Origin of the sequence: Pseudomonas japonica, from assembly GCF_900188455.1 — a bacterium.
GTDB classification, from domain to species: Bacteria; Pseudomonadota; Gammaproteobacteria; order Pseudomonadales; family Pseudomonadaceae; genus Aquipseudomonas; species Aquipseudomonas japonica.
In genome coordinates this window covers 55,486-112,731 of sequence record NZ_FZOL01000010.1, presented here as the reverse complement: position 1 = coordinate 112,731, position 57,246 = coordinate 55,486, and the positions used below count along the sequence as shown (strand labels likewise).

Below are 57,246 nucleotides of genomic sequence, written 5' to 3'. Positions count from 1 at the left end.
CAGCGCTTCGAGGTAGTCCTTGTAGCTGGCCTTGGTCGAGTAGGAGTTTTCCACCCACACACCGCTTTCCTTGCGGTCCTTCTCGCCCGGCGCGGAATAACCTTCGAAGGTGTCGAAACCGACGATCCGGCGCTGCTTGTTGAACGGCTCATGGATGGCGCGCAGGTTCTCCAGCAGGACCAGGTTATGGCCATACCAGGTGCCGAACTCGCAGATCATCCCGGGGATGTGCTTGAAGCGCTTGTACAGGTCGCTGAGCACGATGAACTTCACCAGCACCGAACTGCGGGTGTACAGGCCGATGTTGAACAGCAGGTCGTCGTCCGACAGCGGGCTGTTCAGGTACAGGTCGCGCAGCTTGTCGCGGAACGCGAACTGCTGCTCCGACGCCGTGGATTCGAGTTTGTAGATGTCGTCTTGAAGGTGTTCGTTACTCATCGTCACTCCACTGGGCCAGGCCGAATCCGCTGGTGCCGAAACGGTTGCCGTTGTACAGCATGTAGGTGTGGCCACCGTTCTCGAAGATGAACGGGTAGCAGGTCATCAGGGAATCCCAGCCTTCGCTGGAAGGCGGGATGCCAGCGTCGTCATGCCGGGTCCAGGTGCGCCCGTCCAGCGACTCGGCGTAGCGGATCCGATAGGAACCGGCGCCGTTGCGGAAGTCCTCGGAGGCACGGGAGCAGAACCACATCTTGAACAGGCCGTCCTGCTTGATCACGCACGGACGCGAGAAGGCTTCGGTGGCGAACCGCGACTCCAGGCACTGCTCGGGGAAGCGGGTCCATTCGAAGCCGTCCCGCGACTCGGCGTACTTGATCACGTAGAGCGGTTCGTACTTGCCGTTCACCTCCAGCCAGCGGGTGCCGGAGACATACCACATCTTCCACAGGCCATCGTCGAACAGCACCGTGGGGGTCACCGCGATGTAGGGCTCGGTGGCGGTGCGGTCCATGATCGGGCCTTCGAACAGTTTTTCGAAGTGCAGGCCGTCGTCATCGGAGACGGCCACGCCCATGGCGTTGTGGTAGGGCACGGTCAGGCGCTGGTTCCAGCCGCTGTAGTAGAGATAGGTGCGGCCGTCGCGCTGCACCGCGTAGCTGGGCATCACGCCTTCGTCGTCGAAGGTGCCGGGAAGGCCGAAACCCTGGCACGGCTCGCGATGGCGGGCCACCACCTTGCGCGGGTCCTGGCGGTCCAGGTCGACCGCGTAGGTCAGGCTCTTGCCCGCGGCATTGCGGGTGGAAATGAATACCCGCACCACATCGTCCAGCACCAGGGCCGTGGGCACCTGGGCGTGGGAGCCGACCCAGTCGCTGTCCGGGTCGAAGATTCTGCCGAGTTTTATCCAGGCCATGTTCTACCTAAAAATCCAGGTCCTGGCTGCTCTTCACCGCACGCGCGGGTGCGCCGATGTAGAGCTGCCAGGGTTGAGTGTCTTTGGAAATCAGTGCGCCCATCGCCACGCAGGTGCCTTCGGCGATGGTGCAGTCATTGGTGATGGTGGCGTTGACCCCGACCCAGGCGTAGGGCTCGACCAGGCAGTGCCCGGAAAGCACCACGTGGGAGGTGAAGAACACGTGGTCGCGGATCTCGCCGTGATGGCCGATATGGTTGCCGCTCCACAGGACCACGTTGTTGCCGATGGTGGTGAACGGCTGCAGGGTGTTGTCTTCGAGAATGAAGCAGTTCTCGCCGATCACGTTGTCGTTCACCGTGGCGTTGGGGCTGACATAGGAGATGAAGTCGTAGCCCTTCTCCTTGCCCTGCAGGTACACCGACTCACGCAGGCGATTCATCTTGCGCCCGGTCATCGGCGCGAAGAGTTTGTATTCGGTATTCGGGAAGTATTCGTGCACGGTCTCGAACGGCACCACCGGCAAGCCTTCGAACACTTTCGATTCGGGGATATAACGCGCGTGCACGGTAAACCCGACGACCTGCACGGAAGGGTCTTTTTTCAGGTAGTAATGCGCCAGTTGCGCGGTATCCAGCACTCCGAAAATGACAACTTTCTGCATCGCGAATATCCAGGATATTGAAAGGTGAGTCAGGTCAAACCGACGTGAAACAGGCGCTGTGTATACTGCCGCCCACGATAGCACTGTCGCTGGCGTAACGAAAAAGGACACCGCGCCGATGGGAAAGCTTCTTGATCAAAATCAAATCCGCTCCTACCAGGACAACGGTTATCTGGTGGTCGAAGATATCTTCGATCCGCGGCACCTCGATGAAACCCTCGAACACTTCAATCTTTCCTTCACCCAGCAACTCGACCGCCTGAATCTTCCGCTCGCCAGCGGCCCGGTCCTGCACGCGCTGCACGCCAACATGGCCACCCTGCTCGGTGCCAGCATCCCGCTGTACCTCGCCACCCTGCGCATGTGCTCGAAGCTCTACGGCATCTATCGCCTGATGAGCGCCGAACGCCTGCGCGAGGCCTGCGCCGACCTGGGTATCGCCACCCCGCTGTTCCAGACCACGCCCGTGCTGCACCTGATGTCCAAACGCCTGGTGATTCCGGGCGGCTACCAGGGCTTCGACGTGCACCAGGACTGGACCTCGGTGCAGGGCAGCCTGGACACCATCACCACCTGGATTCCGTTCATGGACATCGATCCACACCTGTTCACCATGGAGGTGGTCCCCGGCAGTCACCTGCTCGGACTGCTCAGTGGCAACCAGGAACAGCATGTGCTGCGGGTCGACCAGAAGCACTTCAGCGAAGACGCCTTCGTCCCTATCTGTGTCGGCAAGGGTGGCGTTTGCTTGATGTCGAACTTCACCATTCATCGTTCTTCGCGCGAAGGCGACGAGCGCCTGCGTATTTCCATCAGCGGTCGCTACGAGAATGCCAGCGAGCCGACCTTCATCGAGCGCGAGTATCCCTTCACCCAGCACAAGTCGCTGCAACGCGGTTTCATCACCGAGAACTTCCCCAGCGTGGCGCAGGTCCGTCACACCTATTCCCGAGAAGACGAACAATGAACGATGGCAATCCATTTCCCGCGCTGATCGAATACTTCGCCGCCAAGCGAGCGATGTTCCAGCAGGACAAGAACCACCTGAACAGCATCGCCCTGGGCTCGTCCCATGGCGACTTCGCCTTCGACCCGGCGTACTGCCCGGGTTCGTTCAACCTGTGCAGCCGCTCCCAGGACTTTCGCCATTCCCTGGCGCTGTACCAGTACGCCTCGGACCAGGCGCCGAACCTGGATACGCTCATCGTGTTCTATTCGCTGTTCTCGCCGGGCAACGTGCTGGAGCAGTCACCGAGCGAGAAAACCCTGGCGCCGCTGATGAACGAGGTCTTCAAGCTCGGCCTGAGCTATGACGACCCACTGCTGATGCAGATCGGCGGGCAACTGGCGGGCCGGCTGGAGGGTGTCGGCGATACCCTGGGCGGCAACGCGGGCTACCTGCCCGAGCGGCTGGAAAGCTTCATGCCGGTCGGCAGCAGCGTGCAGCAACGGGTCGCCGATCACCTGCGGCTCAACAACCGGGAAGATGGCAACCAGTACCTGGCGCAACTGCTGCTGTTGGCAGCCGAGCGCAAGCACCGGGTGCTGATGGTCATTCCGCCGATGCACCCCGAGTACCAGGCCATTGCCGGCGCCGACTCGGCCTATCTGTTCCGTGGCGTGCACGAACTCAGCATGTTGATGGGCACCCTCGCCCCCGACTTCGCCATGGAGATTCTCGACCTCTACGCCGACCCGGAATTCCAGCCCGAGCACTTCGGCGACTTCGACCACATGGTGCCTAGCGGCGAGGGAACCCGCCTGTTGTCGAGCAAGGTCGCCGTGGCGCTCACGGCGCTTTGATCGAGGCACTGATCGCCCGGGGGCACCAGGGCGATTCGTCAGACCGAACGCAAGCGCCCTGTGATTTTCGCTTGACGCTGACCGATGACATGGCCTGAATCACGCCATTCTTTCAGGGATGACGATCAGCCCCATGTTCAAGCACGCGCAACTGGAATCGGTGAAAGCCTGGATCCGCGACCCGGCCCATGGGGCTCTCACCCTGCCTCTGCGCATCCAGCGCGGCATCCGCCAATTGATCCTCGATGGCACGCTGCTACCAGGCAAGCCCCTGCCCGCCTCGCGCCCGCTGGCGAAATCACTGGGGGTTTCGCGCGACACCGTGGAGGCCGCCTACACCCAACTGCACGCCGAGGGTTTCATCGAGCGGCGGGTGGGGAGCGGCAGTCACGTGTCGCAACGGGCCCGACCGCCAGCGGCAGGAAAACCCCGTAAAGCGAAACCGGGCACCGAACACCCCGAGCTGAGTCGCCGTGGCGCGACACTCTGCGAGGACGGCGGTGTGCGCAATTTCCACTACCCCCGTCCCTTCGCCCCAGGTGTCGCCGAGACGAGGAATTTCCCGCTGCATCTGTGGGAAAAACTCGAACGCCAGGTGATCCGGGAACAGGGCACCCGCGCCCTGCTGCACAGTGCTCCGCAGGGCATGGAGACGCTGCGCGGGGCGATCGCCGATTACCTCAACCTCGAACGCGGCGCGCGGGCATCCGCGGACCGGCTGCTGATCCTGACCAGTTCCCAGCAGGCCTTCAGCCTGTGCGCCAATGTGCTGATGGATCGGGGCGAGCGGGTCTTCGTCGAAGACCCGATGTATCACGGTGCGAGAAAGGCCCTGGTCGCGGCGGGCCTGGAGTGCGTGCCGGTCCCCGTGGACCGGGACGGCATGCGCATGGATGACCTGGCCGAACGGGCGCCGGATGCGCGGGCGATCTTTCTCACACCGTCGCACCAGTACCCCAGCGGCGCGACCCTGACGCTCGACCGGCGCCTGGCGGCCATCGAATGGGCCAGGGCGCAGCGGGCCTGGATCGTCGAGGACGACTACGACAGCGAGTTTCACTACGAGGGCCGCCCCACCGCTTGCGTGCAGGGACTCGATGGGCATGAGCGAACGGTCTATATCGGCACCTTCACCAAGTCCATGTTCCCCGGCTTGCGCATCGGCTACATGGTCCTGCCGGCCAGGCTGGTCGCCCCGATGACCGCGGCGCGGACCCTGCAGGACGGGTACACCGCCTCCTTGTCGCAACTGACCCTGGCCAGGTTCATCGAAAGCGGCCATCTGAGCGCCCACGTGCGAACCCAGCGCGCACTCTACGCTGAGCGGCGCGATGTACTGGCCGAGCTGGTGCGCAAGCACCTGGCCGATTTTCTCGTGCCTCTGATTCCGGCGGGCGGCATGCAGTTGCCCTGTCTGTTCACCCGTCCCCTGGATGAACAGGCCGTGGTGAAGGCCGCCCGGGCGCAGGGGGTGGATCTCCTCGGTCTGGGCAGCCTGTATGCCGAGCCGCGCCGCGACCAGGGCTTCCTGATGGGCTTCGCCGCCCATGCGCCGGCCGAGCTGAGCGGCGCGGTGATGAAACTGAAAAGGCTGCTGCAGGAAATGGTCTGCTCATCCTGAAAAAAGTGGCAGGGCTATTCCGACCATTCGACGGCTATAAAACCCGTCCCGAGCCGGAGCCGGCAGCGGCAACCCGGCTTGGTTCCACCCGTCAGAAAAGGATGCTTGCACATGACCGTTGAACAACAGCCGATCGTGATTCGCCCGCTGGCCCAGGGCGATTGGGAACAGTGGTGCGTCTATTGGGCGCAATACCAGCGTTTCTACAAGGTCAACCTGGGGACAGAAACCAGCCGTGTCACCTGGGCGCGCTTCTTCGACCCCACCGAGCCCGTGCATTGCGCCGTTGCCGCGGGCAACGACGGCATCTACGGCTTCGTCCACTACGTCTTCCACCGCTCCACCTGGGGCCGCAACGACTTCTGCTACCTCGAAGACCTCTTCGTCTGCCCGAGCGTGCGCGGGCGGATGATCGGCAAGCAGCTTATCGAGTTCGTCCAGGGCCAGGCCCGGGAAAAGGCCTGCGACCGGCTTTACTGGCACACCCAGGAAAGCAACGAGACAGCCCAGCGCCTGTATGACTGGATCGCGGAAAAACCAGGGGTGATCGAGTACCGGATGGCGCTGGACTGACCTGACGAGCGAACACCTCATCCTCCACCCCTGTAGGAGCGGGCTCTGCCCGCGAAAGGACTGCGCAGCAGTCCCAGATAGCAGTGAGGTCTGGGACCGCTGCGCGGTCCTTTCGCGGGCAAAGCCACGCTCCTACGGGGGGATGCCTCAGCAGTGCGTCAGATTCCGACCGCCACTGCCTCGACGGTGGTGGTGCGGCCCTTATCGCAAGACCTGTAGGAGCGAGCTCAACAGGCCAGCTCGCGCCCGCCCCTCAGAAATCGCCGCGCAGGGTCAGCATGTAGCTGCGTGGCGTCCCGTAGGTCGTTCCGCGCGTCCAGTACCCGGTCGAATCGAAGTACTTGCGATCCAGCAGGTTGTCGACGTCGACGCCGACGGTCCAGTTCTGGTCGAGCTTGTACGCGGCACGCGCGTCGAAGACCGCCCGACCACTGTTGCTCACGCCGTTGTAGGCGTCGTAGTAGTCGTTCTGCGCCGAAACGCCACCGCCGATGCTGAGGCGATTCCACTCACCCGGCAGGGTGTAGTTGGTGTTCAGGCGCAGCATGTGCTTGGGCGTCTGCGCGGAGATCGGGCCACCGTCCGACGAGCGCGTGGTGTTGAAGGTATAACCGGCCGCCACCTGCAACCCGGGCAGCAGTTCACCACTGGCCTCGGCCTCGAAGCCTTTGCTGCGGTTGATGCCGTCGCTGTTGACGAAGCAGCGGCCTGCGACGTCCTGCGGGCATTTGCCAGTATTTTCGTAGTCTCGGGCGGCGACATCTTCCTGTTCGATGTAGAACACCGCGAAGGAAACGTTCAGACGCTTGTCCAGCAGCTCGCCCTTGATCCCGGTCTCGTAGTTCGAACCGATCGCCGGGTCGAGCATGCCGCCAGCGGCAGTACGGTAGCTGGCCTGGGGCATGAAGATGTCGGCATAGCTGGCGTACAGCGACCACGAGTCGTCGAGGTCGTAGATCGCGCCGACGAACGGCGTGAATTCATGCCGCTGCTCGTTGGTGGTCACCCGCGTACCGTCCAGGACCTCGGTCTTGTACCAGCTCAACCGGCCACCGAGCACCAGGCTGAGGTCTTCGGTCATGTGCAGGCGGGCATTGAGGTAGGTGCCATAGCGGGTGTCGATGGTGTCTTCGATGGCATCCCAGCGGGTCCGCTCGGGCTCCGGCACGATGTGGTGGTCCGGATCGTAGACATTCAGTGGAATCGGGCTATCCAGCCTGACCGTGGCGTCCTTGTCGTTCATCTTGCGTTTCGACCAGTTGCCGCCCAGGGTCACCTGGTGGCTCAGGCCGAAGGCTTCGAACTCGCCGTCCAGATGGCCGTCGACGGCATTGGACGTTGAGTCGAACTTGTGGAAGCTGGTGTCGTTGATCATCGGCCCGGTCGGGCTGCCGTATTCCAGCGTGTCGTCCGCGCCCCACTCGATGGCGCTGCGGTTGTAGCTGCTTTCGGAATGGGACAGCGCCAGCTTGCCGCTCCAGTTTTCGTTGAAGCGATGGCTCAGGTCGGCGAACACTTCGTCGGTGCGGGTCTGCAGCTTGGTCCAGTCCTGGCCCAGGTAGGTGGAGCGCTTGAGGTGCGGATTGCTGCCATCGGGGTTGTTCGGCAGGCCCAGCACGCTGTAGCCGTCGGTGCGCGAAGTCTGTCGGCGCAGGCCGACGGCGACGGTGGTGGCATCGCTCAGATCACCCTCGACGATGCCGTACAGCAGCGGGCGTTTCGACTTGGTCACGTCGGTGAAGTAGCCGCGGTCCTCATAGGACGCGACCATTCGCCCACGCAGCGTGCCCTCGGCGTTCAGCTTGCCGCTGGCATCGAGGTCCAGACGATAGTTGTCCCAGGAACCGGCGCGGGTGGTGACGGAAAAATGCGGATCGACCGTAGGACGCTTGCGCACCAGGTTGACCGCCCCGCCAGGACCGCCCGCCCCCACCAGCAGCCCCGCGGCACCGCGCAACACTTCGACGCGGTCGAACACCGCCATGTCCGGGGTCATCCAGCCGGTATAGGCGAAGGCCTGCCCGGGCACGCCATCGACCATGTAGCTTTCATCGGTCAGGTCGAAACCACGCGAGCTGAAGTGGTGGTTGCCGTAGCCACGGTTGGCACGGGTGATGCCCGGCGTCTGGGCCATCACCTGATCAAGGGAAACCAGGTTCTTGTCGTCCATCAGCTTGCGCGTGACCACGGTCACCGATTGCGGTGTCTGACGCAGTGATTGAGCGGTTTTGCCGATGGTCACCGCACCGGTGGTGTAGGAACCGCTGCCTTCGGTGGTTTCCCCCAGGCCCGTGCCATTGACGTTGGTAGCCCCCAGTTCCAGCGCGCCAGCGACCGCCGGTACCACGCTGAAGGTACCGCTGCCGGTGACGACCACCTGCAGGCCCTTGCCCGCCAATGCCCGTTGCAGTGCCTGCAGCACGCTCATCTCACCTTGAATGGCGGGCGCCTGCTTGCCCGCGACCAGCGCGGGATCGAGGGAAATCACCTGGCCGCTCTGCCGGGCGATAGCGTTGAGGGTTTGTGCCAGGCCGGCGGCGGGCAGGTCGAAGCGCTGCACCTGTTGCTGGGAAGAGCCTTCGGCCCGGGCGAAGGCCGTGGGCACGGCGGCCAGGGCAATGGCGAGAGCGAGGGGCCAGGGTTTGAACAATTGAATTCTCCTGATGCTGTTGGCGTTGTCAGGAGAAAGGTGCAACGAGTGCGAAAAACCGGACACGAATGAGAAAAATTTCTACTCGCATTGCTATCAAAGACCGTCGATCAGGGTCAGCCACGGGCCAAAACGCTTGATCCGGATCGGTTGGGTCTCCGCCAAGGCGGCCAGGGTGCGTTCGCTGTCGTCCAGCGGGAACACGCCCTGCACGCGCAGGTCACGCACCCGCGGACTGACGCGGATGAACCCGGAGCGATAGGGACGCAGGGCGTCGATCAGCGTCGACAGGGGTTCATCCAGCACACTGAGGCGACCCTCGACCCAATCGGCGCGATAGGCCTGGCCGGTCGGCAATGGCTCGATACGCTGTGCCCACAGCAGCGCGGCCTGGCCTTCCGCCAGATCCTGTGTCGCACCGCTGGGCAGCGAGACACGCACGGCATGTTCGAGCACCACCACGCGGGTGGTGTCGTTCGCCAGTTGTTCGACCAGGAAGCGTGTGCCCAGGGCACGTATGTCGCCTTGCGCCGTGCGCACGATGAATGGTCGGGTCGGATCCGCCGCCACCTGGACCACCAGGGCGCCACGGTACAGGCGCAACAGCCGGTGTTCGCCGGCCAGGTCGAAATCCACCGCGCTGTCGGCATTGAGGATCAGTCGGCTGCCATCGGCCAGGGTCAGGCGCCGGCGCTCGCCGGTGCCGGTGCGCAGATCGGCCATCAAGGTGCGCCCGCCGTCGCTGCGCGCCCCCAGCCAGAGACCACCGCCCAGCAGGCCGACACCGACCAGCCCGCGCAGGACATCGCGACGCGCGGTGTCCGCTTGCAGCAAGGTGTCGCGCAAGGCACCCGGCGCGCGGCGCACGACGTCATAGTGCCGGCCCAGCCCACGCTGCAATTGCTCCCAGGCCGCGGCATTGGCGGGGCTGCGCGCCAGCCACTGCTGGAACAGCACCTGCTGCCTGGCCTCGTCCTGCCCGGAACGCAGGCGCACCATCCAGGCGATGGCCTCCTCGGCGACCGGATCCAGCGCGTTTCGGCTCATGGCTGCGCTCCACTGAGATAGCACTGACGCAGGGCGACGGTCATGTAACGGCCGACGGTGCGCACGGAGACATCGAGGCGGCGGGCGATTTCCGTGTAGCCAAGCCCGTCGAGCTGGCTCATCAGGAAGGCTTTCTTCACCTCCAGTGGCAAGTCGGCGAGGCTGCGATCGATGGCGTGCAGGGACTCCAGCAGCAGGTGGGTTTCTTCCGGCGAAGGCGCCAGCTCTTCCGGCAACAGCATCAGCCGTTCCAGGTAAGCCTGCTCCAGGCGCCGTCGGCGATGACGATCGAAGATCAGGCGGCGCGCGATGGTGGAAAGATAGGCGCGGGGTTGCTCGATCGTGTCCGGATCGACCCGCGCGGCGATGATCTGGCAGAAGGTCTCGGCCGCGGTATCTTCCGCGTCCGCGCGATTGCTCAGCCTGCGCTGCACGTGCTGAAGCAGCCAGCGGTGGTGGTCGCTGAAGAAGAAACCCAGTTTGTTGGTGTTGGATGCGGGCACGGCAAAAGCCTGGAGCAAATGAGAAAGAGTCGCAATCTTATAGAGGAGATGGCGGGTCTCGCAATGCTCTGACGGATAAACTCCCGCAAACCACAAAACCACTGAAACCTGGCGGTTTCAGAGGTTCCATGGCTGCGTGCGACGGGTGCCGGGTTGCCAGGACGGTCATTTGCGTCTGACTGCCGCCGGTTTACCCAGCGTGCGGATCACTGGCTCCAGTGGGTTGCAATGACGGCATTCAATTGCTCCTGCTGGGTCTGATTCAGGATTATTTCGCCCCCGGCCGGCGCCCCGAACGCGGCCATCGCGCTGACCAGACTATCGACCGCGTTGGCATACAAGGCCTGGCTCCCCGCCTGAATCACATCCACCTGCTGAGCCTGGCCGACATACCAGTCCTTGATCGTGACCCGGTCGTCGGAACCCCGGGCATCGATCACCAGGTTGTCGTTGTCTCGCGAGAACCACAGGCTTTGCGCGGTCAGCCCTTCGAAGCCGAGCGCATCGACATCGTTCGGCGACGTCGACAGGTTATTGATGATGTCCTGACCATCTCCCGCGAAGAACACATAGCGGTCACTGCCTTCGCCGCCCTGCAGCAGGTCGTTGCCTTTGCCTCCCTGCAAGCGATCGTTGGTGCTGGAACCGGTGATGGTGTCATTACCCGCCGTGCTCGCGCGGGACGCTACCTGCGCGCTGGTCCACGAAGCACCATCGGCGAACTCGATGCGTTCCAGCTTGTAGCGGTCGTCGCTGGTGCTGAACCAGTTCTGGATGGTGACCTGGTCCTGGCCATTGCTGTGGGCAAGGATCATGTGGTTGCCCGAGCGGCTGGCCGAGATGTCGCTGGTGCTGATGCCTGTGCCGAAGCGCAGGACGTCGATGTTGCCGCTGTAGTAGGCGGTGTCGTCATTGATGATGTCGCGGCCGTCGCCCAGTTCGAACAGATACAGATCGGAACCGGTGCCGCCATTGAGCACGTCATTGCCCTGACCACCGCTCAACTGGTCGTTGCCGGCATTCGCGTTGAGCGTGTCGTTGCCGCTACCGCCGTCCAGGACATCGTTGCCCGAGCCACTGGTCAGCGTGTCGTTGCCCGCCAGTCCCGACAGCGTCTGGTTGCCCGTGCTCGGACCGGTGAGGACATCGTCCCCAGTGCTACCCGTGGCCACCAGCAACGGCGCCGCCACGGCGGCACTGTTCCACAACGTGCCATCGGCGAACTCGATGCGCTCCAGCTTGTAGCGATCGTCTCCGGAGGTGAACCAGTTGCGGATGGTGACCTGGTCCTGGCCGTTGCTGTGGGCGAGGATCACATGGTCGCCCGAGCGGCTGATGGTGATATCGCTCGCGCTGATCCCCGCGCCGAAACGCAGGACATCGACGTTGCCGCTGTAGTAGGCGGTATCGTCATTGATGATGTCGCGCCCGTCGCCCAGGTCGAACAGATACACGTCGGAACCGGTACCGCCATTGAGCACGTCATCGCCCTGACCGCCGCTCAACTGGTCGTTGCCGGCATTGGCATTGAGCGTGTCGTTGCCGCTACCGCCGTCCAGGACATCGTTGCCCGAGCCACTGGTCAGCGTGTCGTTGCCGGCGAGTCCCGACAGCGACTGATTGCCCGTGCTCGGACCGGTAAGCACATCGTTTCCCGCACTGCCCGTGGTCACCAGCAGTGGCGCCGCCACGGCGGCACTGCTCCACAACGTGCCATCGGCGAACTCGATGCGCTCCAGCTTGTAGCGATCGTCGCTGGAGGTGAACCAGTTGCGGATGGTGACCTGGTCCTGGCCGTTGCTGTGGGCGAGGATCACATGGTCGCCCGAGCGGCCGATGGCGATGTCGCTGGCACTGATGCCCGCACCGAAACGCAGGACATCGATGTTGCCACTGTAGTAGGCGGTGTCGTCATTGATGATGTCGCGGCCGTCGCCCAGTTCGAACAGATACAGGTCGGAGCCGGTACCGCCATTGAGCACGTCATCGCCCTGGCCACCGCTCAACTGGTCGTTGCCGGCATTGGCATTGAGCGTGTCGTTGCCGCTGCCGCCGTCCAGGACATCGTTGCCCGAGCCACTGGTCAGCGTGTCGTTGCCCGCCAACCCCGACAGCGACTGGTTGCCCGTGCTCGGCCCAGTGAGGACATCGTTTCCTGCACTGCCCGTGGCCACCAGCAGTGGCGCCGCCACAGCGGCACTGTTCCACAACGTGCCATCGGCGAATTCGATGCGCTCCAGCTTGTAGCGATCGTCTCCGGAGGTGAACCAGTTGCGGATGGTGACCTGGTCCTGGCCGTTGCTGTGGGCGAGGATCACATGGTCGCCCGAGCGGCTGATGGAGATATCGCTCGCGCTGATCCCCGCGCCGAAACGCAGGACATCGACGTTGCCGCTGTAGTAGGCGGTGTCGTCATTGATGATGTCGCGGCCGTCGCCAAGTTCGAACAGATACAGGTCGGAGCCGGTACCGCCATTGAGTACGTCATCGCCCTGGCCACCGCTCAACTGGTCGTTGCCGGCATTGGCATTGAGCGTGTCGTTGCCGCTGCCGCCCTCCAGAAGATCGTTGCCCGAGCCGCTGGTCAGCGTGTCGTTGCCGGTCAGGCCACGTATTGTCTGGTTGCCGGTGCTGGGGCCGACAAGCACGTCATCCCCGGCGGTGCCGTTCAAGGCGAGTGACAGCTCGGAAACGTAGCTGCTGCTCCAGACAGCCCCATCGGCGAACTCGATGCGCTCCAGCTTGTAGCGATCATCGCTGGCGGTGAACCAGTTCTGGACGGTGACCTGGTCCTGACCGTTGCTGTGGGAAAGGATCACATGGTTGCCCGAGCGGCTGACCGAGATATCGCTGGTACTGATCCCCGCGCCGAAGCGCAGGACATCGACGTTGCCACTGTAGTAGGCGGTGTCGTCATTGATGATGTCGCGACCATCGCCAAGGCCGAACAGATACAGATCGGATCCGGTGCCGCCGTTGAGCACGTCATTGCCCTGGCCACCGCTCAACTGGTCATTGCCGGCATTCGCATTGAGCGTGTCGTTGCCGCTGCCACCCTCCAGGACATCGTTGCCCGAGCCCGAGGTCAGCGTGTCGTTGCCCGCCAACCCCGACAGCGACTGGTTGCCCGTGCTCGGACCGGTGAGCACATCGTCCCCTGCGCTACCTGTGGCCACCAGTAGCGGAGCCGATACAGTGGCACTGGTCCACAACGTGCCATCGGCGAATTCGATGCGCTCCAGCTTGTAGCGATCGTCTCCGGAGGTGAACCAGTTGCGGATGGTGACCTGGTCCTGACCGTTGCTGTGGGCGAGGATCACATGGTCGCCCGAGCGGTTGATGGTGATATCGCTCGCGCTGATCCCCGCACCGAAACGCAGGACATCGACGTTGCCGCTGTAGTAGGCGGTATCGTCATTGATGATGTCGCGGCCGTCGCCAAGTTCGAACAGATACAGGTCGGAACCGGTGCCACCGTTAAGCACGTCATCGCCCTGGCCACCGCTCAACTGGTCGTTGCCGGCATTCGCGTTGAGCGTGTCGTTGCCGCTGCCGCCCTCCAGAAGATCGTTGCCCGAGCCACTGGTCAGCGTGTCGTTGCCGGTCAGGCCGCGTATTGTCTGGTTGCCGGTGCTGGGACCGACAAGCACGTCATCCCCGGCGGTGCCGTTCAAGGCGAGTGACAGCTCGGAAACGTAGCTGCTGCTCCAGACAGCCCCATCGGCGAACTCGATGCGCTCCAGCTTGTAGCGATCATCGCTGGCGGTGAACCAGTTCTGGACGGTGACCTGATCCTGACCGTTGCTGTGGGAAAGGATCACATGGTTGCCCGAGCGGCTGACCGAGATATCGCTGGTACTGATCCCCGCGCCGAAGCGCAGGACATCGACGTTGCCACTGTAGTAGGCGGTGTCGTCATTGATGATGTCGCGGCCATCGCCAAGGCCGAACAGATACAGATCGGATCCGGTGCCGCCGTTGAGCACGTCATTGCCCTGGCCACCGCTCAACTGGTCATTGCCGGCATTCGCGTTGAGCGTGTCGTTGCCGCTGCCACCCTCCAGGACATCGTTGCCCGAGCCCGAGGTCAGCGTGTCGTTGCCCGCCAACCCCGACAGCGACTGGTTGCCCGTGCTCGGACCGGTGAGCACATCGTCCCCTGCGCTACCTGTGGCCACCAGCAGCGACGCCGACACCGCCGCACTGTTCCACAACGTGCCATCGGCGAACTCGATGCGTTCCAGCTTGTAGCGATCGTCACTGGCGGTGAACCAGTTCTGGATGGTGATCTGGTCCTGGCCGTTGCTGTGAGCGAGGATCACATGATTGCCCGAACGGCTGATGGTGATATCGCTCGCGCTGATCCCCGCGCCGAAACGCAGGACATCGACGTTGCCGCTGTAGTAGGCGGTGTCGTCATTGATGATGTCGCGACCATCGCCGAGGCCGAACAGATACACATCGGAGCCGCTGCCGCCATTGAGCAGATCGTTACCCTGCCCGCCCTCCAGCACATCGTTGCCCGAACTGCCGGTGAGCGTGTCATTGCCCGCCAGTCCCGACAGCGTCTGGTTACCCGTGCTCGGACCGGCGAGGACATCGTCTCCAGCGCTGCCCGTGATTACCAGCAACTGTGCCGAGACAGCGGCACTGGTCCACAGCGTGCCATCGGCGAACTCGATCCGCTCCAGCCTGTAGCGGTCGTCATTGGAGGCGAACCAGTTCTGGATGGTGACCTGGTCCTGGCCATTGCCGTGAGCGAGGATCACATGATTGCCCGAGCGGCTGACGCTGATGTCGCTTGCGCTGATCCCCGCGCCGAAGCGCAGGACATCGACGTTGCCGCTGTAGTAAGCGGTGTCGTCATTGATGATGTCGCGTCCATCGCCGAGGCCGAAGAGATAGACATCGGAACCGGTACCGCCATTGAGCACGTCGTTGCCTTGGCCACCGCTCAACTGGTCATTGCCGGCATTCGCGTTGAGCGTGTCGTTGCCGCTGCCGCCGTCCAGGACATCGTTGCCCGCGCCACTGGTCAGCACATCGTTGCCTGCCAGCCCGGACAGCGACTGATTGCCGGTGCCGGGCCCGGTGAGCACGTCATCCCCGACACTTCCGACCATGGTCAGGAGGGCTGCGGTAAGCGCCGCACTCGTCCAGACCGTGCCGTCACTGAACTCGATCCTTTCCACCCGATAGCGGCCATCGGTCACATTGAACCAGTTGCTGACGATGACCCGGTCCAGTCCGTTGCTGTGGCTCAACACCAGATTGCCATCGGCATGGCTCACGCTGATATCGGCAGCCTGTATGCCCGGACCGAACCTCAGCACATCGGTACCTTCCAGAGCGCCGCCGGTATCGCTGATCACATCCTGGCCATCGCCGAGGTCGAACAGATAAGTGTCGGAGCCCACCCCGCCGTTCAGAAAGTCATTGCCGCCGCCACCCTGCAGGACATCGTCGCCCTGAGCACCGTACAGACTATCGTTGCCCAAGCCGCCACTCAGATTATCGGACGAGGCATAACCATGAATTTCGTCATTGCCTGAAGTCTCGACAACGACCATGACCTTGATCTGATCGAAGTTCCACTCGGTGCCGTCAGCGAAACGGATGGCATCCAGGTAGTAGGCACTGGCACCATCGTCGAGAAAGTAGTTGACCACTTTCAGCCTGTCGGACGTGCCGCGCAGGGCAAGTATCAAGTCATCGCCAGAGCGAGTGGCGAGCAGGTCGTCCGGCAGTATGTTGCCGCCGAATTCGACGACATCCCGCTGATTCACGCCACTCTCGAAATTGTTGAGCGTGTCCTGTCCCCAGCCCCGACTGAATCTATAGACGTCCGCGCCCTCGTCACCGCTCAGGTAATCGTTATCCGCGCCACCCTCGAGGATGTCATTGCCGGCGCCTCCATATAACGTGTCCTGGCCTGACAAACCGAGCAGGCTGTTATCACCGGCATCTCCATATAATTCGTCGCCGCCCACGCCACCCAACGAATTCCCCGCATTACCCAGGAGGTAGCTGAAACCTGATGCACTGACATCACCCGCCTGGCGCAGGCGAGACAATACCGAAGAGCCAAACTCGCCGGCATCCAGCAAAGAACGGAAGAACTCCACCATGACCTGCGTACCGATCGAGGGACTGGCGCTGTAATCCGCTTGCAACTGCGCCACCACTGGCGTCACATCGAACTCGAATCGGTTCTCGACGAAACTCAGGCCCACCGCCGCAACCAACGACTTGAAATGAGTCTGCAACATGAGACCGGAATAGATGAAACCCGCCAACGTGTCATAGGTCTTCATCAACTTCGCCGCGGCATTGGGACCCGGGTTGGGCGTACCGCCGTTCGTCCCGGAACCCTGGGTGAAATTCCTGCCCAGGAATGCCTCCAGCGCATAGAGCTTGCGCCCATCGTCGATAAAGCCGCCGCGACTGTTCGAGCCGTATTGCGCAGCGCCGCTCCAGGCAAAGATGATGTCGTCCAGCAACGAAGTCCTGGCCGCGCTGTCCGTTTCTTCAGCGAACCGCTGCAGCAACTGCTTGAGGCCTCCCGTCGAATCCTGCGCTACCACCTGACTGAGGTCGGCGACATTGCCAAAGCCCGTCATATCGACGGCAGATCCACCCACGAGGATCTTGTGCATGTCCAGGGATCGCGCGGTGTCGACGACAAACCACACATCGTTCAATTCACGTTGCACGCCGCCGCTATCGACATAGCTGCCTGTCTGCAACGTTTCATTGCCGTTTGCATCGACGCTGTGCCCGCTGGCATACGCCACACCGAGACTACTGACATTCACCTCGGCAAGACTCAGTAACTCGCCAGCCCCTAGCCGGGCATCACTGTCAGCGTCTTTCCACACACGCAACTGGGAAAACGCAACATCGTCGGCATCAATCTTTCCATCCTGGTTGCTATCCAGATCAGCCAGTGCAGCAAAACCGTTGGCCGCATTCTGACCATTGGCGAGTTTTGAGTAATTGCCAAAAAGCTCACTGCCATCATCTATTTGACCATTTCCGTTTCGGTCCCATACCAGCAGCCCGTCATCTCGCCCAACCCAACCTGTGGCTTCGGCAAAACCATTGCCGTCATGATCGAAATACACGCCCGCACTCAGACCTTGCGTTTCAACGCCGTCGCCATCGAGATCCAGAATCAGCGGCGAAACTGTTTGCTTGGCCGCATCGAAGGCATCGTTGACCAGGGGCAGACAGGAAAATCCGGTATCGGAGAAGCCTTGGCTGAACTCTGCCCATGACCACATGGCGGGTGAGCCGACAGCATCACCGAACTGACTTGGAGGAATACCGCCTCCACTGCTCTCGTACAGGCCACCCAGCGCATCGAACATATCGGCGACGGCATCACTCACTTCCTTGCTGTCGCCGGAAACGGTCAACGCATAAATGCCAAGGCCAATGCTTGCCGCGGTGAATGCGGCTGCCGTCGCGGGTGCCGCGGCCATCGCGCCGGCGATGGCGGCCAATGACCCGAGGGCACCTATCAGGCTTCTATCCGTTACCGTGCCAGTGGAGTCGAGATCCGAATAAATGGAAAGTGCGCTCGACAAGGCGCCGGTAGCATTGCCGGCCGCCGGTTTCATAAAGCTCAACGCTGCCGAGAGCGCCGACGTTGACGCCGCCGCCGCCGAAGCGGCAGTAAGATTGCCGTCATTCACGGCGGCGTTTACATCCCGACCGGCATTCGCCGTCGCAGTCGCCCCACTTGCGCCATCCGCGATGTGCTTTGCCACTTCTTTAGCCAATGAGTCGACTGCCATTTTTCAGCGCTCCCGTTTTTTAATGAGATAAGCCACCAGACAGATCACAGCCAACGCAAGCATCGTATAAAGCGTCTTTTTCAAGGTCGAAAGACTGGCCTGATAAAGAGTGAGCTCGCATTCATACTTCGTGGTACACATCGCAGCGCAATACTCGACACGGTCGATCCAGCAGGCCACCACCGACGGTCCATAGTGCCGCACGACTATATTTCGCCCGACCCCTTCGCTGAAACCGCTGCGAATCTTTGTATAACCGGAAATGGCACTTAACTTGACAAGTTCTCCCGACCCGCTTTCTTCCACAATAAAAGTGGTGCCTCTTTGCGAGCTGGATGCAATGACCAGAAACTTGCCTTCGGTGCGCGACAACACACCATCCGAGGGCGCCGGCTTGTTCGCCAGCGCATAGATGTAGAATCCCAGGCACAATAAAAAACAAAGAATGAAGATCAGGCTTGAGTGCAATAACTTATTGCCGGAAAAAGCGTCACTCCTGATTTTAAACATGACGTTCCAGCCCGCGGCGAATGTTCCTGAACACATTCCGCGGTGTAATCGATTCTCTGGAATAACGCAGATCATGCTGAAGATTCGCCCACGGAGAGACCCGGACGAATGCAGATGGCAGCGCTTTCAACCAGCGCTCATGGGGGGCTTCTACTGTGTCACGCGACATTGCATCCATGCATGGGGCGCTCTCATTCGCCTCTGACGAACATCCTGTGCTACGAGCATAGGCAAGAAGTTCCAGGCGGGCTGATGTCCCTTATATCAAAGCGCTATCAACACCCGTGCAGAAACGACAAAGCCCCTGAAACTTTACAGTTTCAGGGGCTTTGTCTTGTATGGCGGAGAGATAGGGATTTGAACCCTAGGTACTGTTGCCAGTACAACGGATTTCGAATCCGTCCCGTTCGGCCACTCCGGCATCTCTCCAGTGGCGCGCATCATACCAGCACTTTTCCCAAAGGCGAAGCCTTTTGATGAAAAAAATCGCGTGCTTTCAGATGCTTGCGCGAACGTTCCGCCTTACAGCGGCACGCCCAGGCGTTTTGCGACTTCTTCGTAGGCCTCGATGACATCGCCCAGGCCCTGACGGAAGCGGTCCTTGTCCATCTTCTTGCGGGTTTCCTTGTCCCACAGGCGGCAGCCGTCCGGGCTGAACTCGTCGCCGAGGACGATCTCGCCATGGAATACGCCGAACTCCAGCTTGAAGTCGACCAGCAGCAGGCCGGCGTCGTCGAACAGCTTGGTCAGCACTTCGTTGACCTTCAGCGACAGCGCTTTCATCTTCACCAACTGGTCAGCGGTGCCCCAGCCGAAGGCGACAACGTGGGATTCGTTGATGAACGGATCGCCTTTCTCGTCGTTCTTCAGGAACAGTTCGAACGTCGATGGCTCCAGCTTGATGCCTTCCTCGACACCCAGGCGCTTGACCAGGCTGCCGGCGGCGTAGTTGCGCACCACGCACTCGACCGGAATCATGTCGAGCTTCTTGACCAGGCATTCGTTGTCGCCCAGCAGCTTGTCGAACTGGGTCGGAATGCCGGCCTCTTCGAGCTTCTGCATGATGAAGGCGTTGAACTTGTTGTTCACCATGCCCTTGCGGTCGAGCTGTTCGATACGCTTGCCGTCGAACGCCGACGTGTCGTTACGGAACAGCAGGATCAAGCGGTCGGCGTCGTCGGTCTTGTAAACCGACTTGGCTTTGCCGCGGTAGAGTTCTTCACGTTTTTCCATGATGGGCTCCGCTTGCTAAATGAGAGGGGCTAGACGATTTCGCGCCAGTCGAGCCCACAATCCTGGTTGGCCACTTGCAGCCAGTCCGGGTCGCACCCAAGGGTATCGACGAAACATTGCCGGGCCAGCTGTGGCAGGTTGTTCTTGCTGCTGAGATGGGCCAGCACCAGGTGCTGCAGGTTTTCCCATCCCAGCTCCGCCACCAGGTTCGCGGCCTGGTGGTTGTTCAAATGTCCGTAGTCGCCGCCGACCCGCAGCTTGAGAAAATGCGGGTAATGCCCGCGGGCAAGCAGGTCACGGCAATGGTTGGCTTCGATCATCAGGGCGTCGAGGCCGCGGTAATGCTCCAGCAGCACCGCGTCGTAGCAGCCGAGGTCGGTCAGCACGCCGAGGCGCCGACGACCGTCGCTGAACACGTACTGCAGCGGCTCCAGCGCATCGTGGGTCACACCCACCGCCTTGATGCTCAGGGCACCTACGTCGAACGTGTCGTTCGCCGCAAGAAATCCCGCCGCCTCCAGCGGTTTGCGCAAACCGCGCAAGGTGCCACGACTCAGGTACACCGGAAGATTGTAGCGCCGTGCCAGCAAGCCCACCCCATGCACGTGGTCGGCATGTTCGTGGGTCACCAGCACGGCGCTCAGACTGTCTGGCGCGACGCCGAGCCGCGCCAGACGCCGCTCGGTTTCGCGCAGGGAAAAGCCGCAATCGACCAGGACATGAGTATCGCCACTGGTGACCAGCGTGCCATTTCCCTGGCTACCGCTTCCAAGAACCGCGAAGCGCACTTAACCCAGGTTGTCCTGGATGACGCTCAGTACGCGACGGGCCACGTCAGCCGGGGCCACGGTATTGATGTTCTTCTCGACGGTGACCTGGACGCTGTCGCCCACCTTGCTCAGGCGAACCTGGTAACGCTCGGCACGGGCTTCGATCTCTTCCTTGCTCGGCTCGCTGCCGAACATGCGACTGAAGAAGCCAGGCTCCTTGTTCTTCGGTTCGGCCTTCTCGGCCAGGTTGATGTAGTACAGGCCCAGGCTGCGGTTGATGTCCTCGACACGCCATTCGCCGTGCTCCAGGGCACGACCGACGCTGGACCAGGCGCGATCGAGATCGGCGCCCAGGTTCAGCACCGGGTTGCCGCTGCCGTCTTCGCTCAGGCTGACACGGCTTGGCGCGTCGAAATCACGGGCGGCGAGCAGGGACACCGAACCACCCTTCTCGGCGCTGCGGGTCATGCTGGCGAGCATCTCGTCGACCAGCACGGCGTCGACGCCGGTGTTGGTGGAACGTGCCGGGAATTCCTGCTCGGCGCTGTCGCCGGCCTTGCGTTCGACGGTCACCACGTAGACTTCAGAGGTGTTGCGCTGCACACCTGGTTCGATGCGCACGCGAGCACGGATCTCGCTGTCGCGGCTGCTGGCCGCGCCGCCGAGACGATCGGCCATGGACGCGGAAAGTTCGTCGAAACGCTGCCAGGTGGTATTGAACTCACCGGTCTGCGGACGCTCCTCGGCAATGCGGAAACCGTTGTCCTCGAAGAACTGTCGGGCCACCGGCCAGACTTCGGCCGGTGCACGCTGGGCCAGGACCCAACGCGCGGCGCCGCTCTTCTGCAGGCTGAAATCACTGGCCTCGGCGCTGGCGGCCAGAGGCAGCGGGCGCGGCACTTCGAACTCGCCCTTGACGTTGTCGTCGGCGACGTTGCGTGGAATCGGCAGCAGCGGATCAAGACGCTTGACGTTGCTCGCATCAGGCGGCAATTGCATCGGCGGCTTCTGGGTTGCTTCCAGATAGTCGCTGCCACGGTCACGGAAATACCCGTCTTCGCCCCACAACCAGGCGCAGCCGCTGGTACTGGAAATGATCAGGGCAAGGGCGGAAAGACCAGCCAATCGCTTCATGCGGTGTACTTCCTCGATTAATACTGCACGCCAGCCTGGCGCAGGGCCTGGCGGACGGTGTCGTGACAGGATTCGCTCAGCCAGGTCAGCGGCAGGCGGATTCCCTTGTGCATCAGACCCATTTCCACGAGCGCCCACTTCACCGGAATCGGGTTGGCCTCGCAGAACAGGTGCTTGTGCAGCGGCATGAGTTTTTCGTTGATGGCCCGCGCGGTGTCGGCATCGCCACGCAGGGCGGCCTCGCACAGGTCGGCCATTTCACGCGGAGCGACGTTGGCGGTCACCGAGATGTTGCCCTTGCCGCCCAGCAGGATCAGTTCGACCGCGGTCGGATCGTCACCGGACATGACGATGAAGTCGTCGCTGACGCCGTCGATGATCGCCTTGGCGCGCTTCAGGTCGCCGGTGGCTTCCTTGATGCCGATGATGTTCGGCACGGTCGACAGGCGGATCACGGTCTCGGCGAGCATGTCGCAGGAGGTGCGGCCCGGCACGTTGTAGAGGATCTGCGGGATGTCCACCGCCTCGGCGATGTGCTTGAAGTGCTGGTACAGGCCTTCCTGGGTCGGCTTGTTGTAGTAAGGCACGACCAGCAGGCAGGCGTCGGCGCCGGCGTCCTTGGCATTCTGGGTCAGATGAACGGCTTCGCTGGTGGAGTTCGCGCCGGTGCCGGCGATGACCGGGATGCGGCCATTGACTTGCTTGACCACGAACTCGATGACCTTGATGTGCTCTTCGACATCGAGGGTCGCCGACTCGCCGGTGGTGCCGACGGCGACGATGGCATGGGTACCGTTCTGCAGGTGGAAGTCCACGAGTTTGCTGAGGCTGTCCCAGTCCAGACGCCCTTGTGCATCCATGGGTGTGACCAATGCCACCATACTGCCCGCAATCATGAAGCTGCTCCTGCCGGAAAAAGAGAGCGGTAATGGTACTGGCGCCATCGGGCTTGCACAAGCGACGCAGGCGGGCGGAGCATTCCCCTTCGCGGCCATTTTCGCTACCCTTCGTCCTTTGATCGGTACACAGCGGCCCGCCGGGCTGCCAACAATGCGTTCCGGCCGTGTCCGCCCCCTCGATCCAGAGCCTCTGGAGCACGCTGACCCGCCTCTTTTCCGCGTCAGGTACCGACCGCTCATCGTTTTAGGAATGCTATGTCCACCCCCACCGTCCGCGAACAATTCCTCGTCGTCAGCGCCCTCGGCCCGAGCCCGATGGAGCTGACCAACATCCTCTGCCGCGCCAGCAACGACAGCCGCTGCTCGGTGGTCACCTCGCGCCTGACCCGCCACGGCGAGTGCAGTGCGTTGATCCTGCAGGTCAGCGGCAACTGGGACGCCCTGGCACGCTTCGAAGGCTCGCTGCCAAGCCTGGCCAAGAAGCACGGTTTCATCGTCAACGTGGTGCGCAGCAGCGAGCTGGAAGTGCGCCCGCTGTCGCTGCCCTACGTCGCCTACGTCAGCGCCGCCTACCGCCCGGACATCATCAACGAGCTGTGCCAGTTCTTCATCGACCACCGCGTCGAGCTGGAGAACCTGACCTGCGACACCTACCAGGCCCCGCAGACCGGCGGCACCATGCTCAATGCCACCTTCACCGTCACGCTGCCCGCCGGCACCCAGATCAGCTGGTTGCGCGACCAGTTCCTGGACTTCGCCGACGCGCTCAACCTGGACGCGCTGATCGAACCGTGGCGCCCACAGAACCCGATGTAAGGAACCCGTCCCATGGCCGTTGAACTCGACAAACCCGTCGCCGACTTCCAGGTCCAGGCCACCAGTGGCCAGCAGATCAGCCTCGCCGACCTTAAGGGTCGCCAGGTGGTCCTGTACTTCTATCCGAAGGACAGCACGCCGGGCTGCACCACCGAGGGTGGCGACTTCCGCGACCAGCACGCCGCCTTCCAGGCCGCCGGCACCGCGGTGTTCGGCGTATCTCGCGATGGCCTCAAGTCTCACGAGAACTTCAAGGCCAAGCAGGGGTTCCCCTTCGAGCTGATCAGCGACAAGGACGAAAGCCTCTGCCAGCTGTTCGATGTGATCAAGCTGAAGAAGCTCTATGGCAAGGAGTACATGGGCGTCGACCGCAGCACCTTCCTGATCGACAAGGACGGTGTGCTGCGCAAGGAATGGCGTGGCGTGAAGGTGCCGGGTCATGTCGCCGCGGTCCTGGCCGCGGCCGAAGCGCTGAACAAGGCCTGAGACCGACACGGGACAGATCGCGATCTGTCCCGTCGGGCACTACAACAGTGGTGCCACCTGCGGCTCGCGCCGCGGCCAGGCATCCAGCACCGCTTTGAACAGCGTCGCCAGCGGAATGGCGAAGAAGATCCCCCAGAACCCCCACAGCCCGCCGAACAGCAGCACCGCGCAGATGATCGCCACCGGGTGCAGGCTCACCGCCTCCGAGAACAGCAGCGGCACCAGCACGTTGCCATCCAGCGCCTGGATGATCGCGTACACCGCCATCAGATAGATGAACTGGTCACCCCAGCCCCACTGGAACAGCGCGATCAGCGTCACCGGCACCGTCACCACCACCGCGCCGACATACGGCACCACCACCGACAATCCCACCAGCAGCGCCAGCAAGGCGGCGTAGTTCAGCCCCAGGGCGACGAAAGCGATATAGGTCGCCACGCCGCAGATCAGGATCTCGATGCCCTTGCCGCGGATGTAGTTGGCGATCTGTCGGTTCATCTCCTCCGCGACCCGGGTCATCAGCGCGCGCTCCTGCGGCAGATAGCCGCTGACCCAGCGCGCGATGGTCTCGCGGTCCTTGAGGAAGAAGAACACCAGGATCGGCACCAGCACCAGGTAGATCATCACGCTGACCAGCAGCGGCAGGCTCGACAGGGAGAAGGTCAGCGCCCACTGGCCGAATTTGCCGATCTCGCCGCGCATGGCTTCGATGGCCTGCAGTACCTGATCGTCCGAGACCAGGTGCGGATAGCGCTCCGGCAACAGCAGGAGCAGCGACTGCCACTTGCCGAGCATGCCCGGCAGTTCGTTGAACAGGGTGATCAGTTGATGCCAGAGCAGCGGCACCAGCACCAGCAGGAACACCGCCAGCGCCCCCATGAACAGGGTGAAGACCAGGGCGACGGCGACCTTGCTCGGCACCCGCAGGCGTTCGAGCGCGTTGACCAGGCCTTGCATCAGGAACGCCAGGACCATCCCGGCCAGCACCGGCGCGAGCATGCCGCCAAGGGTCAGGACCGCGGTGAAACCGAGGAACAGCAGGACTGCCAGAACCACGGCTTCCTCGTCGGAGAAATAGCGGTGCAGCCAGCCGCGAAGCACTTTGAACATCGAGGATCCTTGGAAAACGAATCAGGCCTTCTTCAGCCAGTAGGTGTAGATCCCGCCTTCGGCGGTATCGAGCAGCAGCGTATGACCGGCCAGTTGCGCGAAAGTGCGAAAGTCGCGTTGCGAGCCGGCGTCGGTGGCAATCACCTTGAGCACGGCGCCGGAAGCCAGGCGATTCAGTTCCAGCTTGGCCTTGAGCAACGGCAGCGGACAGTTCAGGCCGCTGGCGTCCAGTTCGGCGTCATGGTGCAGGGTGTCGGTCATTGCAACTCTCCAGAAAAACCGGCGCGCCAGAAAACCCTGGCGTACAGCACGGGCAAGCCTCGCAGAATACCGCCACTGGTCGCAACCGTGCGAGGCGGCTACAGTAAGGCTCTTTGTCGACCAGAGCTCCGTGCATGAATGTTCTGCGCCCTACCCTGCTGACGCTGGCCTGCCTGCTTGCGCTTCCGAGCCATGCCGACGACCTGCCGTCACTCGGCGACGCCAGCTCCGCCATTGTCTCGCCGCAACAGGAACACCAGCTCGGCCGAGCCTGGCTGAGCTTGCTGCGCGGCAATGTCAGCCAACTGTCGGACCCACAGCTCAAGGATTACGTCGAGTCCAGCGTCTACAAGCTTGCCGAGACCAGCCAACTGCAAGACCGTCGCCTGGAATTCATCCTGATCAACAGCCCCGACCTCAACGCCTTCGCCGCGCCAGGCGGGATCGTCGGGGTCAACGGCGGCCTGTTCCTCAATGCGCAGACCGAGGGCGAATACGCCTCGGTACTGGCCCACGAACTTGCGCACTTGTCGCAACGCCACTTCGCCCGCGGCGTCGAGGCCCAGCAACGCATGCAGTTGCCAATGATGGCGGCGCTGCTCGCGGGCATCGTGGTCGCCGCCGCCGGTGCCGGCGATGCCGGTATCGCCGCCATCGCCGGCACCCAGGCCGCGGCGATCCAGGAACAGCGGCGTTTCTCCCGGCAGAACGAGCAGGAAGCCGACCGCATCGGCATCCTCAACCTGGAGAAGGCCGGCTACGACCCACGCAACATGCCGACCATGTTCGAGCGCCTGATGCGCCAGTACCGCTTCGACGCCAAGCCGCCGGAATTCCTCCTGACCCACCCGGTCACCGAATCGCGTATCGCCGACACCCGCAACCGCGCGGAACAGGCGCCAACCGGCGGTACCGAGGACAGCGCGCGCTACCAACTGATGCGCGCCCGCGTGCAGTTGTTCTACGAAGGTACGCCGGGCCTGGCGGCCAAGCGCTTCCGCGCCCTGCTGGATGAAAACCCGAAACTCGATGCCGCCCGCTACGGCCTGGCCCTGGCCCAGATCAAGGGCGGCCAGCTCAACGAAGCGCGGGAAAACCTCAAGCCGCTGCTGGCCAAGGCACCCAACGACATCACCTACAACCTGACCCAGATCGACCTGGACATCACCAACAACCGTCTTGCCGATGCCCAGCAACGGGTCGACCGGATGCGTCAGCTGTATCCAGGCAACTATCCGTTGCGACAGGTGGCCGCCGATCTGCTGCTCAAGCAGAACAAGCCGGCCGAAGCGGAAAAGTCATTGGAAGCGCTGGTCAAGAACCGGCCTGACGACCCGGATGTCTGGTACGACCTGGCCGAAGCCCGCGGTCTTTCCGGCAACACCATCGGCCTGCACCAGGCCCGGGCCGAGTTCTTCGCCCTGACCGGTGATTTCGACCAGGCGCTGCAGCAACTGGACTACGCCAAGCGGCGTGCCGGCAACAACTTCCAGCTGGCCTCGCGAATCGATGCGCGGCAGCGGGAACTGCTGGAGCAGCAGCGGATGGTCAAGGAAATGATGCGCTGAGGGCATTTGGGGCTGCTTTGCAGCCCCGGGACTTCAGGCGTTACCGGACAGCTTCAACCGCGCAGCCGCGGTGAAATCCAGCATCCGCTGCAACGGCTTGATCGCCTGTGGCACCAGTGCCGGCTCGACGAAGATCTCGTTGCTGCCTTCACGCAAGCACTGCAGGGTGCGCTCCAGCGTATTCATCGCCATCCACGGGCAATGCGCGCAGCTACGGCAGGTCGCACCATTGCCGGCGGTCGGCGCCTCGATGAACTCCTTGTCCGGACACAACTGCTGCATCTTGTAGAAGATGCCGCGGTCGGTGGCGACCACGAAGCGCTTGTTCGGCATGCGTTGTGCGGCAGCGATCAACTGGCTGGTGGAGCCCACCGCGTCGGCCAGTTCGATCACCGCTTCCGGCGACTCCGGGTGCACCAGGATCGCGGCATCCGGATACAGCGCCTTGATGTCGGCCAACTGCCGCGATTTGAACTCTTCGTGAACGATGCAGGCACCGTCCCACATCAGCATGTCGGCACCGGTCTGCTTCTGGATGTAGCGGCCCAGGTGCTGATCCGGTCCCCAGATGAAGGTCTCGCCGTTGTCCATCAGGCTTTCGACGATTTCCAGCGCGCAACTGGAGGTCACCACCCAGTCGGCACGGGCCTTGACCGCCGCCGAGGTGTTGGCGTAGACCACCACGGTGCGCTCGGGATGCTTGTCGCAGAACGCCGAGAACTCATCCACCGGGCAGCCCAGATCGAGGGAGCAGGTCGCTTCGAGGGTCGGCATCAGCACGCGCTTTTCCGGGGTGAGGATCTTCGCCGTCTCGCCCATGAAACGCACCCCCGCCACCAGCACGGTGCTGGCCGGGTGATTCTTGCCAAAGCGGGCCATCTCCAGGGAGTCGGCCACGCAGCCGCCGGTTTCCTCGGCCAGGGCCTGGATTACCGGATCGCAGTAGTAGTGGGCGACCAGCACCGCATCCCGCGCCTTGAGCTCGGCGGCGATGGCGGTACGGTATTCGGCCTCTTGTTCGGGCGTGAGGGGCTTGGGCTGCTTGGCGTCCAGGTGGGCCTGAACCAGAAGGCGTTCGGAAATTTGCGTCATGTTCGCAAGACCTGCAGGCGCTGATGCGCGTAAGTCGAGTGTATCATCGGGCACGGACAAATCGGGTAACAGCTTGGCCTTTGCACGGACGGCAAAAATCCGCTGTGACCTCGGTTTTATGAATCGCCGAAGGCTACAGACAATCGGATGAATTCTAAAGAGATTTTTACCCGACAAGGCCAGCGGACGACGCTCGACACGCCCTCCGCCAGCCCCCGTGACTACTGCGCGGCGCCGGAGAATGCCGCGGTGCGCTGCTGAACCAGCTCGGCGAACTGATCGACGGTCATTTTCTGGCCATTGAAGTCCACCTGGCCGTCGGCATACCCCAGACGCATCAGAATATCGTCGCCCTGCACGGTCGCCAGTTGGCTCTGCAGCGCAATCATCCCGACCATTTCTCCGGATGCTGAGGCCTGACGTACCTGCTCGGCATCCAGCCCTTCAAGGGTGGCGCGCAATGCGGCCAGATCGCCGAGCATCGGCTTGGAGAGTTTCAGGTTGGCCTGCATCGACTTCACCGACTCGGCGAAGGCCTGCTCCAGCGGAACTCCCTGCGGGGCCTGGGCGGAGAGGTCCAGATCGATAGCGAAGCGGCTCTCGCCGTTGGCCGTCTTGAACGACAGTTCGTCCAGCGCAACGCGCGGGCCGCCGGCCAGCAATTGCCGAAGCGGCGCCTGCAGTTGCGGATCATCCAGCATCGCCGCGCCGGTATCCGGGGTCAGGCCCAGGGCCATGCTCTCCAGTTGGACAAGGTTCTGCTCATACCACTTCACCAGGCTGCCGACCGCCTCGGGGTTCAGGCGTTCCACGCGCCAGGCCATGCGCGCGCTGCCGATGGGCTTGCCGGCGAAACTGATGTCCGCGAGATTGACCGCCTGCTTCAGGGAAAGCCCGCCCTCCTCGATCCGGTAGACATCACGCTGTTCGAACTTGCCGAAGCGCAGTGATTGATTGTCGCCGAAGGACAAGGTGCTTTCCGCGATATCGACATTCATCGAACCGACGAAGTAGCCGTAGCCGCTCATATTGAAGTCAGTGGACAGCGCCACACCCTTCAGGGTGACACTCGTCGGGCCCTCGCCGCCGCTGGCCATCGCCACCCGCTCCAACTCGCCCCGCAGACGCAGGCCCTCGCCCTGCAGAGCCGAGTCCATATGCAGGGTCAGCCCGGAGAACGACAGGGAGAAGCCATCCTCGTCACTGACTTCGAAGGGCATCACCCGCAGCTCGTTGCGGATCGCCCCGCCGTAACCGACGCTCATGCTGCCTTGCAGTGGCGCCTGTTCACCGGCGGCGGCGAACCAGGGGGCGCTGTCATCGGTCTTTTCCAGCGCGTAGCTGCTCGCCGCCATCACCGGCAGCAATTGCAGGCGCTTGACCCGTGACCAGGGAAACGGACCGTGCTCCAGGTGATCACTGAAATCGAGCTGCACATGCTCGCCCTCGCCCCCCTCGAGCGTGACCCGATAACGGGCATCGCTGCTGAATACACCGGACTCCAGGGACAACAGTTCCACCTTGCCCGTGCCGCTGCCACTCAGGGCTGCCGTCAACTGTCGGTTGGACTGGGCGAGCGAGGTTTCGAGCACCTCGGGCAACTGCTTGCCGGTGTACCACGCCACCGCGCTGCAGGCCGCCGCGCCCACTACGACCAACCCGCCGATAACTAGTGCTTTCTTCATGAAGTGATCCGGATGCTGTCCCTGATGTGGATGGTCGGCACTCCCGCCGGGGCTTGCCGGGGAGCGAGATTACCACCGTCGGCCGCGGCGGTTGCGCCGGATTGGCCATTTACGGGTGAGACCGGTCGACAACGCCTGTAATCCTCGTCCATTTATCTGGCAGGCCATTGCCAGACAAATGCTCATACAACTGTCATCGGACACTGACATGTTGCAGGACATGCCCCTCTCTGAGTGGCGGGAGGAACCGCATCGGCCTGATAACGGAGCTTCGCGATGAAACTTGCAGTGTTTGGTACCGGTTATGTCGGCCTGACCCTGGCCGCCTGCCTTGCCGAGGTTGGTCACTCGGTGTGCTGCGTCGATGTCGACGCTGATCGCGTGGCGAGCCTGTCCAGAGGCCTGTGTCCGCTCTTCGAACCGGGCCTGCCCGTGCTTCTGAAAAAGGGACTGGCCAGCGCCCACCTGCAGTTCACCACCGACGCGGCGCGGGCCATCGAGACCGCCACGGTGATCTTCATCGCGGTCGGCACCCCTTCCCTGCCTGATGGCAGCGCTGACCTGAGCCAGGTTTTCGCGGTAGTCGACAGCATCGTCCGACATGCGGAAGGGAACAAGATCATCGTCAACAAGTCCACTTCGCCCGTGGGCACCGTGGATGCGATCAAACAGCGCCTGGCCCGCAACGACACCAGCCTGGCCAGCCGCCTGGAAGTGGTCAGCAACCCGGAATTCCTCAAGGAGGGCTCGGCGGTCCTCGACTGCATGCGCCCGGACCGCATCCTGATCGGCGGCGCCAGTCCGGCCACCCTGAACCTGCTGCGCGACCTGTTCGCGCCGTTCAGCCGCAATCACGACAAGTTCATCGCCATGGACGCGCGCAGCGCCGAACTGGCCAAGTACGCGGCCAACTGCATGCTGGCGACGAAGATCTCGTTCATGAACGAAATGGCCAACCTGGCCGAACACCTGGGTGCGGACATCGAGGCGGTGCGCCGCGGCATCGGTTCCGATCCCCGCATCGGCTACGACTTCATCTACGCCGGCTGCGGTTTTGGCGGCTCGTGCTTCCCCAAGGATCTCTCGGCCCTGCAGCGCGTTGCCGAGCAGCACGAATACCAACCGCGCCTGCTGCAGGCGGTGGAGGCGATCAACCAACGGCAGAAGCACCGCCTGTTCGAGAAGATCCTCGACCATTACGACGGCGACCTGGCCGGCAAGACCTTTGCCGTGTGGGGACTGGCGTTCAAGCCGAATACCGACGACATGCGCGAGGCCTCGAGCCTGGTTCTGCTCCGCGCGCTATGGCTAGCCGGCGCGACAGTACGGGCGTTCGACCCACAGGCGCGCGACGAAGCCCGCCGCCTGTTCGGCGAGCGCAAGGACCTGTGCTTGCTGGACAACAAGGAAGAGACGCTGATCGGTGCCAATGCGCTGGTGATCGTCACCGAGTGGCAGGACTTCCGCGTTCTGGACTGCGAAACCGTCAGCCAGCAACTGCTCGACGGCGTGCTGTTCGACGGACGCAATCTGTTCGAACCGGCGCAGATGGCCGCCGCGGGCCTGACCTACTACAGCATCGGGCGGCCGGTGCCGGAACGCACGGAGGCGCCCCGACAGCAGCGGGATGATGAAAAGGCTTACTCGTTGACGTCCATGAACTCACGCGCCCAGACGATGTAGTCATTGGGTTGGGTGTAGGTGTGAGTCAGCTCCGTCGCGCTCAGGTCGGAGGCGGAGCTGGTGATCCGGCGTTGCTCGCGCAGGCAGTCGTAGGTGGCCTTGATCGCAGCGAAGTAGGCGCCATGGCCATCCACGGCAATACGCACCCCCAGCTCGGCCAGGCGCACGTCGTCGTGCAACTGCGGATTGCCGTAGGTCACCAGCATCAACGGCACGGTCAGGTGGGCGGCGATCTCTTCGAGGTGGGCGAAGTCACGCACGCCAACCATGCATACCCCGTCGGCACCGGCATTCTGATAAGCCACGGCGCGGGCGATGACTTCTTCGGTAGGAATGGCCGCGGCATTGGTCCGGGCAATGATCACCAGTTCGGGATCGACACGGGCCTCCAGGGCCGCGCGAACCTTGCCCACCCCTTCCTCGATGCTGATCAGGTCGGTGGACTTGCGTCCGAACTGGGCCGGCAGCAGGGTGTCCTCGATGGTCAGGGCGGACACCCCGGCGCGCTCCAGTTCGATCACCGTGCGCATCACGTTCAGCGCGTTGCCGTAGCCATGGTCGGCGTCGGCGATGAAAGGCAACTGGGCGACGCGACCGATGCGAGTCGCCTGCTCGGCGAACTCACTCAGGGTGATCAGGGCAAAATCCGGTGCTGCAAGTACCTGTAGCGACGCCACCGAGCCCCCGAGGATACCGACTTCGAAACCGAGGTCGGCGGCGATACGCGCGGACATCGGATCGAACACCGAAGCGGTGTGGTAACAGCGAGGGGAAGCAAGGAGTTTACGAAACGCACGGCGCAGTTCTTGGTGGGACGCTTTAGGCATGATCAATTCACTATTTCGACTTCATTCTGCAGGCGAACATACCATTGCTTGATGTCGCTCTGACAGCAGCAAAGGTCTCGTTCCGACAAATAGACGAAACGTTTCATCTGGCAAGGCTGAAGGATTGCGAAGGATCAGGGTTTCCCTGAGCGCAGGTCTCGCACTGGAGGCTGTCAGGACGATGCCGTTCGTGCACGCGAAAACGCCAACTCAAGCCAATCCGCGAAATTGCGCAAAGCAAAATTTTGCAGATTTCATCAAAAATTCGCGAAATGAGTACGAACTGTGCATGACATTGTGCATCGACAGCGACTCAGCATTCACCTGATGGCCAGATCAGGGAAAACCGTAGCGAATCCGTTTGCGTACTCAGCGTTTCCCTTAGTCAAGTAAGCGTAGATTTTGTGCGGCTATGGCATAATGAAATCATCCCGCAACTCCAGACAACGAGCCGTGACCTGTGTCAGTGACTACCTTAACCGTCTGTGACGATTCCACCGTTGCCCGCAAGCAGGTCCTGCGCGCACTGCCAGCCGACTGGCCGGTGTCGATCACCGAGGCCAGCGATGGCCAGCAATGCATGGAGGCTGTTCGCAAGGGCCTGGGCCAGGTCGTCGTGCTCGACCTGAACATGCCGGAAATGGATGGCTATCAGGTCCTGCACGCGCTGCGCGAAGAAGGGCTGAAGAGCAATGTCATCGTCATCTCCGGCGACGTGCAGCAGGAAGCATTGCGGCGGGTACAGGAACTCGGCGCCCTCGCGTTCCTGAAAAAGCCCTTCGACCAGGCCGAACTGCGCCAGACCCTGGAGCGCCTGGGCCTGTTCAACCTGGCTGGACATGCGGCGCAGAGTCATCGCCCACAGACCAGCGCCCACGTCACCTTCAACGAGGTGTTCCGCGAGACGGTCAACGTCGCCATGGGGCGGGCTGCGGCGCTGATCGCCGAGGTGCTCGGAGTCTTCGTCCAGTTACCGGTGCCGAACGTCAATGTCCTGGAGGTCGGCGAACTGCACATGGCCCTGGCCGACGCCGGGCGCTGCAAGCAACTGACCGCGGTGTGCCAGGGCTTCATTGGCGGGGGTATCGCCGGCGAGGCGCTGCTGATGTTCCACGACTCGGAAATCGCCGAGATGGCGCGCCTGATGAAGCACCAGAGCAGCCAGTCCTCCGACCTGGAAATGCTCCTGGACCTGTCCAGCATCCTCATCGGCGCCTGCCTGAGCAGCATCGCCGAGCAGGTCGATGTGGTGTTCTCGCAATGCCACCCGCAGATCCTCGGCCAGCACGCCGGTATCGAGGAGCTTATCCGGGTCAACCAGCGGCGCTGGAAGAAGACCCTGGCGGTAGAGATCAGCTACAGGCTGGAAGGCCACGACATCAGCTTCGACCTGCTGCTGCTGTTCACCGAAGACTCCATCGAACGACTGACCCATAAACTCGCGTACCTGATGAACTGAGCCCATGAACAAACCCATTGATCTGACCGAGTTCCACTGGCTGCTGGCGATCGTGCAGAGCATCGATGTCGGCGTGGTGGTGCTCGATCGCGACCATTGCGTCCAGGTCTGGAACACCTTCATGGAGAACCGTTCCGGGGTCCCGCCCAGGGACGCCCACAACCAGTCGTTCTTCAGCCTGTTTCCGGAAGTCAACGTCGACTGGTTCCGGCGCAAGCTGGACAGCGTGGCGACCCTGGGCACGGCAGCGTTCACGGTATGGGAGCAACGCCCCTATCTGGTGCGATTCAAGAACTACCAGCCAATCACCGGGCAGGAAGATTTCATGTACCAGAACACCACGCTGTTCCCGCTGCGCTCGACCGACAGCAGCATCAGCCACTTCTGCCTGGTGATCTACGATGTGACCGATGTCGCGACCAACCGGCACATGCTGCAGTCGGCCAACGCGCAGTTGCAGAAGCTGTCCAGCACCGACCGCCTGACCGGCCTGTACAACCGCGGGCACTGGGAAGACAGCCTCAAGGTCGCCTACGCCCGCCATCAGCGCCACGGCAATCACACCAGCCTGGTGATGTTCGACATCGATCACTTCAAGCGCATCAACGACACCTACGGGCACCAGGCGGGCGACAAGGTCATCGAGCAGGTCGCGGCGATGCTGCGCCAGTACGTGCGCGATACCGACGTGGCAGGACGTTATGGCGGCGAAGAATTCGGCGTGGTGCTGTCGGATACCGACAAGCATGGCGCGGTAGCCTTTGCCGAGCGCCTGCGCAAGGCGATCGAGAACCTGGAGGTGGTGCATGAAGGACAAAGCATCCGCTTTACCATCAGCCTCGGCGTCGCCGATCTCAGCCAGCCCTCGGACAGCCATGCCGATCTGATCGCCTGGGCCGACCAGGCGCTGTATGCCTCGAAGAAAGGTGGGCGCAACCAGGTTTCGATCCACCCGTGAGCAGGCGCCGTCCGTATATGACCCTCGGCGTGCTCCTGGAAAGGATGCCAGCTGGCAGGGGCTGAGCAGCCCCTGCCGTGGCGATGTTGCGAGTATCAGCGGTTGGCGAAGTACATGGTCACTTCAAATCCAATGCGCAGGTCGGTGAAGCTGGGTTTTGTCCACATGGCACGAGTTCTCCCGGTTGTTTTATTGATCATTGATTTGACCGCGACTGGCGGTCTGATTGCTCGCCCTTTTCCCTCATTGCGGTCGATGCTTCGCCGCGGTGAAGCGGCTGAATGACTGCCAGCGCCAGCGACGCACCTCCTTGTGCGCCACTGAAACGGAAGGTGTTTCAGCGAGTCCCCTCTACCGGCCCCTTGCCCTCATGGGCATCCCAGGCCTGATTGATCAGGTAGGCAAAGATTGCCTTGAGCTGATCATCGCTGAAGTCCGCAAAAGCTGGCATTCCACCGCCGCCTTTGGACAGCAGGCCCTGACGCACGACAGATTCGAAGAATTCATAGCTCGGTGGCGGGGCGTAAATGAGGTTGGGCACACGCCCGCCTGCAGCATTGCCGTGCAAGCCATGGCACTCGATACAAGCACTGCCCTCGAACAACTGCTTTCCAATCGCCGTCATTTCTTCAGGCTGCCGGGGCGTGAGAGGAGCAGGCACTTTCTGCAATTGTGCGAAGGGCGGGTACTCTTTTGTGCCGCCAACCTTGAACGCCAGCAGACGCGGCGTGGTCCTGGCCCTGGGTGCGGAAGCGGAGTCCGAGTTCAGAGAACCTGTCGCTGCCGCCGTGCCGGTACCGGTCGCCAACAGAACGTATTGCTCCCCGTCGACCATGACTGTCGACGGCGCTGCCCGCACCGCCCCACCGATCTCATGACTCCACAACGTCTTGCCCGTCGCATCATCCAGGACCTGCAGGCGCCCGTCTCCCGTGCCCTGGAACACCAGGCCACCAGCGGTGTGCAGCAAGCCGCCGTTGGTAGGCATCGGCAAGCGCGAGCGCCACTTCACGGCATTCTTGCGCACGTCCCAGGCAACGGTTTCACCATAGGTTTCGTATTTGCCATCGGCAGAACGCTGGACAGGTTCGAACGACTGGCCACCGAGCGCGGAATCAGGATCATCCTTGACCAGCGTCGGCTGAGACATTGCCGGGATGAATACCGTCTCGTCGTCCGGATTGAAGGCTAACGCCTCCCAACCATGCGCACCCAGGCCATTGGGGAGCTGCATATAACTCTTGCTGGAATTCAGCCAGTACTGCCCTTCTGGCCGCATGACAGGGCGACCGTTGGCATCCAACCCGGAAGCCCACTCCATTGGCACATATGCCCCGCCGGAAATGAACTTGCCGGTCTGCGCATCCAGTGCATACGCGAAGCCGCTCTTCGGTACGCTCAGCACCACCCTCTTCGATTGCCCTGCCACGGTAATGTTGGCAACCATGATGCCGACGCTGGAGTCATAGTTCCAAGCGTCTTGAGGCGTCTGCTTGAAATGCCATTTGTATTCGCCAGTGCTGGCGTCCAGGGCGACGATGGAGTTGGTAAAAAGCTCATCGCCCGCCTCTTCGCCACGTTTCGACGGATCGAACGGTGCGGGTCCACCGACGCCTACATAGAGCAGATTGAGCTGCGGATCATAGGTCATGGCATCCCAGGCACTGCCGCATCCGTGAGACTTCGAGTACCAATCCTTCCCCCAGGTTTTGGCAGCGTTCTCATACAACGCCGACTGAGGCTTCGAGGGATCGTCGGGAACCGTGTAGAAGCGCCAACGGTGATCGCCACTCTTCTCGTCGAAGGCATCTACATAACCGCGAGTCATCCCGGTGTCGAGACAGGCGTTGCCGGTAAAGACCAGACCGTTACCCACACGCGGCGCAGCAGTGATGGCGTACATATCCGCCGAGTCGCACGACGTTGCTTCCCAGACTTTCTTTCCGGTGCGCTGGTCGACGGCGATCAAACGACAGTCTCCCGAGGCGATGATGACATTGCTTCCACTCAAGGCTACGCCGCGATTGAATCGGCGTCCCCAGTACCCTGCGAAAGACGAGCCTTGCTGCGCATTGTCATCCTGGAAGTTCCAGATCAGCTTGCCGGTTTTTACATCGTTGGCAATTATCTGGCCGTTGGGTGCCCCTTGAAAGACGATGCCATCCTTGATCAATGGGTTGCCCACCAGACCGTCGCTGACAGGCAAGTCCACCCACCAGGCCAGGCCCAGGGAAGCGACGGTTTCCTTGTCGATCGATTTCAACTCGGAGGAATGCTGCATCTCGCTGGAGTTCCCAAGGAACTCCCAGTTCGTATTGGCTTTTTGAGACGGCTGGTCATTCATCCCGCAACCAGCAATGGAAACCAACAGCGAAGCTATGATTATTGTTCTCATATTTGCCCTCTACAAATACCCACACCAAGGCCGGGAAATATTTTTGCGTTATCCGTCACTGCATCAGTGGTTCGCCGAGTCAATCGACAGATACTTCATGCGCTCAATTGACTTCGTCGTAAGCGTCAGTCCGCCAGCAAGGTGAAAATGCCCATTTCACCCCTCAATCAGAAGAAAACGATCAAATGACTTGATCAATTGATCACATCCCAGGCTGATCATTTGACCAGCAATGGCAACGTCACGCTACAGAAATTTTTAGCCCTTACAAATCAACGGGATACAGTACATACCGGCGCTGATGTAGCACCGCTGCAGCTTATGGAGGGGGGGGAGTGAGTACTTCGGTGAGATCGAGTGAGCTGCCCGACAGGCCTGCTACTGACGGCCATCCGAGTGGACAAAGGAGCAACGAGACTCTCTGAAGCGAAGAGCGGACCGTACCGCCTGATCGTGCGAGGCAGGAATTTGTGGAGCGCAAGAACGAAAAAGCCCGCTGACCGTTGCCGGTAGCGGGCTATTTCATTCTGCTGTGAACCTGGATTCACAGCAGACCTTGCATATGGTGGGTCGTGTAGGATTCGAACCTACGACCAATTGGTTAAAAGCCAACTGCTCTACCAACTGAGCTAACGACCCGTTGGATGGCGCGTATAATACTGATTTCTAACAGGAAATCAACACCCCATCGCAAAATAATTCAAAAATATCGGGTCGGGTCCTGCACACCGGCCGCCGCGAAGCCTTCCGCACGCAGACGGCAGCTGTCGCACTTGCCACAGGCACGGCCGTCATCGTCCGCCTGATAGCAGGAAACCGTGAGGCTGTAGTCGACCCCACGCGCCATTCCGGCCTGGACGATCTGTGCCTTGCTCAGATTCTGCAATGGCGCCTGAATGCGGAACCCCTGCCCTTCCACCCCGGCCTTGGTCGCCAGATTGGCCATGCGCTCGAAAGCCTCGACGAACTCCGGACGGCAGTCCGGGTAGCCGGAGTAGTCGACCGCATTCACACCGATGAAGATGTCCCGCGCCTCCAGAACCTCGGCCCAGCCCAGAGCCAGCGAGAGGAACACGGTATTGCGTGCCGGGACGTAGGTCACCGGAATGCCTTCACTGGGCGCTTCCGGCACGTCGATGCTGCTGTCGGTCAACGCCGAGCCACCGATACCGTCGAGATTCAGGCCAATGACCTTGTGCTCCACCACACCCAGGTCGCGGGCGACCCGCGCCGCCGCGTTCAGCTCGGCACGATGGCGCTGGCCGTAGTCAAAGCTCATGGTGTAGCAGCTGTAGCCTTCGCCCTTGGCCATGGCCACAACGGTGGCCGAATCCAGGCCGCCGGACAACAGGATTACCGCGCGTTTCTCAGTCATTGCTCAAGCTCCTCTCAGCGTCCCGGTTCGTCGTTCCAGAGCAGTTTGTGCAACTGCATCTGCAAGCGAACCGGCAGGTTGTCGGCGACGATCCAGTCAGCCAGATCGGTGGCGTTCAATTGGTGGTGGCTAGGCGAAAACAGTACTTCGCCAGCGCGCTTGTCGAGGCCGTACTGAATCAGTTTGGACACCGCCCAGTCGTAATCCTCGCGGGAGCAGAGGACGAACTTGACCTGGTCGTTGGGCGTCAGCAGCTCGATGTTCTCGTAGCGGTTGCGATGAACCTCGGCGGAGCCCGGTGTCTTCAGGTCAACCACGCGACTGACGCGGGTGTCGACGGCCGAGATGTCGATCGACCCGCTGGTTTCCAGGGAAACGTCGTAGCCGGCGTCGCAGAGCCGCTGCAGCAGAGGAATGGCATTCGGTTGGGCCAGTGGCTCGCCACCGGTCACGCACACGTAGCGCGGTCGGTAGCTGGCGACCTGTTCGAGGATCGAGTCGAGGGTGCGGATCGTCCCGCCGTTGAAGGCATAGGCGCTGTCGCAATATTGGCAGCGCAGCGGGCAGCCGGTGAGGCGCACGAATACCGTGGGCAGGCCAGCGGTGCGCGTTTCACCCTGCAGAGAGTAAAAGACTTCGGTGATGCGTAATGTGTCTTGCATGGTCGCCACGGGCGTGACAGCGATACAGGCCGTCCGCCTCCGTCAGGCACCGTCGCGAACTCGACATAGCGTTATTCGCGACAGCGTTTCAATAAAAAGGGCGCAGATTCTAACGAAAAAACCCGCGACAGGCGCGGGTTTCTTTCAAAGCGTGCGAATCAGAGCTTCTGCAGGTCGCGCTGAGCCAGTTGCGCGGCAGAGGTACCAGGGTACTGGGTGACCACTTGCTGCAGGATACCCTTGACCCGGTCGGTATGACCCAGGCGACGCTCCACGTCGGCCAGCTTGTACAGCGAATCAGGGACCTTGTTGTGCTTCGGATACAGCTGGCTGACCTTGGCGAAGGCCTGGCCAGCGCCTTGCAGGTCGCCTTTGGCCAGGTTCACTTCACCCAGCCAGTACTGGGCGTTGCCGGCGTACTGGCTGTTCGGATACTTGCGCAGGAAGGCGTTGAACGCCTGGGCGGCCTTGTCGAAATCCTTGGCCTTGATCAGGTCGAAGGCTGCGTCGTAATACAGCTTTTCCTTCGCCGGATCGCCCGGTTCACTGCTCGCCGCGGGCGGGTTGGCCGGCGCTGCGGTATTGCCGGCGGCCGGTGCTGGAGCACCACCGTCAGCGGAATTCTCGGGGGTTGCGGACGGTGCTGGTGCAGCGCCGCTGGAGATACGCCGATCCAGGTCCTGGTAACGCTCCAGGCCTTCCTGTTTCAGGCGGGATACTTCGTTCTGCAGGATCTCGATGGTGTTCTGCTGCCGATCGATCTGTTCCTGCATCTGTTGCAACTGCATGAAAAGCTGGCCCTGCGCCGAGGCAGGGGTCGAGACCCCTCCCCCGGCGTAGGCGCCGTTCGTACCGTAACCTGCCGGTGGATAACTGCTTGCGCCGTTATATCCAGCATTGTCATCGACAACAGGAACCTCGGCCGCTGCCATGAGAGGCAGGGCGAGAGCCAGGACGGTTACAGCACGACGGCACGCTCGCATATCGAATTACTTACGCAGTTCGACGCGACGGTTTTGAGCCCAGGACTGCTCGTCGTTGCCGGTGGCAACTGGACGCTCTTCGCCGTAGGAAACCAGTTCCAGCTGAGCTGGGGAAACACCTTGCAGCACCAGGTAGCGCTGAACGGCCTTGGCACGACGCTCGCCCAGAGCCATGTTGTACTCGCGAGTACCGCGCTCGTCGGTGTTGCCTTCCAGAACGACGCGAGCGCCGTTGCCTTTCAGGTCCTTGGCGTGAACGTCCAGAGCGCGCATGGCTTCTGGCTTCAGGTCCGAGCTGTCGTATTCGAAGTAGAAGGTGGTGATTGCGCGCAGAGCAGCTTCTTCGCTCAGGCTGCCGTCGACAGCACCGGTGTTGGCGCCGTAGCCAGCGTTCGGATCAACAGCGCCTTCGCCAGCGTTGTCACCGCCTTTCGAGGAGCAACCTACAGCTACGGCCATGGCCAGAGCCAGCGCAGCAAACTTACCAAACTTCAGCATTTCCATCGTGAAACTCCTAATGAACCCCAGTGTGTTAAGTAAAACGTGTATCGCCGCATCAGTTCAGGTAAGGGGACCAGGACGGTTCTCTGACTTCGCCTTGAGCGGTAGGAAGCGGGAGCCTCACGCGTCCATTGAGAGAGACGAGCATCAAGACTCCCCGGCCCTGCTGGCGGGTGGCGTAGATTAGCATGGTGCCGTTGGGCGCGACAGTGGGAGACTCATCAAGGTTGGTGTCCGAGAGAATCTTTACACTGCCCCGTTGCAGATCTTGCGCGGCAACTTTGAAGTTGGTGAAACCTTCCTGGCGATGAATCATTACCAGGGTCTTTTCATCCGCGGAAAGTTTCGGGTTGGCGTTGTAGTTGCCGACGAAAGTCACACGCTCGGCACCGCCGCTGCCAATGCTGGTCTTGTAGATCTGCGGTTTGCCGCCACGGTCCGACGTGAAGTACAGGGTCGAACCATCCTTGCCGAAGAACGGCTCGGTATCGATGGCCGGGCTGTTGGTCACGCGGGTCATCTGGCGCGAGCCCATGTCCATCACGTAGATCTCCGGGTTGCCATCGCGGGACAGCACGAACGCCAGGCGGTTGCCATCAGGCGACCAGGCTGGAGCACCGTTCAGGCCCTCGAAGTTGGTGATCTGCTCGCGGCGACCGGTATCGATGTGCTGGACGAAGATACGAGGGCGACGCTGCTCGAAGGACACATAGGCGATGCGCTTGCCATCCGGCGCGAAACGTGGCGACAGGATAGGCTCGCGAGATTGCAGCAAGGTTACCGCGCGAGCACCGTCGTAGTCAGACCGCTGCAAGGTGTAACGAGTGCTGTTGGTGGAGAAGCGTTCGGCGGTCACGTACAGCATGCGGGTAGAGAACGCGCCCTTGATGCCGGTGAGCTTTTCGAACGACTGGTCGGCGATGAAGTGCGACATGTCGCGCAGTTGATCGACGGTGCCGGACACGCTGCCGGTCAGCACCTGCTGCTCGGTGGCGACGTTGAACAGCGCGTACTGCACCTGCAGGCGGCCGCCGGACGGCACGATGCTGCCAACCATGATGTACTGGGCACCCAGCGCCTTCCAGTCGCGGAAGATCACTTCGCTGGCCTGGCTTGGCAGGCTGATCATGTTCTGCCGCGGGATCGGCGCGTAGTAACCGGAGTTGCGCAGGTCATTGCCGATGATGTCGGCCATGTCCTCGGGCAGCACGCTGCCGCCCTGCAGACCGAACGGCACGACCGCGATCGGTGCCGCGCGGTCGCTGCCGCTGGTCACCAGGATGTTCTTTTCTTCCGCGTTGGCCATCCCTGCTGCACAGCAGAGAACGACCAGCAGTCCTCTAAGAAGGTTAATCACAAGGCTAGGTCCTCAGGTGTGAATGTCATCTTGAATGAACGATACGGAGCGAAGTCGCTCGGTTTCAAACCCTGCATCTCGGTCAAGCGGCCAATGCCCTTGACTGCCGCCACGGCGGAGCTGTCGAACGGACCGTCACCACTGGAGCGTGCAACGCTGACGTTGGTGATGGTGCCATCCGGCAACATGTTGATCTGCAGGACCACGGTCATGTTCTTGCGCGCTGAAGGAGGTCGCGCCCAGCCTTCGGCCGCACGGGCACGAATCAGGTCGTCGAAGTCACCGGCGACCTGGTCGCCCTGCTCATCCGCCAATGCCTGCTGGCGCTCGGTGGTGTCGGACAGCAGCTCGGCCAGGGCCTGGGCCTTCTTGTCTTCCGCCGCCTTGCGAGCTGCTTCGGTAGCCTTTTTCTTGGCTGCGTCGGCTGCCGCCTTCTTCTTCGCTTCTTCAGCTGCCTTCTTCTTCGCCTCTTCGGCGGCAGCCGCTTTCTTCTTGGCATCCTCGGCCGCTTTCTTCTTCGCGTCCTCGGCCGCCTGTTTCTTGGCTTCTTCAGCCGCCTGCTTCTTGGCCTCTTCTTCAGCCTTCTTCTTGGCTTCTTCCTCGGCCTTTTTCTTGGCGATATCGGCCAGTTGCTTCTCTTCAGCCTTCTTCGCTTCCTCGGCTTTCTTCGCCGCATCGGCTTTCTTGGCTTCTTCAGCCGCCTTCGCCGCCTCGGCCTTCTTCGCTTCCGCAGCCTCGCGAGCTTCCTCGGCTTTTTGAGCCGCCTCTTCTTTCTTTTGTTCCGCTGCCTTCACCGCTTCCTGCTTCTGCTGCTCGACCTTCTTCTGCTCCATCTGCTCTTCTTCGGTCTGGCGCGAAGCGGTCTTCTTCGCTTCCCCGGCAATCTTCTGATTGGTCTGGGTGGTCGCCTGACTCTTGGACTTCAGCTGGTACAGGGTTGCCTGGACAATAGGCTTGGCCGGCGGCAGCTCAGGCGTCATGGCGAAGCTGACGAACAGCATGCCGAACACCAGGAGGTGCAGCGCAATGGCCCAGATGCTGGGCCAGAAGTAGCTTTCCGAGGCGGATGGCTCTCGCTGTTGCATCAGGGCGCCTCGGTAATCAGGCCAACGTTACCGACACCGGCCTTCTGCAACCCGCCCATGGCGCCCATGACCGCGCCGTAGTCGACGGACTTGTCGCCACGGATGAAGACCTGGGTCTGTTTGCCCTGATCGCGACCGGCGGCGATGATCTTGGTCACCGCGTCGGTCATTTGCGGCAAGGTCATGGCCTTGTCCATCTGCTTGTCGGTGTCGACTTCGCTGCCGAGGTTCCAGTAGTAGGTCTTGTCGGCCTTGATCGAAATGGTCAGGACCTGGACGTTGTTGTCCTGCGGCAAGGCCTCGCTGGAAACCTTGGGCAGGTCGACCTTCACGCCCTGGTTGAGCATGGGTGCGGTGACCATGAAGATGACCAGCAGTACCAACATCACGTCGATGTAGGGCACCACGTTCATCTCGGCGACCGGCTTGCGTTTTTGGCGAACTCGGGCCATGGGCTTCTACCTGATCACTCTTCGCTGGTGTGCACTTTACGGTGCAGGATGGCCTGGAACTCGTCGGCGAACGTGTAGTAACGACCGATCAGCACTTCACTGCGGGCGGAGAAGCGGTTGTAGGCGATAACCGCCGGAATCGCGGCGAACAGACCGATCGCCGTGGCGATCAGCGCTTCGGCGATACCCGGGGCGACGGTGGCCAGGGTAGCCTGCTGCGCGCTCGCCAGACCGCGGAAGGAGTTCATGATGCCCCACACGGTACCGAACAGACCGATGTACGGGCTGGTGGAACCGACGGTAGCCAGGAACGGCAGGCTCTGTTCGAGCTTTTCTTCCTCGCGGGAGATGGCGACGCGCATGGCACGACCGACACCTTCCATCACGGCATCAGGGTCGACGCCAGGCTGCTGACGCAGACGGGAAAACTCCTTGAAACCGGCCCGGAAGACCTGCTCGACACCCGAGTCTGGGTCCGGGTTGCTGCCAGCCTGGCGGTACAGCTTGGACAGGTCGATACCCGACCAGAAGCGCTCTTCGAAGCTGTCCAGGGCACGACGACCGGCGCGCAGCATGGTGCTGCGCTGAAAGATCATGATCCATGAAGTCACCGATGCGGCAACCAGCGCCAGCATGACCAGCTGCACCACGATGCTGGCATTGCTGACCAGGCTCCACATGGAGGTATGGTCGACGACGTTAGCTTCCACGCTTAATCTCCTGCGTTTGTATGTATGCCCGGGCTGCCCGCCTCGATGAAGGCCGCTCGCAGCTCGGAGGGAATAGCCCGGGGTTTGAAAGTATCGGCGCGCACACAGGCCACCAGGAACTGCCCTTCGCAGAGCAGCGTTGCATCACTTTCGCGCCACACCTGCTGCACGAAGCGCAGGCTGGCACGATTCAATTCAAGCACTTGCGCGGTCACCCGCAATTCGTCGTCCAGACGGGCCGGCGCGTGATAGCGCGCTTCGGCGGAATGGACCACGAACAGGGTATTCTGCTGAGCCAGCGTCGACTGGACAAAGCCCAGGTCGCGCAGCCTTTCGGTGCGGGCGCGCTCCATGAATTTCAGATAATTGACGTAATACACCACGCCGCCCGCATCGGTGTCCTCGTAATAGACACGAAAACGATGTGCGAACGGTTCAAGCCCATTTTGCGCGCGCATACTCTAGTGCTAACTCCTCAGCTTGCCAATCCGCCCCGCCAACTGTTTTTAACGGATTATGTCGTATTGCCAGCGCAGTCGATCGCAGTCCGCCGATAGGACCACAAAAGTGCCGATTAGATCTGTCATTCATCGCTCAAATCGGAAAATTCACTGCTACCAGATGATTCATTCATTCGCATAGGAATATTCAGACCGAAATGCAGATATGCATGACGGGTCACTACCCTGCCCCGCGGTGTACGCATGATGTAACCCTGCTGGATCAGATAAGGCTCCAGCACATCCTCGATGGTATGGCGTTCCTCGCTGATGGCCGCGGCCAGGTTGTCGACGCCCACCGGGCCACCGTCGAACTTTTCGATCATGGTCAGCAGCAGCCGCCTGTCCTGATGATCGAAACCACGTTCATCGACATCCAGCAGGTTCAACGCCATGTCCGCCACGCCCTTGGTGATCTCGCCCTTGCCCCGCACCTCGGCGTAGTCGCGCACCCGGCGCAGCAGGCGGTTGGCGATCCGCGGCGTACCCCGGGCACGCCGGGCGATCTCGAAAGCCCCCTCATCCTCGATGGGCAGACCGAGAATTCCCCCGGAGCGGCTGACGATGGTCGCCAGGTCGGCGTTGTTGTAGAACTCCAGACGCTGGACGATACCGAAGCGGTCACGCAGCGGGTTGGTCAGCATGCCAGCACGAGTGGTGGCACCGACCAGGGTGAAGGGCGGCAGATCCAGCTTGATCGAGCGCGCCGCCGGCCCTTCGCCGATCATGATGTCCAACTGGAAGTCCTCCATGGCTGGATAGAGAACCTCCTCGACCACCGGCGAAAGGCGATGGATCTCATCGATGAACAGGACGTCATGGGGTTCGAGATTGGTCAGCAGCGCGGCCAGGTCACCCGGACGCTCGAGAATGGGACCGGACGTGCTCTTGATCGATACGCCCATTTCCTGGGCGATGATATTGGCCAGCGTGGTCTTGCCCAGCCCCGGCGGCCCGAAGATCAGGGTGTGATCGAGGGATTCGCCACGACCACGGGCAGCCTGTATGAACAAGGCCATCTGCTCGCGCACCACCGGCTGACCGATGTATTCGGCCAGGCGCAGCGGACGGATCGCCCGGTCCTGGACTTCTTCACGGTCACGGCCGGTTGCGGTTATCAAACGGTCAGCTTCGATCACTTAAATCATCCCTTTCAGGCTGCGCCTGATCAGCTCTTCGCTGCTCAGGCCCTTGGCATCCACGGCAGCCACCGCACGGCTGGCCTCCTGGGGTTTATAGCCCAGGGAAATCAGGGCACTGACCGCATCGGCCTCGGCGGTGGAAACGGTCGGCAGCGGTGTCGGCCCGTTCGGTACCAGCTGGAACATGCTTGGCACAGTTTCCCAGGCCTTGAAACGATCCTTGAGTTCGACCAGCAGACGTTCGGCGGTCTTCTTGCCGACGCCAGGGACCTTGACCAGAGCCGAGGTGTCCTGGGCCTGAACACAGCGCACCAGTTCGTCGACCTCCAGGCCGGACATCAGCGCCAGCGCCAGTTTCGGGCCCACGCCATTGAGCCGGATCAGTTCGCGGAACAGCTCTCGCTCGCGCTTCTCGTGGAAGCCATACAGCAGGTGGGCATCCTCGCGCACTATCAGATGGGTGTGCAAGGTCACCGCCTGCCCCACCGCGGGCAGACGATACAGCGTGGTCATCGGCACTTCCAGCTCATAGCCGAGGCCATTGATGTCGATAATCAGGTGCGGCGGTTGCTTTTCAGCCAGCGTGCCGCGCAAACGTCCAATCACGTTCAGGTCCTTTCTCATGAGCGCCGGCTGGAGGCCAGTCGGCACATTCATATAAAGCAGGGATGCTATCAGAGACGCAGACGTCCGTTGCGACTGCGCGCGACTCCCAGACCATGAGGCACCAGGCTGGAGCGGGTATGGGCATGGCACAGAGCGATAGCCAGGGCATCCGAGGCATCGATCTGCGGCTTCTGGGTCAGCTTTAGCAAATGCATGACCATCATCTGCACCGCCTCCTTGTTGGCCCCGCCACTGCCCGCCACGGCCTGCTTGACCTGACTGGCGGTGTACTCGGCGATTTCCAGCCCGGCCTCGGCCGCGGCGACGATGGCCGCTCCACGCGCCTGGCCGAGCTTGAGCGCCGAGTCGGGGTTGCGTGCCATGAACACCCGCTCGATGCCCATGGTCACCGGGCCGTGCAAGCGAATGATCTCGCTCACGCCACGAAAAACGATCTGCAAGCGCTCATGCAGCTCGCCGCTGCCAGTGCGGATGCACCCCGAAGCCACGTACTCGCAGCCGCGCCCGTTGTGGCGAACCACGCCGTAGCCGGTTATCCGCGAACCGGGGTCGATACCAAGAATCAGAGTCATAACGCCTGCGCGACAAAGGGCGCGTCACCGCGCCGTGTTGCAAATACAAAAGCCGGCCCCGCCTGGAGACGGGACCGGCCTCGGACAAACCGGAGAAACAACTCAGCCGAGCTTTTCCATGACCTCGTCAGGAATTTCAGCATTGGAATAGACGTTTTGCACGTCATCCAGGTCTTCCAGCATGTCGATCAGCTTCAATACCTTCTGCGCGCCGTCCAGATCCAGCTCGGCGCTGGTGGTCGGCTGCATGACGATTTCCGCGTCGGCGGCCTTGAAACCCGCAGCCTCCAGGGCCGCGCGCACAGCATAGAAACTGGCGAACGAGGTGAACACGTCGAACGAGCCGTCGCCATTGCTGACCACGTCGTCGGCATCGGCTTCCATCGCCGCTTCCATGAGTGCATCTTCATCGACGCCTTCGGCGAAGCTGATCTGACCCTTGCGCTCGAACAGGTAGGCCACGGAACCGTCGGTACCCAGGTTGCCACCGCACTTGCTGAAGGCATGACGCACGGCTGCGGCGGTGCGGTTGCGGTTGTCGGTCATGGCTTCGACCATGATCGCCACGCCACCAGGGCCGTAACCCTCGTAGCTCAGTTCCTCGACGTTGTCCGCCTCGGCGGTGCCGGCACCGCGGGCAATGGCGCGCTCGATGATGTCGCGGCTCATGTTGGCGCCCAGCGCCTTGTCCAGCGCCAGGCGCAGGCGCGGGTTGGAGCCCGGATCGCCACCGCCCTGCTTGGCGGCGACGGTCAGCTCACGAATCCACTTGGTGAAGATCTTGCCTCTCTTGGCATCCTGGCGCTCTTTGCGGTGCTTGATGTTCGCCCACTTGGAATGGCCCGCCATAACTGACTCCAAAAATCCTTGAAACAAAATCACGCGCCCTCCCGCCTCGATGCGGGAAGGCACAATCAAATCCGGTGCCTCAAAGCAAAGGCGCATCCCGTGGGATGCGCCTTGTCGGTCCGCTTACTCAGCCTTCTGCTGTTCACGCAGACGGATGTGCAACTCGCGCAGAGCCTTGGCATCGACCAGGCCAGGAGCCTGGGTCATGACGCACGCGGCGCTCTGGGTTTTCGGGAAGGCGATCACTTCACGGATCGACTGGGCGCCGGTCATCAGCATGACCAGGCGATCCAGACCGAAGGCCAGGCCACCGTGAGGCGGCGCACCGAACTTCAGCGCGTCGAGCAGGAAGCCGAACTTCTCTTCCTGCTCCGCTGCCTCGATGCCCAGCAGACGGAAGACTGCCTGTTGCATTTCCTTGCGGTGGATACGGATCGAACCGCCACCCAGCTCGGTACCGTTGAGGACCATGTCGTAGGCACGGGACAGGGCGGTGGCCGGGTTGGCCTCCAGCTCTTCCGGGGTGCACTTCGGCGCGGTGAACGGGTGGTGCAGCGCGGTGAAGCTGCCGTCGTCGTTTTCCTCGAACATCGGGAAGTCGACGACCCACATCGGCGCCCACTCGCAGGTGTACAGGTTGAAATCGCCACCCAGCTTGATACGCAGCGCGCCCAGGGCCTCGCTGACGATCTTGGCCTTGTCGGCACCGAAGAAGACGATGTCGCCGTCGACCGCGCCGACGCGATCGAGGATCACGTTCAGGTTGGCTTCCGGAATGTTCTTGACGATCGGCGACTGCAGACCTTCGACGCCCTTGGCGCGCTCGTTGACCTTGATGTACGCCAGGCCCTTGGCACCGTAGATGCCGACGAACTTGGTGTACTCGTCGATCTTGCTGCGCGGCATGCTCGCGCCGCCCGGCAGACGCAGGGCGGTGACGCGGCACTTGGGATCGTTGGCGGGACCTGCGAAGACCTTGAAGTCGACGTCCTTGAGCTGGTCGGCAACATCCACCAGTTCCAGCGGGATACGCAGGTCAGGCTTGTCGGAACCGTAGCGGCGCATGGCTTCTTCGAAGGTCATGTGCGGGAACTCGCCGAACTCCAGGTCCAGGACTTCCTTGAACAGCTTGCGGATCATGCTCTCGGTCAGGCCGATGATCTCGGACTCGTCGAGGAAGCTGGTCTCGATGTCGATCTGGGTGAATTCCGGCTGGCGGTCGGCACGCAGGTCTTCGTCGCGGAAGCACTTGGCGATCTGGTAGTAGCGGTCGAAGCCAGCGACCATCAGCAGTTGCTTGAACAGCTGTGGCGATTGCGGCAGGGCGAAGAAGCTGCCGGCGTGGGTACGGCTCGGCACCAGGTAATCGCGGGCGCCTTCCGGAGTGGCGCGCGTCAGGATCGGGGTTTCGACATCGAGGAAGCCGTTCTCGTCGAGGAAGCGACGGATGCTCGAAGTGATGCGCGAACGCAGACGCAGCTTGTCGGCCATTTCCGGACGACGCAGGTCGATAAAGCGGTAGCGCAGGCGAGTTTCCTCACCGACGTCGGAGAATTCGTTCAGCGGGAACGGCGGGGTTTCAGCTTCGTTCAGCACTTCCAGCTCATAGCCCAGCACTTCGATGCCGCCGGAAGCCATGTTCGGGTTGACCGCACCAGCAGGACGCAGACGTACCCGGCCGGTGATCTTCACCACGTATTCGCTGCGCACGCGGTCGGCGGCGGCGAAACTGTCGGCGCGATCCGGGTCGAACACGACCTGGGCCATGCCTTCGCGGTCACGGATGTCGAGGAAGATCACCCCGCCGTGGTCGCGACGACGATGGACCCAGCCGCAAAGGGTGATTTCCTGACCGTCCAGGCTCTCGTTCAGTTGGCCGCAATAGTGGCTGCGCATCATGATGGTGGTTTCGCTTCTCGTCATTCGTGAATTCGGTTTAGGCCGTGGCGGCCCGAAAGGGTCAATAGTGCAAGACCCGGGCAGTGCAGTTCAACTCAGTCGCCGCTGCCAGCCAGATTCTTTTTCGCGCCGGTCTTGAAATCGGTTTCGTACCAACCCTTGCCGCTCAGGCGAAAACCGGGGGCGGACAGGACCTTTTTCAGTTCGGGCTGCTGGCAGGCCGGGCAATCGGTCAGCGGCGCCGCGCTGATCTTCTGCAGAACTTCCATCTGGTGGCTGCAGGAAGCACATTGATAGTCGTACAGAGGCATGAGGCGTTTCTCGTCGATCCCGTGCGGGCCACGCCGCACAGTAAAAGGCGAGATTATATATGGTTAACCGGGGCTGTGCAGCCCGCAGCGCGCCCGCGCATCACCAACGGTTGTCGGTAAAAGCCGTCTGTTGCGCGTCATCCGGCTCTTCATTGCCTTGCGCGCCGCCATTCATCAGAAAGACCACGCAGATCACCCGTACCAGGCCGCTGAAGTTCTTCACCCCGCCATGACGCAGGTGAACCTCTCGATCGACATGGGACAGCACCGAGTTGACCGTGCAGCCATTGGCCTGGGCGATCCGCTCCAGCACCGCCCAGTAGATGTTTTCCAGGCGCAGGCAGGTGGCGAAGCCATTCAGCCGCACCGAGCGCGACAGAGGCTGGGCAAGTTTCATGTTGAAGTCCGATTCGAACGGATCGATATCGATCGTCCGCGGATCGCCAACCTTGGGCACGCTCCGATTCAAGGGTCGAGACATTGCAACACCACGCAGCAAGACAGAGGGATGAACGCATGCGGACTCACTTCGCACGCCCCTGCCATGAAGCGCCGATGCGCTAGCCGACACCAGCAGACACCCGCACTCTTGGCGTAGGATTGATCGACAATCCAGACCTCATCGGATAACCCCTGAAAACACTTCCAGGCCTCGACAAACCTGACCTGCAGCCACAAAAAAGCCCGACCGCTCCTTGAAGAGGCCGGGCTTTGCACATTCTCCTGGTGCGTCAGCGACGCATCATTTGCCTTCCAGAAGCACGCGCAGCATCCACGCAGTCTTCTCGTGAACCTGCATGCGCTGGGTCAGCAAGTCGGCGGTAGGCTCATCGCTGACCTTGTCGGTCAGCGGGAACAGGCTGCGAGCAGTACGCACCACGGCTTCCTGACCTTCGACCAGGTATTTGATCATGTCGTCCGAGCTCGGCACGCCCTCGGTTTCCTTGATGGACGCCAGGCGCAGGTACTCGGCGTAGGTACCTGGCGCCGGGAAGCCCAGTGCACGGATGCGCTCGGCGATGGAATCGACCGCCAGCGCCAGTTCGTTGTACTGCTCCTCGAACATCAGGTGCAGGGTACGGAAACTCGGACCGGTAACGTTCCAGTGAAAGTTGTGCGTCTTGAGGTAGAGCACGTAGGTATCGGCAAGCAGGCGGGACAGGCCGTCGGCAATGGACTTGCGATCTTCTTGACTGATTCCGATATCGATTGCCATGCAAAAATTCCTTCCTAGGGTTTTCGATTCAACAGCTCTGCCATCACTGTATCAAGAGTTTTCCACACATGCAGCCCAAAGCCCGCGACACAGTGCTGCAGGCCGTGCGTACCGGGCGTCCCGCTGATTTGAGAAGCCTCCGGCTTTGCGGTTAAATAGACGGCGTGCCGCCATGGCTGATCGTCAGCGCCATGGCGCATAGGCTGGAACCCCCACCCTTTTGCACCTTTTTCATGCACGTGCGCCGTGGGACCAGCTCTTCCTGTGATCCGCCTAATAAGATGCGAGCCAAACCATCATGTTCAAGATCGTCCACCTCCTGACGGGCGCAGCGGCCTTGCTGCTGTCCTTCATACCCAGCCTCCGCGCTGACGTGACACCCTACCTGCAGCAACACGATGCCATCTACCTGGCACTCTTCGGCCTGGCCAATCTGGTCCTCGCGCCTGTCGTTCCGCAGTACTACAAAGGCGCCCGCCAATTCCTGCAGGTCGCCGCCAGCATGCTGCTGGTCCTGACCGTGGTGCTGCAGGCACTGGCCCTGCTGGCGCTCCCGGAGATGGGTAGCCTGGCCGCGCTGATCGCCGCCCTGTTCGCCGCGGTGCTGCACCTGATCGCCGGGTTCATGAAACCGGCCAAGGCCCGCAACAGCGCCAGCACCACCAGCTACGACATGGGCAAACGCGATACCGGCACCGTGAAGTGGTTCAACACCTCCAAGGGTTTCGGTTTCATTTCCCGCGACTCCGGCGACGATATCTTCGTGCATTTCCGCGCCATTCGTGGCGAAGGTCACCGTGTGCTGGTCGAAGGCCAGCGCGTGGAGTTTTCGGTGATGAACCGGGACAAGGGCCTGCAGGCCGAAGACGTGATCGCCGCTCCGCGCCGCTGACAGCCAGCACGAAAAAGCCGCGCAACCCAACCCGGGTTAGCGCGGCTTTTTTTCGTGTGCGAAATATCAGTAATGCGGCGGAGGCGCCTCGTCTTCGCTTGCCTCGTACTGCCCCATCACTTCTTCATAGCGCTTGAGCAGAGCCGCCATCTGCTGCTTCAGGCGCTCCACCACCCGCTGCTGCTCCACCAGCACATCGTTCAACGCCGTCAAGGTGTCGTCCTGAAACGCCAGGCGACTTTCCAATTCCATTACCCGATCTTCGAGACTCATGACTCATGCCTCCACGAACTGGAAGTCGTCACCGAGCATCGCGGCGACACGTCGGCGTACCTCATCCAGTTGATCAGCGGAATATTCAATTGCAGGTTTCGCCCCCCAGACCGGAGCTGGCCAGGCGGCATCGTCACGCCGACGAACAATCACATGCATATGTAACTGGCTGACCACATTACCCAGGGCGGCGACGTTCATTTTATCGGCGGCAAAACATTTCTTGAGGGTTTCACTCAGGAACTGGGTTTCGCGCCAAAGTTGCTGGCGATCAGTGTCATCCAATTGAAATATTTCACTGATATCGGCGCGCCGCGGAACAAGAATGAACCAGGGATAGTTAGCATCCTTACTAAGTAATAGCCGGCAAAGAGGAAAATCTCCCAATACGAAGGTGTCTTGTACAAGGCGTGAATCCAAAGCAAACACGGGGCAATCTCCTCATCGATCAATGCGGCCCACCACGGCAGACCCTGGCAAGCAGGATACTCCGATCACGACAGACCAGCACCGCCGAGCCGCCCGAAGCACCGAAAAGGAGCTCCAGTTCCCCGTGCTGCCTTCGTTTCAGCCCGTGTTTTCGGCCCCCGGTAACAAAATGCTACTTTCCGCACCAAAATGGCGCTCGACGAACCGTGCGGGAGCGTCGGATATCCGCAAACTACCCACTCAGAGCCTTGCAGCGGTAACGTCCTGACTCGAAAGTCGGCTTTTCGCTTATTCCAGAAAAACACCGACGAAAGAGCGGAGCGATCTTTCACCCCCGGTTTTTCGGCAATTTTCCCGACTGACCGGCAACAAAAGTGAAAAATTCGTCAACGCGATCTACAGTTGAGCACGCTTGTTGCATCACTCCGGTCCATGGTCGGCACGCCATCTGCATAGGCAAGTGAAGTGCGACAAATTGCACCAGCCGCACGGGTAACCATGGAGTTTGGGAATCAAGGCGTTAGATTCCTCCAAAACAGCGCTGGAGTTGTACGAACCGTCTGATACGGAACGTGATTTGCGACATGGATATAACTATTTGCGACGTGACCATAAAGTTAACGAAAGGTTCCACTCGCAAGTATCGCTAATGACAGTCAGCGTGATATACATTTCCGCCGACTCAAACAAGAAAGAGCAGCCCCAATAAAAAAACCAGGTGGGGCAGCAGCAATCTTCCTAAAAACCAAAGGAGCAAATCACGATGCGCGTGATGAAGTGGAGCATGATCGCCCTGGCCGTAGCCGCCGGGACCTCGCAACTGGCTGTAGCGTCCTCGCAAGAAGAATCCAAGGGTTTCGTCGAAGACAGCACCCTGAACGTGAAAACCCGTGCCATGTACATGAACCGTGACTACAAGCACGGTGCCGGCAACATCGCTACCCCCTTCACCGCCAGCGGCTACAAGAGCGGTTATCGTGAAGACAGCGGCGCATCGCTGCTGGGTACCTTCGAGTCCGGCTTCACCCAGGGCACCGTCGGCGTCGGCGTCGACGTCATCGCGATGGGCTCCGTCCGCTTCGATGGTGGCGAAGGCCGCCAAGGCAACGGTCTGTTCCGTTCCGACAGCGATGGCAAGCCAGAAGACTCCCAGGGCAAGGCCGGCGCAGCGGCCAAGTTCCGCATCTCCGACACCGTACTGAAAGTAGGTGACCAATTCGTCGCCAGCCCGGTTTTCGCGACCGACGACAGCCGCCTGCTGCCTGAACTGGCGCGCGGCACCTTGATCACCAGCAAGGAAATCAAGGGCCTGGAACTGAGCGCAGGTCGCTTCACCTCGCTGAGCTCGCAGACCGGCATGGGCCATGACAGCATCAATGGCAAGCACACCCCCGGCCTGACCTCCGCCAACATCGCTGGCGCCACTTACGCCTTCACTGACAACTTCACCGGCACCATCGCCGCGTCGGACGTCGAAGACTACTTCAAGAAGCAATACGTCAACCTGAACCTGACCGTTCCGGTAGACGACAAACAGTCTCTGAACTTCGACTTCAACGCCTACCGCACCAAAGACCAGGGTGAAGCCCTGTACGGCGAGCAGGACAACAAGATCTGGAGCCTTGCAGCAGCCTACAGCCTGGAAGGTCACAAGTTCACCGTGGCCTACCAGCGCAACAGCGGTGACACCGGTTACAACTACGGTGTCGACGGCAACGGTACCATCTTCGTAGCCAACTCCATTCAGATCTCCGACTTCGTCGGTCAGGAAGAGAAATCCTGGCAGGCTCGTTACGACCTGAACATGTCGTCCTACGGCGTCCCAGGCCTGAGCTTCATGACTCGCTATGTCTACGGTGACAACATCGAGACCGCTGCCGGCGAAGGCAAAGAACACGAGTGGAACCTGGAGAGCAAGTACGTTCTGCAGGAAGGCCCGGCGAAAGACCTGTCCTTCCGCGTTCGCTACGCTGTCTACCGCTCCAACGAGGCGTACTCCGGCTACTCCGCCGACCTCAACGACCTGCGCCTGATCGTCGAGTACCCGCTGAGCATCCTGTAAGCCCTACGGCCCGCAGACCTCAGTACGAAGAAGCCCGGCCCCGCCGGGCTTTTTCATTTGCGTCATCCACTTACGACCGATTAGGTTTCCTGCGTCCTATACGTCACCGATTCCCCCCCGTACAATGCGGGGTCATTTCAGTTAAGCAACCGACAACGGCCTATCATGCGCACCAGTCAATATTTGCTCGCCACACAAAAAGAAACCCCTTCCGACGCGGTCGTCATCAGCCACCAGCTCATGCTGCGTGCCGGCATGATCCGCAAGCTCGCCTCCGGCCTGTACACCTGGCTGCCGATGGGCCTGCGCGTGATGCGCAAGGTCGAAGCCGTGGTTCGCGAGGAAATGAACGCCGCGGGCGCCCTGGAAGTGCTGATGCCGGCCATCCAGCCCGCCGAACTGTGGCAGGAATCCGGCCGCTGGGAACAGTACGGCCCCGAGCTGCTGCGCCTGAAGGACCGTCACGGTCGCGAGTTCTGCGTGGGCCCGACCCACGAAGAAGTGATCACCGACCTGGCGCGCAACGAGCTGAGCAGCTACAAGCAGCTGCCGCTGAACATGTACCAGATCCAGACCAAGTTCCGTGACGAGATCCGCCCACGCTTCGGCCTGATGCGCGGCCGCGAATTCATCATGAAGGACGCCTACTCGTTCCATGCCGACCAGGCTTCCCTGCAGGAAACCTACGACCGCATGCATCAGGCGTACTGCAACGTGTTCACCCGCCTGGGCCTGAACTTCCGTCCGGTGCAGGCCGATACCGGCTCCATCGGCGGCAGCTACTCCCACGAATTCCATGTGCTGGCCGAGTCCGGTGAAGACGATGTGATCTTCAGCGACAGCTCCGACTACGCCGCCAATATCGAGAAGGCCGAGGCCATTCCTCGCGAGACCGTGCGTCCCGCGCCGAACGAAGCCCTGCGTCTGGTCGACACCCCGGACACCAAGACCATCGCCGCCCTGGTGGAAGGCTTCGGCGTGCCGATCGAGCGCACCATCAAGACGCTGATCGTGCACGGCGCGGAAAAAGGCAAGCTGGTTGCCCTGATCGTTCGTGGCGACCACGAACTCAACGAGATCAAGGCGACCAAGCTGGCCCAGGTCGCCGAGCCGCTGGTGATGGCCAACGAAGCGGAACTGCGCGCAGCCATCGGCGCTGGCGCCGGCTCCCTCGGCCCGCTGAACCTGCCCCTGCCTTGCATCATCGACCGCTCGGTCGCCCTGATGAGCGATTTCGCCATCGGCGCCAACATCGACGACAAGCACTACTTCGGCGTGAACTGGGAACGCGACCTGCCGGTTCCGGAAGTCGCCGACCTGCGCAACGTCGTCGAAGGCGACCCGAGCCCTGACGGCCAGGGCACCCTGCAGATCAAGCGTGGCATCGAGGTCGGTCATATCTTCCAGCTCGGCACCAAGTACAGCGAAGCGCTGAAGTGCCAGGTGCTGGGCGAGAACGGCAAGCCGGTCACCCTGGCCATGGGCTGCTACGGCATCGGTGTGTCCCGCGTGGTCGCCGCCGCCATCGAGCAGAACTACGACGACAAGGGCATCATCTGGAGCGACGCCCTGGCACCGTTCCAGATCGCCCTGGTACCGCTGCGCTATGAAACCGAGGAAGTGCGCGCGGCCACCGACAAGCTCTACACCGAACTGACCGCCGCCGGTTTCGAGGTGCTGCTGGACGACCGCGACAAGAAGACCAGCCCCGGCATCAAGTTCGCCGACATGGAACTGATCGGCATCCCGCACCGCATCGTCGTCAGCGATCGCGGCCTGGCCGAAGGCAAGCTGGAGTACAAGCACCGTACCGAAAGCGAGACCCAGTCCCTGCCGGTGGCGGACATCGTGTCGTTCCTGCAAGCCCGTATCCGTCGCTGATCGATAGCCAACGCAAGAGTAACCATGTTCAAGCGAAGTACCTTTACCTTTGGGGGCGCCGCCATGTGCGGCGCCCTGCTCCTCAGCGGCTGCGCCAACCAGATGTCCCAGCGCAGCGAGCACGAGGAACGCATCGAGCGCAAGCTGCTCGAGCACAGCCTGCAGATCGATGTCGGGGAACCCAAGGTACTCGAGCTGCCGCAACGTCGTGTGCGCATCCATGAGCAGAAGAACTTCGAAATCACCGAGTTCGAAGTGACCCGTCGCTACGATCGCTACACGCCCTACCAACCCTGGCGGGAAATCTACGAGATTCCGCTGGGCGCGGTTGCGGTGGTGGCCGGTGTCGGCGCCAATGTGGTGAATGTGCTCACCTTTGGCAGCCTGCCCGACAGCGTGACCCAGGACTGGATCGCTTATGGCTTCGCCGGGCTCAACCCGTTCATGAACGTGCAGTCCAACGGCCGTGCCCAGCAGAACCTGGCCGGCATCGAGGAAGTTCAGAAGGACAAGCGCCAGGAATACACCAGCGTGCCATGGGGCGAGCGCCCGGTGGAGGTCAAAGTCG

At 61.7% G+C, this 57,246-nt stretch carries 53 protein-coding genes and 2 tRNA genes (2 of these 55 cut by a window edge); 15 read left to right on the top strand and 40 right to left on the bottom strand.

The window, feature by feature from the left end; genetic code table 11:
• The 3 genes in view from CHB99_RS14370 to CHB99_RS14360 are tightly spaced (at most 7 nt apart) and all read right to left on the bottom strand, a layout consistent with a single transcriptional unit that may run on beyond the window.
• Positions 1-438: the 5' portion of a class I SAM-dependent methyltransferase gene (locus CHB99_RS14370; protein WP_042126664.1), read on the bottom strand. 342 nt of this gene lie to the left of the window's left edge; 438 of the gene's 780 nt are visible here — the first part of the coding sequence; the start codon lies at positions 436-438; its stop codon lies beyond the left edge, outside the window.
• On the bottom strand, positions 431-1,354 hold the full coding sequence (locus CHB99_RS14365) for a glycoside hydrolase family protein (RefSeq protein ID WP_042126666.1): 924 nt from the start codon (positions 1,352-1,354) through the stop codon (positions 431-433). Before CHB99_RS14365 ends, CHB99_RS14370 begins: the two co-directional genes overlap by 8 nt.
• Positions 1,355-1,361: 7 nt before the next feature.
• A complete protein-coding gene (locus CHB99_RS14360; RefSeq protein WP_042126668.1) occupies positions 1,362-2,018 on the bottom strand; it encodes an acetyltransferase in 657 nt (218 codons plus the stop codon).
• Positions 2,019-2,136: 118 nt separating this feature from the next.
• Here CHB99_RS14360 and CHB99_RS14355 point away from each other — a divergent pair, with 118 nt between their 5' ends.
• The 4 genes from CHB99_RS14355 to CHB99_RS14340 all read left to right on the top strand — a co-directional run bounded on the left by CHB99_RS14355 (position 2,137) and on the right by CHB99_RS14340 (position 6,015).
• A complete protein-coding gene (locus tag CHB99_RS14355; protein WP_042126670.1) occupies positions 2,137-2,985 on the top strand; it encodes a phytanoyl-CoA dioxygenase family protein in 849 nt (282 codons plus the stop codon).
• Positions 2,982-3,821, top strand: a complete 840-nt coding sequence (locus CHB99_RS14350; RefSeq protein ID WP_042126672.1) for a hypothetical protein — start codon at positions 2,982-2,984, stop codon at positions 3,819-3,821. Before CHB99_RS14355 ends, CHB99_RS14350 begins: the two co-directional genes overlap by 4 nt.
• A 133-nt stretch (positions 3,822-3,954) precedes the next feature.
• On the top strand, positions 3,955-5,442 hold the full coding sequence (pdxR, locus tag CHB99_RS14345) for a MocR-like pyridoxine biosynthesis transcription factor PdxR (RefSeq protein WP_042126674.1): 1,488 nt from the start codon (positions 3,955-3,957) through the stop codon (positions 5,440-5,442).
• Between the two features lie 111 nt (positions 5,443-5,553).
• Positions 5,554-6,015 carry a GNAT family N-acetyltransferase gene (locus CHB99_RS14340; RefSeq protein ID WP_042126677.1) on the top strand — a complete coding sequence of 154 codons (462 nt, stop codon included), beginning with the start codon at positions 5,554-5,556 and terminating at the stop codon, positions 6,013-6,015.
• Between the two features lie 253 nt (positions 6,016-6,268).
• Here CHB99_RS14340 and CHB99_RS14335 read toward each other — a convergent pair whose 3' ends face one another.
• The 4 genes from CHB99_RS14335 to CHB99_RS29545 all read right to left on the bottom strand — a co-directional run bounded on the left by CHB99_RS14335 (position 6,269) and on the right by CHB99_RS29545 (position 17,339).
• Positions 6,269-8,665, bottom strand: coding sequence for a TonB-dependent siderophore receptor (locus tag CHB99_RS14335; RefSeq protein ID WP_042126678.1), 2,397 nt, complete (start codon positions 8,663-8,665; stop codon positions 6,269-6,271).
• 96 nt (positions 8,666-8,761) lie between these two features.
• The gene (locus tag CHB99_RS14330; RefSeq protein WP_042126679.1) at positions 8,762-9,712 is read right to left on the bottom strand and encodes a FecR family protein; all 951 of its coding nucleotides are present in this window, start codon (positions 9,710-9,712) and stop codon (positions 8,762-8,764) included.
• Positions 9,709-10,215, bottom strand: coding sequence for a sigma-70 family RNA polymerase sigma factor (locus CHB99_RS14325; protein WP_042126681.1), 507 nt, complete (start codon positions 10,213-10,215; stop codon positions 9,709-9,711). The genes CHB99_RS14330 and CHB99_RS14325 overlap by 4 nt, the downstream gene beginning before the upstream one ends.
• 206 nt (positions 10,216-10,421) lie before the next feature.
• On the bottom strand, positions 10,422-17,339 hold the full coding sequence (locus CHB99_RS29545; RefSeq protein WP_487379633.1) for a calcium-binding protein: 6,918 nt from the start codon (positions 17,337-17,339) through the stop codon (positions 10,422-10,424).
• On the opposite strand from CHB99_RS29545, the gene CHB99_RS29785 reads away from it, so the two are divergent.
• Positions 17,241-17,492, top strand: coding sequence for a hypothetical protein (locus CHB99_RS29785; RefSeq protein WP_170946384.1), 252 nt, complete (start codon positions 17,241-17,243; stop codon positions 17,490-17,492). The genes CHB99_RS29545 and CHB99_RS29785 overlap by 99 nt on opposite strands.
• A gap of 525 nt (positions 17,493-18,017) precedes the next feature.
• Here CHB99_RS29785 and CHB99_RS14260 read toward each other — a convergent pair.
• From CHB99_RS14260 to dapA, 6 genes are all read right to left on the bottom strand, one after another.
• Positions 18,018-18,599: a hypothetical protein gene (locus tag CHB99_RS14260; protein ID WP_141137288.1), complete on the bottom strand. Its 582-nt coding sequence runs from the start codon at positions 18,597-18,599 to the stop codon at positions 18,018-18,020.
• Positions 18,600-18,863: 264 nt separating this feature from the next.
• Positions 18,864-18,953 (bottom strand) — tRNA-Ser (locus CHB99_RS14255).
• Between the two features lie 93 nt (positions 18,954-19,046).
• Positions 19,047-19,757, bottom strand: a complete 711-nt coding sequence (purC, locus tag CHB99_RS14250; protein ID WP_042121763.1) for a phosphoribosylaminoimidazolesuccinocarboxamide synthase — start codon at positions 19,755-19,757, stop codon at positions 19,047-19,049.
• Positions 19,758-19,786: 29 nt separating this feature from the next.
• Positions 19,787-20,545 carry an MBL fold metallo-hydrolase gene (locus tag CHB99_RS14245; protein WP_042121765.1) on the bottom strand — a complete coding sequence of 253 codons (759 nt, stop codon included), beginning with the start codon at positions 20,543-20,545 and terminating at the stop codon, positions 19,787-19,789.
• Positions 20,546-21,661, bottom strand: a complete 1,116-nt coding sequence (bamC, locus tag CHB99_RS14240; RefSeq protein ID WP_042121767.1) for an NlpB/DapX family lipoprotein — start codon at positions 21,659-21,661, stop codon at positions 20,546-20,548.
• A 17-nt stretch (positions 21,662-21,678) separates the two neighbouring features.
• On the bottom strand, positions 21,679-22,557 hold the full coding sequence (gene dapA, locus CHB99_RS14235; protein WP_042121769.1) for a 4-hydroxy-tetrahydrodipicolinate synthase: 879 nt from the start codon (positions 22,555-22,557) through the stop codon (positions 21,679-21,681).
• A 258-nt stretch (positions 22,558-22,815) separates the two neighbouring features.
• Between dapA and CHB99_RS14230 the strand changes: the two genes are divergently transcribed.
• Positions 22,816-23,376 (top strand): glycine cleavage system transcriptional repressor, encoded by a 561-nt coding sequence (locus tag CHB99_RS14230; protein ID WP_042121771.1) that lies wholly within the window; start codon positions 22,816-22,818, stop codon positions 23,374-23,376.
• 12 nt (positions 23,377-23,388) lie between these two features.
• Positions 23,389-23,862 carry a peroxiredoxin gene (locus CHB99_RS14225; protein ID WP_042121773.1) on the top strand — a complete coding sequence of 158 codons (474 nt, stop codon included), beginning with the start codon at positions 23,389-23,391 and terminating at the stop codon, positions 23,860-23,862.
• A 39-nt stretch (positions 23,863-23,901) separates the two neighbouring features.
• Here CHB99_RS14225 and CHB99_RS14220 read toward each other — a convergent pair whose 3' ends face one another.
• Both CHB99_RS14220 and CHB99_RS14215 read right to left on the bottom strand, forming a co-directional pair.
• Positions 23,902-24,972, bottom strand: a complete 1,071-nt coding sequence (locus CHB99_RS14220; RefSeq protein ID WP_042121775.1) for an AI-2E family transporter — start codon at positions 24,970-24,972, stop codon at positions 23,902-23,904.
• A 21-nt stretch (positions 24,973-24,993) separates the two neighbouring features.
• Positions 24,994-25,233: a sulfurtransferase TusA family protein gene (locus CHB99_RS14215; RefSeq protein ID WP_042121777.1), complete on the bottom strand. Its 240-nt coding sequence runs from the start codon at positions 25,231-25,233 to the stop codon at positions 24,994-24,996.
• Between the two features lie 134 nt (positions 25,234-25,367).
• On the opposite strand from CHB99_RS14215, the gene CHB99_RS14210 reads away from it, so the two are divergent.
• Positions 25,368-26,801 carry a M48 family metalloprotease gene (locus CHB99_RS14210; protein WP_042121779.1) on the top strand — a complete coding sequence of 478 codons (1,434 nt, stop codon included), beginning with the start codon at positions 25,368-25,370 and terminating at the stop codon, positions 26,799-26,801.
• A 33-nt stretch (positions 26,802-26,834) separates the two neighbouring features.
• Here the strand turns inward: CHB99_RS14210 and nadA are convergent, their stop codons facing one another.
• Together nadA and CHB99_RS14200 are read right to left on the bottom strand one after the other, a co-directional pair.
• Positions 26,835-27,893, bottom strand: a complete 1,059-nt coding sequence (gene nadA, locus CHB99_RS14205) for a quinolinate synthase NadA (protein WP_042121781.1) — start codon at positions 27,891-27,893, stop codon at positions 26,835-26,837.
• Between the two features lie 221 nt (positions 27,894-28,114).
• Positions 28,115-29,578: a YdgA family protein gene (locus CHB99_RS14200; RefSeq protein WP_042121783.1), complete on the bottom strand. Its 1,464-nt coding sequence runs from the start codon at positions 29,576-29,578 to the stop codon at positions 28,115-28,117.
• A gap of 276 nt (positions 29,579-29,854) precedes the next feature.
• Here CHB99_RS14200 and CHB99_RS14195 point away from each other — a divergent pair, with 276 nt between their 5' ends.
• Complete coding sequence (locus CHB99_RS14195; RefSeq protein ID WP_084702536.1) at positions 29,855-31,261, top strand: UDP-glucose dehydrogenase family protein; 1,407 nt, start codon at positions 29,855-29,857, stop codon at positions 31,259-31,261.
• Here CHB99_RS14195 and CHB99_RS14190 read toward each other — a convergent pair.
• Positions 31,219-32,088, bottom strand: coding sequence for an isocitrate lyase/PEP mutase family protein (locus CHB99_RS14190; RefSeq protein ID WP_042121785.1), 870 nt, complete (start codon positions 32,086-32,088; stop codon positions 31,219-31,221). The genes CHB99_RS14195 and CHB99_RS14190 overlap by 43 nt on opposite strands.
• A 466-nt stretch (positions 32,089-32,554) precedes the next feature.
• On the opposite strand from CHB99_RS14190, the gene CHB99_RS14185 reads away from it, so the two are divergent.
• Positions 32,555-33,547 (top strand): response regulator, encoded by a 993-nt coding sequence (locus CHB99_RS14185; protein WP_377697822.1) that lies wholly within the window; start codon positions 32,555-32,557, stop codon positions 33,545-33,547.
• Positions 33,548-33,551: 4 nt separating this feature from the next.
• Entirely contained in the window at positions 33,552-34,505 is a 954-nt protein-coding gene (locus CHB99_RS14180) for a GGDEF domain-containing protein (RefSeq protein WP_042121790.1), read from the top strand.
• Positions 34,506-34,600: 95 nt separating this feature from the next.
• On the opposite strand, the gene pqqA is transcribed toward CHB99_RS14180, so the two are convergent.
• From pqqA to CHB99_RS14080, 20 genes are all read right to left on the bottom strand, one after another.
• Positions 34,601-34,672, bottom strand: a complete 72-nt coding sequence (pqqA, locus tag CHB99_RS14175; RefSeq protein ID WP_081941331.1) for a pyrroloquinoline quinone precursor peptide PqqA — start codon at positions 34,670-34,672, stop codon at positions 34,601-34,603.
• A 170-nt stretch (positions 34,673-34,842) separates the two neighbouring features.
• Positions 34,843-36,849, bottom strand: coding sequence for an outer membrane protein assembly factor BamB family protein (locus CHB99_RS14170; protein ID WP_042122164.1), 2,007 nt, complete (start codon positions 36,847-36,849; stop codon positions 34,843-34,845).
• Between the two features lie 614 nt (positions 36,850-37,463).
• Positions 37,464-37,539 (bottom strand) — tRNA-Lys (locus CHB99_RS14165).
• 61 nt (positions 37,540-37,600) lie between these two features.
• A complete protein-coding gene (gene queC, locus CHB99_RS14160) occupies positions 37,601-38,275 on the bottom strand; it encodes a 7-cyano-7-deazaguanine synthase QueC (protein WP_042121792.1) in 675 nt (224 codons plus the stop codon).
• Positions 38,276-38,289: 14 nt separating this feature from the next.
• Positions 38,290-38,937: a 7-carboxy-7-deazaguanine synthase QueE gene (gene queE / locus CHB99_RS14155; RefSeq protein WP_042122165.1), complete on the bottom strand. Its 648-nt coding sequence runs from the start codon at positions 38,935-38,937 to the stop codon at positions 38,290-38,292.
• A 158-nt stretch (positions 38,938-39,095) separates the two neighbouring features.
• Entirely contained in the window at positions 39,096-39,920 is an 825-nt protein-coding gene (ybgF, locus tag CHB99_RS14150; protein ID WP_042121794.1) for a tol-pal system protein YbgF, read from the bottom strand.
• A gap of 6 nt (positions 39,921-39,926) precedes the next feature.
• Complete coding sequence (gene pal, locus CHB99_RS14145; RefSeq protein WP_042121796.1) at positions 39,927-40,424, bottom strand: peptidoglycan-associated lipoprotein Pal; 498 nt, start codon at positions 40,422-40,424, stop codon at positions 39,927-39,929.
• A gap of 52 nt (positions 40,425-40,476) precedes the next feature.
• Positions 40,477-41,727: a Tol-Pal system beta propeller repeat protein TolB gene (tolB, locus tag CHB99_RS14140; RefSeq protein ID WP_245655577.1), complete on the bottom strand. Its 1,251-nt coding sequence runs from the start codon at positions 41,725-41,727 to the stop codon at positions 40,477-40,479.
• A 47-nt stretch (positions 41,728-41,774) separates the two neighbouring features.
• A complete protein-coding gene (gene tolA / locus CHB99_RS14135; protein WP_042121799.1) occupies positions 41,775-42,863 on the bottom strand; it encodes a cell envelope integrity protein TolA in 1,089 nt (362 codons plus the stop codon).
• Positions 42,863-43,315 (bottom strand): protein TolR, encoded by a 453-nt coding sequence (tolR, locus tag CHB99_RS14130; RefSeq protein WP_042121801.1) that lies wholly within the window; start codon positions 43,313-43,315, stop codon positions 42,863-42,865. The genes tolA and tolR overlap by 1 nt, the downstream gene beginning before the upstream one ends.
• Positions 43,316-43,329: 14 nt before the next feature.
• Entirely contained in the window at positions 43,330-44,025 is a 696-nt protein-coding gene (gene tolQ, locus CHB99_RS14125) for a protein TolQ (protein ID WP_009402105.1), read from the bottom strand.
• Positions 44,026-44,027: 2 nt separating this feature from the next.
• Positions 44,028-44,483, bottom strand: a complete 456-nt coding sequence (gene ybgC / locus CHB99_RS14120) for a tol-pal system-associated acyl-CoA thioesterase (protein ID WP_042121804.1) — start codon at positions 44,481-44,483, stop codon at positions 44,028-44,030.
• Positions 44,484-44,608: 125 nt separating this feature from the next.
• Positions 44,609-45,664 (bottom strand): Holliday junction branch migration DNA helicase RuvB, encoded by a 1,056-nt coding sequence (gene ruvB / locus CHB99_RS14115; RefSeq protein ID WP_042121806.1) that lies wholly within the window; start codon positions 45,662-45,664, stop codon positions 44,609-44,611.
• A complete protein-coding gene (ruvA, locus tag CHB99_RS14110; RefSeq protein ID WP_042122166.1) occupies positions 45,665-46,273 on the bottom strand; it encodes a Holliday junction branch migration protein RuvA in 609 nt (202 codons plus the stop codon).
• Between the two features lie 68 nt (positions 46,274-46,341).
• Entirely contained in the window at positions 46,342-46,866 is a 525-nt protein-coding gene (gene ruvC / locus CHB99_RS14105) for a crossover junction endodeoxyribonuclease RuvC (RefSeq protein ID WP_042121808.1), read from the bottom strand.
• Positions 46,867-46,968: 102 nt separating this feature from the next.
• On the bottom strand, positions 46,969-47,715 hold the full coding sequence (locus CHB99_RS14100; protein WP_042121809.1) for a YebC/PmpR family DNA-binding transcriptional regulator: 747 nt from the start codon (positions 47,713-47,715) through the stop codon (positions 46,969-46,971).
• Between the two features lie 123 nt (positions 47,716-47,838).
• A complete protein-coding gene (gene aspS / locus CHB99_RS14095) occupies positions 47,839-49,614 on the bottom strand; it encodes an aspartate--tRNA ligase (RefSeq protein WP_042122167.1) in 1,776 nt (591 codons plus the stop codon).
• A 95-nt stretch (positions 49,615-49,709) separates the two neighbouring features.
• On the bottom strand, positions 49,710-49,925 hold the full coding sequence (locus CHB99_RS14090) for an FmdB family zinc ribbon protein (RefSeq protein ID WP_042121811.1): 216 nt from the start codon (positions 49,923-49,925) through the stop codon (positions 49,710-49,712).
• Positions 49,926-50,025: 100 nt separating this feature from the next.
• Positions 50,026-50,406 (bottom strand): ribbon-helix-helix domain-containing protein, encoded by a 381-nt coding sequence (locus CHB99_RS14085; RefSeq protein ID WP_042121813.1) that lies wholly within the window; start codon positions 50,404-50,406, stop codon positions 50,026-50,028.
• Between the two features lie 261 nt (positions 50,407-50,667).
• Positions 50,668-51,141 carry a Dps family protein gene (locus CHB99_RS14080; protein ID WP_042121815.1) on the bottom strand — a complete coding sequence of 158 codons (474 nt, stop codon included), beginning with the start codon at positions 51,139-51,141 and terminating at the stop codon, positions 50,668-50,670.
• A 298-nt stretch (positions 51,142-51,439) separates the two neighbouring features.
• Between CHB99_RS14080 and CHB99_RS30335 the strand changes: the two genes are divergently transcribed.
• Positions 51,440-52,033 (top strand): cold-shock protein, encoded by a 594-nt coding sequence (locus CHB99_RS30335; protein ID WP_042121817.1) that lies wholly within the window; start codon positions 51,440-51,442, stop codon positions 52,031-52,033.
• A gap of 66 nt (positions 52,034-52,099) precedes the next feature.
• On the opposite strand, the gene CHB99_RS14070 is transcribed toward CHB99_RS30335, so the two are convergent.
• Positions 52,100-52,306, bottom strand: coding sequence for a SlyX family protein (locus CHB99_RS14070; RefSeq protein WP_042121819.1), 207 nt, complete (start codon positions 52,304-52,306; stop codon positions 52,100-52,102).
• 3 nt (positions 52,307-52,309) lie between these two features.
• Complete coding sequence (locus CHB99_RS14065) at positions 52,310-52,735, bottom strand: HIT family protein (RefSeq protein WP_042121821.1); 426 nt, start codon at positions 52,733-52,735, stop codon at positions 52,310-52,312.
• Positions 52,736-53,498: 763 nt separating this feature from the next.
• On the opposite strand from CHB99_RS14065, the gene CHB99_RS14060 reads away from it, so the two are divergent.
• The 3 genes from CHB99_RS14060 to CHB99_RS14050 all read left to right on the top strand — a co-directional run.
• On the top strand, positions 53,499-54,797 hold the full coding sequence (locus CHB99_RS14060; protein WP_042121823.1) for an OprD family porin: 1,299 nt from the start codon (positions 53,499-53,501) through the stop codon (positions 54,795-54,797).
• A gap of 165 nt (positions 54,798-54,962) precedes the next feature.
• Complete coding sequence (locus CHB99_RS14055; protein ID WP_042121825.1) at positions 54,963-56,678, top strand: proline--tRNA ligase; 1,716 nt, start codon at positions 54,963-54,965, stop codon at positions 56,676-56,678.
• Positions 56,679-56,702: 24 nt separating this feature from the next.
• Positions 56,703-57,246, top strand: partial view of a YceB family lipoprotein gene (locus CHB99_RS14050; protein ID WP_042121826.1) — the 5' portion only. The gene runs 410 nt beyond the window's last position; 544 of the gene's 954 nt are visible here — the first part of the coding sequence; it begins with the start codon at positions 56,703-56,705; its stop codon lies off the right edge, out of view.

Excerpts from the sequence above, each read along its gene's own strand:
- CHB99_RS14365 (WP_042126666.1), bottom strand. The coding sequence starts at position 1,354 with ATGGCCTGGATAAAACTCGGCAGAATCTTCGACCCGGACAGCGACTGG.
- CHB99_RS14360 (WP_042126668.1), bottom strand. The coding sequence starts at position 2,018 with ATGCAGAAAGTTGTCATTTTCGGAGTGCTGGATACCGCGCAACTGGCG.
- CHB99_RS14355 (WP_042126670.1), top strand. The coding sequence starts at position 2,137 with ATGGGAAAGCTTCTTGATCAAAATCAAATCCGCTCCTACCAGGACAAC.
- CHB99_RS14350 (WP_042126672.1), top strand. The coding sequence starts at position 2,982 with ATGAACGATGGCAATCCATTTCCCGCGCTGATCGAATACTTCGCCGCC.
- pdxR (WP_042126674.1), top strand. The coding sequence starts at position 3,955 with ATGTTCAAGCACGCGCAACTGGAATCGGTGAAAGCCTGGATCCGCGAC.
- CHB99_RS14340 (WP_042126677.1), top strand. The coding sequence starts at position 5,554 with ATGACCGTTGAACAACAGCCGATCGTGATTCGCCCGCTGGCCCAGGGC.
- CHB99_RS14330 (WP_042126679.1), bottom strand. The coding sequence starts at position 9,712 with ATGAGCCGAAACGCGCTGGATCCGGTCGCCGAGGAGGCCATCGCCTGG.
- CHB99_RS14260 (WP_141137288.1), bottom strand. The coding sequence starts at position 18,599 with ATGATCTGCGTTATTCCAGAGAATCGATTACACCGCGGAATGTGTTCA.
- purC (WP_042121763.1), bottom strand. The coding sequence starts at position 19,757 with ATGGAAAAACGTGAAGAACTCTACCGCGGCAAAGCCAAGTCGGTTTAC.
- bamC (WP_042121767.1), bottom strand. The coding sequence starts at position 21,661 with ATGAAGCGATTGGCTGGTCTTTCCGCCCTTGCCCTGATCATTTCCAGT.
- dapA (WP_042121769.1), bottom strand. The coding sequence starts at position 22,557 with ATGATTGCGGGCAGTATGGTGGCATTGGTCACACCCATGGATGCACAA.
- CHB99_RS14230 (WP_042121771.1), top strand. The coding sequence starts at position 22,816 with ATGTCCACCCCCACCGTCCGCGAACAATTCCTCGTCGTCAGCGCCCTC.
- CHB99_RS14225 (WP_042121773.1), top strand. The coding sequence starts at position 23,389 with ATGGCCGTTGAACTCGACAAACCCGTCGCCGACTTCCAGGTCCAGGCC.
- CHB99_RS14220 (WP_042121775.1), bottom strand. The coding sequence starts at position 24,972 with ATGTTCAAAGTGCTTCGCGGCTGGCTGCACCGCTATTTCTCCGACGAG.
- CHB99_RS14215 (WP_042121777.1), bottom strand. The coding sequence starts at position 25,233 with ATGACCGACACCCTGCACCATGACGCCGAACTGGACGCCAGCGGCCTG.
- CHB99_RS14210 (WP_042121779.1), top strand. The coding sequence starts at position 25,368 with ATGAATGTTCTGCGCCCTACCCTGCTGACGCTGGCCTGCCTGCTTGCG.
- nadA (WP_042121781.1), bottom strand. The coding sequence starts at position 27,893 with ATGACGCAAATTTCCGAACGCCTTCTGGTTCAGGCCCACCTGGACGCC.
- CHB99_RS14200 (WP_042121783.1), bottom strand. The coding sequence starts at position 29,578 with ATGAAGAAAGCACTAGTTATCGGCGGGTTGGTCGTAGTGGGCGCGGCG.
- CHB99_RS14195 (WP_084702536.1), top strand. The coding sequence starts at position 29,855 with ATGAAACTTGCAGTGTTTGGTACCGGTTATGTCGGCCTGACCCTGGCC.
- CHB99_RS14190 (WP_042121785.1), bottom strand. The coding sequence starts at position 32,088 with ATGCCTAAAGCGTCCCACCAAGAACTGCGCCGTGCGTTTCGTAAACTC.
- CHB99_RS14180 (WP_042121790.1), top strand. The coding sequence starts at position 33,552 with ATGAACAAACCCATTGATCTGACCGAGTTCCACTGGCTGCTGGCGATC.
- CHB99_RS14170 (WP_042122164.1), bottom strand. The coding sequence starts at position 36,849 with ATGAATGACCAGCCGTCTCAAAAAGCCAATACGAACTGGGAGTTCCTT.
- queC (WP_042121792.1), bottom strand. The coding sequence starts at position 38,275 with ATGACTGAGAAACGCGCGGTAATCCTGTTGTCCGGCGGCCTGGATTCG.
- queE (WP_042122165.1), bottom strand. The coding sequence starts at position 38,937 with ATGCAAGACACATTACGCATCACCGAAGTCTTTTACTCTCTGCAGGGT.
- ybgF (WP_042121794.1), bottom strand. The coding sequence starts at position 39,920 with ATGCGAGCGTGCCGTCGTGCTGTAACCGTCCTGGCTCTCGCCCTGCCT.
- pal (WP_042121796.1), bottom strand. The coding sequence starts at position 40,424 with ATGGAAATGCTGAAGTTTGGTAAGTTTGCTGCGCTGGCTCTGGCCATG.
- tolB (WP_245655577.1), bottom strand. The coding sequence starts at position 41,727 with ATGGCCAACGCGGAAGAAAAGAACATCCTGGTGACCAGCGGCAGCGAC.
- tolA (WP_042121799.1), bottom strand. The coding sequence starts at position 42,863 with ATGCAACAGCGAGAGCCATCCGCCTCGGAAAGCTACTTCTGGCCCAGC.
- tolR (WP_042121801.1), bottom strand. The coding sequence starts at position 43,315 with ATGGCCCGAGTTCGCCAAAAACGCAAGCCGGTCGCCGAGATGAACGTG.
- ybgC (WP_042121804.1), bottom strand. The coding sequence starts at position 44,483 with ATGCGCGCGCAAAATGGGCTTGAACCGTTCGCACATCGTTTTCGTGTC.
- ruvC (WP_042121808.1), bottom strand. The coding sequence starts at position 46,866 with ATGACTCTGATTCTTGGTATCGACCCCGGTTCGCGGATAACCGGCTAC.
- CHB99_RS14100 (WP_042121809.1), bottom strand. The coding sequence starts at position 47,715 with ATGGCGGGCCATTCCAAGTGGGCGAACATCAAGCACCGCAAAGAGCGC.
- aspS (WP_042122167.1), bottom strand. The coding sequence starts at position 49,614 with ATGATGCGCAGCCACTATTGCGGCCAACTGAACGAGAGCCTGGACGGT.
- CHB99_RS14090 (WP_042121811.1), bottom strand. The coding sequence starts at position 49,925 with ATGCCTCTGTACGACTATCAATGTGCTTCCTGCAGCCACCAGATGGAA.
- CHB99_RS14085 (WP_042121813.1), bottom strand. The coding sequence starts at position 50,406 with ATGTCTCGACCCTTGAATCGGAGCGTGCCCAAGGTTGGCGATCCGCGG.
- CHB99_RS14080 (WP_042121815.1), bottom strand. The coding sequence starts at position 51,141 with ATGGCAATCGATATCGGAATCAGTCAAGAAGATCGCAAGTCCATTGCC.
- CHB99_RS30335 (WP_042121817.1), top strand. The coding sequence starts at position 51,440 with ATGTTCAAGATCGTCCACCTCCTGACGGGCGCAGCGGCCTTGCTGCTG.
- CHB99_RS14070 (WP_042121819.1), bottom strand. The coding sequence starts at position 52,306 with ATGAGTCTCGAAGATCGGGTAATGGAATTGGAAAGTCGCCTGGCGTTT.
- CHB99_RS14060 (WP_042121823.1), top strand. The coding sequence starts at position 53,499 with ATGCGCGTGATGAAGTGGAGCATGATCGCCCTGGCCGTAGCCGCCGGG.
- CHB99_RS14055 (WP_042121825.1), top strand. The coding sequence starts at position 54,963 with ATGCGCACCAGTCAATATTTGCTCGCCACACAAAAAGAAACCCCTTCC.